Source organism: Paenibacillus sp. NPDC093718 (assembly GCF_050279985.1).
GTDB lineage: Bacteria > Bacillota > Bacilli > Paenibacillales > Paenibacillaceae > Paenibacillus_AQ.
The window spans coordinates 1,149,262-1,206,932 of sequence record NZ_JBNNUS010000001.1; the positions used below are offsets into that span (position 1 = coordinate 1,149,262).

Sequence of the window (57,671 nt, forward strand, 5' to 3'; positions counted from 1 at the left end):
CAAGACCTACCACACTTTGATCTTGAACAACGTTTCGTATTACCTTCACGCCTGTCTTGTTCTCGGCATATGCGGTTGGGTCAATGATCGTTACGGCTCCTCCATTAACCCCATATGCGGATACACTCCCAAAATAGATACGTCCGCCGCCGGATGTCGCTTCGATTAAACGATCCTGATGGGCCTCAGGGGCCACCTGCAGGAATTGGGAGGGATTTCCGTTACCCGGCGCTCTGGTTTGGTCATATTTATGAACATAAGCTTTAGGATACACTCCCATATACATGGCATTGTCGTGATACACCATGCTGTCGGCCTGGCCGAGGGAAATCGAAGTCACATGGTTCTGATCTGGATCATAGATAGCCCCTGTACCAGCGCCCAATGTGCTCATAAACAACTGGTTATCCGAGCCTTTTTCAATGACATGAATATTCAGCGGCGTCCCTTCAACGACCGGGCGCGTAGCCGTCATCTTGTTCTGCGTTACGTTGAAATAAACGATGCCTCCGCCAAATTGCATGGTTACCAGATTCATGCCGATCAGATCCGGATTCTCATGCTGATCGATTTGGACCCAATCGGCACCTCTTAACCCGCTGCCATAGGCCATGCCGGTGGAGCCGATCTCGCCCGTTGCCGGGTTGAAATATTTTAACGTGTTATCCGCAATGAAGTAGACTTTGTTTTCATAAGAGTCCGTAACATGCAGACCGGTCACATTGGATAACACAACGTCCAGCCAGCTGGAAGACTGGAGATCATAGACATACATATTTTTGGATTCGGAATATCGGGCGAATATATAACGGTTGTCAACCAGATTCATATCGTACACAAAGCCGGTTTCCTGTTGATCCATCAGCGGCTGCGCGATATTCGTTTTGCTTCCGGTCGCTAAATCCAGTTTTATGATTTGACCGTGCGCCGTCCCGGCATAAATATGTCCTCCTGCTTCATCCAGTGCGATTGATCTTACATATTCTTGCGGCTGGTTTCCTAGCATTCTGCCGTAATCTTCCGTAACGGTCCCCAGACCGAGATCGTATTTAAATACCTTTCCGCCGGGATAAGTACCGATATAGGCATTACCCTTGCTATCGGTAACAAGCGACCACGGGCCTTCGTCAACAAAGTCGTGAACCAGGTTGATCTCTTTGGTCTCGGTTGAATACAGCCAGAGCGTTCTATGTGATGTCACATACACATGCTTTCCGTCCGGCGTAACTTCATGGTGCCAGGCATCTCCGCCGCCGCCCTGCAAGATCGATGTATGGATTACCTTATTCGTGGCCATGTCTACGACATTGAATTGGGCAGGAGAGCCTTTTACCGTTGTAAACATAACCTTTCTGCCATCCTGTTCCCCGACGGCCCCGTCATAAATGCTGATTCCCCGAATGGGTTGGGCCAATCGTTCCGGCTGTCCATACACTTTATCCTCAAGCCGTATGGGATTTGATAGACCGGCGTCCTGCCATGCTTGTGCATTCATGGGTTTTACCGGGAGGATGGTTGTCATACAAGCACACGAAAGCATAACCATTAAGCCCATCTTCACTTTTATACGCTTCAAATTTCCGCACCTTCCTTTTCAATAGAAGATATTTCAACCGTATAACCCTAACTTGATAGATGTTACTGAAGTGCCGATGCATCCCGAATCAAATAGGCTGCAGCTTCAGATGAAATATGCTTCCCCGTTTGGGCGTGGACTTGATTGATAAATGCGGTGATATTCCCTTTTGTGGCCTTCTCAGCAAGGCTGTTCACGATACCGTGATTGTCAATCCATCCCTGTTCGGCGAATCGATATACAAGCTCATTCAGACTCTCGAAGTTTGTGACGGTTCTGAAATTCATCTCTTGCACGGATTCGTTTCCTGCCAAATCGACTGCTCGTATCGTAAGCGTGTGCTCGCCCAGAGGGAGTCTGAATAACGGGAGGGCTGATTGATGATCTACCCGCTCTCCGTCCAGAGTGATAACGGTTCCGTCCGTATCGGCTCCCGACCATTCGTCCTGAAGTTCGAAGTCCAGCTTCAAATCATCCGCAGTGCTGATTTCTTCAGGTATCTCCGATTTCCAGCGGATTACGGGTCCCTCTTGATCCACATGCAGCTGGAGCTTATGCGGTGCCTCCTCATTGCCGGCTTTGTCAATGGATCGATAAGTAAGCACGTGACGTCCATCCTCCTGCACATGCAATGGCGAACCATCGTAGCTGGTCCAGCTTGCTCCTTCATCCCAGGAGTATAAAGTGGATTCAAGACCGGCTCCTTCATCATAGGCCGACAAGGTAACCGTTAACGGACTAACGTACCAGCCATCCTTTCCATCAGGCTTCTCCGGATTGGTCGCAGGTTCTGTCGTTGGGGCCTGGGTATCCTCTTCTTCAGCATCGGAGACGGGAATCATGTACATTCGTGTTTCTTGCGCATAATAGATGTTTCCGTCATCCCCCAAGGTAAAGAGTGCCGATTTGATTCCCAGTTCTTTATGCTCCAGCGTGTCGGGATTCAATATGGTCAGCTGACCGTAGAGGTCGGTATAGAGCAGGCCATCGTTCCCCCATCTGAGATGGATCGGCCTCCACATCCCGTAATCGGTGACACCCGGATAAATGACCTTGCTTTTAACGACCTCCTGCGTAGCAGGGTCCACCGCAAACAGAATGCCGTCTGCCGCTGCCCAGAGGAGTCCGTCTTGATCGAAGGTCAGCCCGCTGATCATGATCGGGGATTTAACGGCGCCCGGAATATCAGGCGTGAATTCGCTAAGCTTTTCGCCGCTAACAGCATCCCACACAAACATCTTCGCTTCCGACTCGGTTGGATCGATGCCGAGACCGCCTCTTATGCTGGTCGAACCGTAAATCTTGCCGTCCCGATAAGTCAGCCCTACGATGCTCTGGTTGTGCACGACATGGCGATGAACATCAAACGCATCGGAGGCTGGGTCGTACGCCACAAGCGCTCCGCCCAATTCTCCGTAATACGGTATGGTCCCAAAATAGATCTTGCCTCCGCCTGTAGTTTGGACATAAGGACGATCTTGGTCTTCCTCCATGTAGAATAAGGATTCCGGATTGAGGTTCGGCTTGTTCGGATCCGTTTGAACGGGAAGCGTCGTATCCAGCTTGCGAATCTCCGCTTTGGGATAGATGCCAAAGTATACGTCATTCCCGAGCGAGCCGATGCTTTCGGCTTGGCCCATCGGATACGTCGAATGGGTGCGCGTAACGGGATCGAACACGCCTCCCAATGCAGAGGTCATGCCGCTTGTATAGATTTTGCCGCCCGGTCCTTTCTCCAGAGCCTGAATAAGCGTAGGTTGTCCTTCGGCAACCGCAGGCAGCGTCTTATGAATGCCGGACTCGAAGTTGAACAGTGCCGCCTTCCCGCCGAATTGGATGGTTACTAAGGTCTCGCCGGGAAGCTCCGGATCATCCGGGAAACGGACCCAGCCGGTGGAACGGAAGCCAGTTCCATAGGCAATTCCCGTGTCCGTGACCTGACGCGTCGTCATGTCAAAAGCTTGAACCTTCCGATTTTGGACGAAATATACTTTCCCGTCGCGTTCCGGCGACACATCCAGGCCGCCGTATCCGCTGTATACCTCATCCAGCCAGATACCCCTCGCCATATCGTATATAATCAATGCGGTTGTTCCGTTGCCGTTTAAGTAAGCGAAGAGGTAATCTCCCCTGGCGTCCAGTCCATACACGAAAGGAAGGCTGCTTACCCCGGGTACGTCCCGAATCGGCAGTTCTGTCTTATCCCCGGTAACCGGATCCAACTTGACGATATGGCCTACCGTGCCGATACCTGCATATACGATACCATCCGAATAGGCAATGGAACGAACATACCCTTGCCCTTCTACCATAGTTCCGTAATCCGTGAACGAGTTCGCCTTAGGATCAAATTTAAACACTTTGGCGTGTGGATAGGTCCCACCGTATACATTGCCTTGCTCATCCGTAACTAATCCCCAGATAGAGGTTTCGCCTGGAATCGCGGGTCCCAAATCATCAAGTTCTTTGGTTTGGGGCGAATATCTGTAAACTTTGGATTGACCTGCTATATATAGCGTTCCATCTGGAGCAATGGTCTTAGCCCAGGAGCTGTCGGCATCCGGAAGCGGGATCGTCCGGAGCAATTTGTTGTCCACAAGGTCAATGACGTTTAGCATGGCCGGCTTTCCATTCACCGTGGTATACATGACGTCACGACCATCCTCTTGACCATAAGCGCTTTCAAAAATAGCAATCTGCTGAATAGGAGCTCCTACGGAAACAGGGTCCCCGAATTGTTTGTTGATTGACGATTGAGCTTCTACAGGCACTGGTTGCAGCGAAGACAATCCTAATAGGGTTATCGTAAGTATGATCAACTGGGTTTTGAACGGCACGATATTTAATTTCATCAAACTTCCCCTTTCGAATATGGTTTAGCCTAGCGTTTGGAACAAACGATTGCCCCTCCCCTCAATTAACCTACAGGACGAAACAAGTATGGACTCCATTTCGTACTTGCTCATCATTGTAAAAATACTCAACGGTTCCGTAAATGTCTCATTTTCAGAGATTTTGATTTTCTCCAAGTAGATTTGATGAATCCTTAAACATCCCTCAAGCATGGAGGATTCAGAGTGGTGGAAAATACAAATGAAGTGGAGAAATCAAAAAAACACCGAAACCCTTAAATAAGGATTTCGGCATATTGTCGCAACGGTTTATCGAAGCTCGCATTAAGCTCTGCGAATCGTAAATTCAAAGGACATGTCCATCGAAGGATCGATCTGATACTCGTCATGAACCGGAGCCCCCCAGCTGTCGTCACCCCCAACCCCCATTTGCCGTCCGGCAATGGTAACAACGGTATGGTGAACGTTCGGCAGCTCATAATGATGCGTTGCGTTCTCCAGCTCAAATGCGGTATACGGCGATATATTGGCTTCTACCGGTGCTGCCGATGGTGCCTCAATCGTAATGCCATGACCTTGATCGCTGGTTATGGATACCTCTCGCACGCCTGTACGATTGCCCGATTCCTGCGGTACCAAGTAGGCTGATACATTATTCGCCGCACGATTGCGGAAGCGGCACAATCTAGCTCCAAATGCACGGTCGATATAATTCTCTTCCGGCCCGTTCGCATACCAATCCAGGTTGTCGTAGTCCGCCGGTACTTTGAAGGAAAGAGCAAAGATCGGCAGCTTCGGCAATCCCGATGCTCCCTGGTACCCCGACTTTACTTGAATGTTTCCATCGGTGAACACCGTATAAGATACGCGCACCCTTACTTCCTCGGACACGCTCAGTTTATACACATAGGTCACGGTCGCATGGTCCGAGTCCTCGGTAAGCTCGCAGCTTAACGTTCTCCGAGTCAGGCTTGCAGCATGCCAATGTGCGGAGTCGAAATGCAGTCCCGCCCCTTTATCGTTATCCGTCATCGCTCTCCAGAAGAGTGGTACCGGTGGAGAAGAGATCATCTCCCGTCCCGCATACTTGACGGATATGAGGGTTCCTGCCTGCTTCGAGAACATGACGGAGAAATCGCGTCCAAGAACGCCGATATTTACGTCCCCTTCAACTACACGGAAATCATTCGCGGGCGTATCATGCGTACCCCCTGAACCTGGTTCCAGGCGTTCCGCCGCCGACAATGACATATTGCCAGGAGCGTCAACAGCGAGCGCGTTCTCCACTTGGAAAACAAACTGTCCAAAAGCAATTTCGTAGCCGGCTTCCGCCCATAACGAATCCTTCTTGAGTACGAGTGAAACGTCTAGCGCATACTCACCGGCTGAGAGCCCCACCTCAGGCAATTCAAGCTTTACATATCTCTCTTCGCCGGGATCAACCTGGGTGGATACCGCTCCGCTGTAGATTTTTCTGCCCTCATAATTGAGACAATATATAACATCATAAGCATCCAACGAAGCGAACAAGTTCTCATTTCTGATCGTGACGCCATAACGATCCGGGGTCAGCTTGACGTTCTGATACAGGAATTTCACTTCCTGCATTTTGGGGGACCATGTCCGATTCGCATAGACGATGCCGTTGCCGGAGAAGTTGTAATCGGTTGAACGATCATCAAAATCCCCTCCATAAGCCATAAAAGGCTTGCCATAACGATCACGTTTCACAATAACTTGATCCATGAAATCCCAGATGAAGCCGCCTTGATACATCGGATATTTCTGCTCCAGCTCCGTGTATTTATGCAATCCGCCGACGGAATTGCCCATGGCATGCATATACTCGCAGCTAATATAGGGCTTGGAGGGCTCGTTTTGCAGATACTGTTCAATATCCGCCGGTTTTGCATACATGCGGCTCTCCATATCGCTCGCATCGTCATATTCCCGGTTATGGAACACCCCTTCGTAATGCACGAGCCGGCTAGGGTCCCTCTCCCGGAACAAGTTCGCAACATTCCGAATGACTTCTCCGGCATAAGACTCATTGCCGCAAGACCAGATCAAAATCGATGGGTGGTTCTTGTCCCTCTCGATCATGGAAATCGCACGGTCCAAAACGATATCCTGCCATTCCGGCCTGCTGCCCGGTATGTTCCAGGACGGCTCAACGGCCCCCATCTTCTGCCATGATCCATGCGTCTCCAGATTCATCTCGTCGATGACATACACGCCGTACTCATCACACAGCTCGTACCACATCGACTGATTCGGATAATGCGACGTCCGTACGGCGTTGATATTCGCCTGCTTCAATGTCTTGATATCCCACAGCATATCCTCTTTCGTAATGCAGCGTCCGCGGCGGGAATTGAATTCGTGCCGGTTGACGCCTTTGAACACGATGCGCTTGCCGTTTAAATGCATCACCTTGTCAATCATCTCGAATTTGCGAAAACCTATCTTTTGCGGCACGACCTCCACAAGGTTTCCGGATGCGTCATAGACGGATACGTACAATGTATATAAATTAGGCTCTTCTGCGCTCCACCGCTTGACCTTACCTGCAGCTAACGCCATCGACGCCGTTTCCCCGGAAGCATCGGTCTCCCCCCGGACCACTGGATTTCCTGCTGCATCCTTGAGCTCTAAGGCTACTTTCGAAGTCGGCTTTCCCCTCAGCTGCATGGTAACCCTCAGCGTTCCAAGTTCATACGTTTCATCCAAATCGGTTTGAACGTGCAGATCCTGCACATGAACGTCAGGTACCGTGTACAGATACACATCGCGAAAAATACCGGAAAAACGCCAAAAATCCTGATCCTCCAGCCAGCTTCCGGTGCTGCGTTGATAGACCTCGACAGCCAGCTTATTCTCGCCTTCCGTCAAGTACGGCGTGAGGTCGAATTCGCTCGGCGTAAAGCTGTCTTCGCTGTAACCGACAAACTCCCCGTTCAGCCATACATAGAAAGCTGATTCAACTCCCTGAAAAGAGATATACAGCGGGCGCTGCTGCCAGCTTGCAGGAACGTTGAAAAACTTCACATAGCTGCCCACGGGATTGTGGTCCTCTGAGATCATCGGGGGTCTAAGAAACTCCTGACCGTCCCACGGGTACATCGTGTTCACGTACTGCGGCTGCCCATAACCCTGAAGCTGGATATGTCCGGGAACCTCAATATCATCCCATCCTCTGCAGGATTCGTCCGTTTTATAAAAATCCGCTTGGCGTTCCTTGGCATTACGGGCGTAACTAAACTTCCAGCTCCCATTCAGACTGCGGCGCCAAGGCATCTCTCCAAGCTGTTCGGCTTCCAGCATCGATTCGTAATACCGGTGATCGGAGTGCGCGGGCATCCTGCCTACCGCAAATACGCCGGGGTCGGACAACCATGCAAGACTTGGCGCGACTCCTCGTTCAACCTGCTGTTTCATCTGTTTCCCTCCATTTTCCAACTTTATTTCACTGAACCTGTCATTCCAGCAACAAATTGCTTCTGCATCATAAAGAACACAAGCGCCGTCGGCAGCGTCGTTATGACGATGGCGGACATAATCAAACCGTAGTCTGGAGCATAGCCTGATCCCAGGTTCGATATCAGCAGCGGCACGGTCATATTCTCCGGCGACTGCAGCACGATCAGCGGCCACAGATAGTTGTTCCAGCTGTTCAGGAAAGTAATAATCGCTGCGGCTGCATAGGTCGATTTCATCGTCGGCATATAGATGCGGAAGAATAGGCCCAGCTCCGACAGACCATCGATGCGACCGGCTTCCATCATATCCTTGGGAAACATTTTGGTGCTTTGACGGAAGAAGAAGATAAGGAACGCCGTCGTGAATGTCGGCAGAATGACAGCCCCTGCCGTATCAATGCCTAGAAAGGGTACAACCCCCGATACTTTGGCAAACATCTGAAATAGAGGCACCATAATCGCCGCGAATGGAATCATCATCGAGGCTAGCAGGATATTAAATACGATATCTTTTCCGCGGCTGCGGTACATCTCAAATCCATAACCAGCGGCTGATGCAACCAGCAGTGAAAGCACGGTAGTCACCACCGAGATTTTCGCGGAATTCCATAGAGCTTGCCACATGTCCACGGAGCTGAACAGATTGTTGATATTCTTGACCAGGTGCGAACCCGGCAGCAGCGTCCCTTTCGTTACGTCCACGGACGGATTGGTGGCACTGACAACCATCCAGATAAACGGAAAGATGGAGATCAGGGCAGCGATAATTAGAAACAGGTAAGTAAATACGCGTTTGGTTTTCATGATCTCTTGTCACCTCCAACTTTGTTCTGGATCATCGTCAATATGACCACCATGAGTACGATCGAGTAGGAAACGGTAGCAGCGTATCCAAAGTCAGGCGTGTATTCGAAGGAAAGATTGTAAATATATTGCGATATCGACATGGTTGCGTTTCCGGGGCCGCCCTTGGTGATGTTAACCACCTCGTCAAACAACTGGAGCGTTCCAATGGTCGATGTTATGGTCGTAAACAAAATGATCGGCTTCAGAAGCGGAATCGTAATTTTGAAAAACTGCGTAAAGGCATTTGCACCATCGATGCGTGCAGCTTCATACACGGATTTATCGATATTTTGAAGTGATGATAAATAGAAAATCATATTATAGCCTGTAAAACGCCAGGTAATCGCGATGATAATCGTAACTTTCGCCCAGAAAGGGTCAGTGATCCATTGAATCGGTTCCTGGATCAGATGAAGATTCACCAGAAATTTATTGACGATGCCGTCGGCTCCGAACATGTACTTGAAAACGACGGAGTACGCGACAAGCGAGGTTACCGTTGGCAGGAAAATAGCCGTTCTGAAAAAACCTTTAAACTTCAGTCTATCGTCATTAAGCAGCACAGCGATAAAGAGCGCCAGCACCAGCATGACCGGAACCTGAATGAGTAAGTAAATAAATGTGTTCTTGACGGCCGTAAGGAAGGTGGTATCGCTGAACAGGCGAATATAGTTGTCTATACCGACAAACTGTAGATTGCTGCCCCTGCCTGATTTGAAGGATAGGATTAACGCTTGAACCATCGGATAGAAATAAAAAATACTAATCATGACAACCGGCACAAGAACAAAGAACCAACCTGTCAAACGTATCCGCCTTTGACTGTTCAGGCCCTTATGAATTTGCGGGTTTAGCCTGGCTTTTTCTGTATTCACACCACTCCACACCCTTCTTTTGATCACAATTCTTATGGATAAAAATAATAAAACCCTCGCTCCCCTTCCTTCAGCAGATGTCCACTTTACAGGAGAAGAAGGAGCAAGGGCATTTGTTGTACTGCCTGAGTGTGTTTTAACGGATTTGCGTATCGGCTTGCGTCTGCGCATCTTTCAAAACGGTTTCCACATCTTTACCGCCGAGATACGCCTGCATGGCAACGACCATAATGTCCTCAATGGCGTACGTATTCATGCCGTAGTTAACGTTAGGAATTTGTTCGGTCCAAGCGGCAAAGTCTGATACGACTTTTTGGCCTTGGAAATATTCATCCGCTGCCGCGTAAGCTTCTCCGCTTGCGGCGGCTTTCAGGGTGCCGATGACCCCCACTTTTGTGTTCAGCGTCTGATACAGCTCAGCATCGGAAGCAAATGTCTTCGCGAGGAACTCCGCAGCTGCTTCTTTCCCCTCTACATTCATGACATACCAGGAGCTGCCCCCTAGGTTGGATGCATGGACAGAGCCCTCTGTAGCCGCAAGCTTAGGAAGCGGAGCTACCGCCCATTTACCGGATTGGGAAGCTTCGGCTTTGATCGAAGGTGTAATCCAGTTACCGGTCGGTACGGTAGCCACTTCACCGCTGTTGAACGCTCCAACAAATTGGCTCCAGTCCGAGTTCACCTTCACGATGCCGGAATCCATCATTTCTTTGTACAATTCAAAGGCTTCCTGTAGCGCAGCATTGTCAGCAATCGTCGGAGTCTGGCCATCTTCCGCCGTATACCATGCCCCCGCGGATTGGATCATCATGCGGATAAGTCCCAGATCGTTAGGATCGAGCGTAATCATGCTTTTGCCGGTTTTCTCTTTGACGGCTTTGCCAATCTCGATGTACTGCTTCCAGTCGATGTCCTGCAGGTCATCCAGACTGTAGCCTGCTTGCTCGAGATAATCCGTTCGCACGTACATTCCCGTCACGCCGGAGTCAAACGGAACGCCGTACTGCTTGCCTTCTACGCTGGTCGGGCCAATCTTATAGTCCGCGAAGTCATCCACTTTCACGATGTCCGTCAATTCGTAGAAGGAGTCCGGATACGCTTGCAAGAAGCTCTGCGCACGATAATCCTCAATGAGCACGATGTTAGGCAAGCCTTTCGTGGAACCGGAGTTCAACCCGGTGTTCAGCTTTTGAACGATATCGGCCTGCGCATTCTCTACAACATTAATCCTGACGTCCGGATTCACTTGGGCATAAGCTTCTTTAGCAACATTCATGGCGGCAATGTTAAATGCCGGGTCCCAAGCCCAAACCGTAATTTCTTTTGGAGCGGCACTGCCTTCACCGCTAGAGCTGCCGTTACTGCCCGACCCGCCTTCCGTATCTCCGCCCGAGGAGCATGCCGACAAGAGGACAACTCCGGCCAGCAGTAAGCTCATTAATTTTTTCATTGCGTAAACCCCCTTTTTAATCTGAAAAATAATAAAGATGGAAGCGTTTTCTCTGCTACGCATCCATCTTATCACTTTGTATTCGTTTTCATTGGCACTATCTTTGTTAGCTTTGGTGCTATTATTGGATCCTGTTTTCGCTTTCATACCGGTTCTGGTACAATCTTTAGGTTCTTGTAATATCTTTAGCTTTTGGTCAATGGAAGCGTAATGATGATTTTTGTTCCTTCACTGCGTTTGCTTGTAATGTGGATTCCGTATTTCTCACCGTACATCAACTTAATTCGGTCATCCACATTGCGTATCCCAATGCCGGAGAACAATTGGCGTTTGCTGATCGGTGCGGGCAACGATTCTTCCTCCGCCGGGTTCTGCTCCAGATTCATACCGTCCCCGTCATCTACAACTTCACATACAAGCTGGTCTTCTTGAACCGCAATCATAATCAGAATTGTTCCTTCTCCCTTGATGTTGAATGCGTGGAAGAATGCATTCTCAATAAAAGGTTGGAGAATGAGCTTGGGCATATGATAATCCAGACTATCCGGCTCCACAAAGTAATGAACGCGAATTTTCTCACCGTAACGCACGTGATTAATATACACATAATGCTTCAGTGTCTCCAGCTCCTGCCGAACAGGTATGGTGGAATGAATATCGCTGACTGTATTTTGCAGGAGCGATATAAGCGCGTTGATCGTACCCGCAGCTTTTTCCTTGTTGCCCTGCTGTACCAGAAATTTGATCGAAGCCAGCGTATTGTATAAAAAATGTGGATTGATTTGCATTTGGAGCGCGGCCAGCTCCGCATTTCGCTGCTGCTTCTGGGTTTCCATCAATCGATCCACATAATCGTGCAGCTCATCAAGCATATAATTATACGCGTTCCCTAATTCCTTGACTTCATAACTGCTATTGGCAACATCTACATGATGATCGAATCCGCTTGTCGGCATACTCGACATCTGTTCGACGAGCACACGGAGTGACTGCGTCATTCGCCGGGTGATCAGAAAAACAATGACAAGTGATATCGCAACGATGGACATGATTGTCAAGGTGACTGCTTTAGCGTTCACCATCTGTCCGGTCACGGCTTTCTTGTCGATCATATTAACCAAATAAAACTCAAATTCCGGCAAGTATTCCGAGAACACAATTCGTTCGTTCCCCATCACATAGGCAGATTGATCGTCCTCTCCCTCGCCCTGATCCGTTACGACTTCTTGAAGCAGCCCCTCATCCGCCATCCCGATCAACTCGGTCCTGTTGCTGGATACAATAACCCCTTCTTCGTTCAACAGCACGACGTCATTGCCTTCGCTTGTAAAATTCGCATAGAAGGGTTTAAAATTCCGGTCGCGAATGACCACGTATAGCGTGCCATACATTCTCCCGGTCGACTGATCAAAGAGAGCTTTGGATGCGACGAGCATGGGCTCCTTTGTCTCTGCGCTATGATCCTCGCCATGATAAAGCTGGTATAAGATTTGCGCAGGGTGAGCCATGGTCGCTTTTGTAATCGGGTGATCCTTCAATTCCTTGGCTGAGACAGACCAATACCAAGGATCTGTGGAATAACTTCTCCCATTCGCTCCAACGATCATGATGCCAACGTCATAGGCACTAAAGTTAGACTGGATCGACTTCATGCCCTCTGTCATCTGGTACGTTTTCATCGCAAGCGCCACGGCCTCCGTCTCTCCGCCCGATAAATAACTGCGGATTGCCGCATTCTGGGCGATCATGGTGGCACCGGTTGCTATAGCGTTATTATAGGACTCCAGGTTGGACTTCATCTGGTTCAACAGCTTGCCGTTCGTGATGCTGAAGGTCTGGAGAAATAATTTTTCCGACATGCTGATGGTAATGGACAGCGTCAGAAGTGATACGGTAACGATGCTGATGAGGGTCACAAGAAACAGCTTAAGGAATAAGCCCTGTTTTCTTAGCTTGTTGATGACATTTCCAATCATGATTCCCGTATCTCCCGCACGTCTTGTCTCCGAAACTGGCTCGGGGAGATGCCTGTCTGCTTCTTGAACACCTTGGTGAAGTAACTCTGATCCGAATATCCCACGCTGGCGCTGATTTCGGATATCGTATGTTCCGTTGTCGTGAGCAGCTCCATGGCTTTTTCCAGCCGGATTTTATTGAGGTATTCGCTGAATCCTTCTCCATTATATGCAGCGAAATAACTCGACAAATACGAAGCGTTGAAGTGAAACTGCCTGGCGACTCCGGTGAGTGTGATGGGATCGGCGTAATGGTCCTGAATATATTCAAGCAGCCGGTCCATATTGGGATTCACGGATGTATTCGTCTCGCCTATCGCACGTTCAGCTTCCTGAATGAAAGCTTCAACAACGGCGATAGCTTCGCCGGCGTATCGTGCTTCATCTATTTTTCGGAAATAGTCGTATTTGGCATTCTCCAGGCTTCCGGTCTCCACCTTCATTTTTCCAAGCGTGGTCGCCACGTTAAATATGAAATTACCCAAAGATGATTTGAATTCGAAAGGATCCGTACGATAATCCATCGAGCGCAGGCAGGCGTATTCCAAAAAGCCGGTGAAGGCCTTCCGGTACTGCTTGCGTTTCAACTGTTCCATGAATTCGCCCATGTCATATTCGAGATGCACGTCCGGAAGGCCCGGCAAATGATCATGTTCAATCAGGGTCCGATCCTTCAGGAAGAAACCATACCGCATGAGTTTCAGATAATTATCATTATAAATCTCGCCAAGACTCTTAAAGTCTGCGAAGCACTGGCTGATAACAAAATGCGCCTCCTTCGCTTCATGTGCCATTCTCGAGATCAGATGCCGGAGTTCAATAACAAGCTCGTCCCACCGCTCCGGCTCCACATTGAGCAGAAAAAGTGCCGTATCGTTGATAAACTTCAACCGTATATACACGATCTCGGACAAAGCAAGCTTCTGAAGCCCTCGTTCCATTTCGTTTCCGAAACTCCATTTGTCACCGGAATCTTTCATGTGCTTCATATCCGCTCCAAAAAACAAATACTGTCCATAAGGGAATTTCGAATCCAGCAACACGGGATCCAGTGCAGGCTCATACCCGGTCATAAGTTTCTCGATGGCTTGCAGGATCTGCCCTTCCTCTCGATCCGCACTTGGATCATCCTCCGGCTTCATAGCGACCATTTTGGCCGTAGTCTTATTTAGGATGGATAATAGATAATCAGCTTCCAGCTTCGGCTTCAGGATATAGTCCGCTACACCACTCTGAAAAGTAGACCGGACGTAATCGTATTCACTGAAGCTGCTGAGCACGATGACTTCGATGTGAGGATACTTCTCCTTAACAATCTTGACCAGTTTCTCCCCGCCCATGACAGGCATTACGATATCTGTAAGAATGACGTGAGGATTCACCTCATCCATCAAATTCAGTGCTTCCAGGCCGTTAGAAGCCTCACCGACGATGTGGTATCCTTCCTGCTCCCAATCGAGCAGGTGTTTAATCCCCTGCCTGACAAGCATTTCGTCATCCACAATCATGATCTTGAATAATGGTTTCATACCTGCCCCCCTTGCAGCTTTGTAACCGTTTACGATTTGCCGGATATGTCTTAGCCAACCTTCATTTCAGCGGCATGATCTAAATAACTCAAAGATTATGGCATATAGATATCATACACTGCAACGTACGATACGGCATAACAAAAAATCGACCAATTTAGGTCGACTTTTTGTTTTAAAGTATTTAACTGCGCCTAGATTTGATATTCGACATGCTTACTGGGAGGCAGCAGCTTTCTTGACGCCGCTGATCTGCCCACCATGCTGAACGACCAGCACGTTTTGGCCGATAAGCGTCGGCAATGGAGCGCCTTTGTATTGAGCGGAGGCCAGCGTACGTCCGCTGTTCGTATCAAGCGTTAACAGCTTGCCGTTGTCCAGTCTTACATAGGCGATGCCTGCATCCCCGAGGGACCATTCGGCCACTCCCGCTTCAAATGCATAGGTCTGATCCGGCTCGGCTTTGGAACGACTAGCCGCCGGGAATCGGGAGACTACAGCTTTCTTTTGAGTGTCATCATACTTTTCAATGACATAGAAGTATTCCCCATCGGATACGACATCGGATGCACTTTGGTCTTCCACGAAATCCACAGGTATATAGGATCGGGTAGCCATAATTTTTCCGTTGGTCAGATTAACTTCATCGATATTCGCTGCATATCCGGCATCGATGCCTTCGGTTACGTCACGCGTATAAAACGACTTGTCATTCGAGAAGAGAATGTCCTGATGGTCACCGTCGGTCTGTGTCCATTTTATTTTGCCGTTCTGTGCATCGATTCCCTGTAACCCGCTCGTGGTCAAAGCGCCGTCGATAATCGTGGTTGCGACAAGGATTTTTCCCGTTTGGAGCAGTTTGTACCCATGGGCGCTGCCCTTCAATTTCCACTTAACCTTCCCGTTTGATGCGTTGTACGCCGTCAGCCCATACGCATCCCCGACATAGATCACACCATCGGCTGCATGCAAGCTAAGGTTCACATAGCTTTCTTTCTTTCCTGGCTGTGATTGTGTTTTAACTTTCCATTGAAGCTTGCCGGTTGCAGCATTGAGCTTAATTAATCGGCCTGTCGCATCCGTAAACCATACCGATTGGCCATCCGTTACGGTCTGTGAGACGGCAGCGGCGGGATACGCCCAGCGGGTTTTGCCTGCCATAGCGTCAAAAGCAATATATTTCTTCCCAACGGTATAGTATAAGCTGTTCTTAATTAATGTCGTCTGAGGGTTAATTTTGCTTGGATCTCCCAACGTCTTCGTCCAAATCGGCTTCAGGCTGTGGGAGGACTTGTCCACAGCAGACGCAGCAGCTGCGACATTCCCCGGCCCTGGCAGCATGGAAGAGATTGGCGATGCGAGAAGAGCTACGGCCATACCTGTTGTGACGAGTCGAGCGACGGTTTTCTTTTGAATGGTATACATAGATGTTATTCCTCCTATGACTGAATATACATATCAGACGTTAAGATTAAGATAAAGTTGCATGAAAATACTAAAAAGTCCAAAAAATATATAAATATATTAAAATATCCAGATACCGGCCATTTAACGAATCTATGAAATGACTGTATCCAACTCACAATGGGGTATCGAGTCGGAGAATCAATAACATGTTCACAGTCCGTGTGAAAACGGAATAATGCATTCTCTTTCTGACTGGGATCAAATGTAATTGTAGTATGACTATTAAGTTTTTTCAAGAACTATTTAGTTTTTATGCAGATATAAGAAATGACGCATTCGTTGGATAGCCAGGACCCATTAAATGCATCATCGTGGTTTAGTCGAATATAAACAGCTCCTCAATGGGCGCTCCCACCGCCCTCGAAATATCGATCGCCAGCTTTAGGGAGGGATTATATTTCCCCGCCTCTAGACGGATGATGGTCTCTCTTCGAACCCCGACCTTGCCCGCCAACTCGTCCTGGGTCATTTCCGCTAACTGCCTGTACTTTTTTAAATTGCACTTGAATGGTTCCATGGGCATCCACCTAACAATATTTATCCAGATAATAAAAAGTTATGGAATACGTCAGAAACGTAGCTGCCCAACCCGCTGCGCTCACGATGATCATGTACTCTCTTGTTCCGAAGGGAAACATGCTGCCGATACCGATGATAAACAAACATACGGCCGGCACCCACATGGTGATGGACCTCGCCTTCTGAGCATTCATGTAATACCGCTCATCCGGCATCTCCTCCGCCAGCTTCCCATGGAAATAGAAACTGAAAAAGCTAAAAAAGCTAAAGTAAAACAAAAATGAAGGATCATGGGTCTTGAAATACTGAAGGCCGTTAAACCCCAACAAACCAAGCAGCCATCCGTGCTTACCGATTCGTACGTAACGCTTCTTTTGTCCCTTATACATTCCTGATTCCTCTCCTGCGGTTAAAAATCAAAGCCAACTCGATCCCTACCAATAGAGCAACCACATACACGGCTGCATCCAAGCTTATAACCGTTGCCGCCAATAGGCTCATCATGAGCGGAACGGCATATTTACGGGGATGGTGCCATAAGTCGCTCTCTACCCGCCAATGGCGTACGGGATATTTCCATTCGAGCCAAACGGTCGAGATGGCGCATTGGGTGGCAAATAATACGCTAATTACATAATACATGATTTCTACGGATCCATGAAATATATGCCAGGATACCAAAAAGATCACGGATATGAACAGGTTTACTGCCAATATAAACAGTCCATACGGAACCACGATGCGATGAAGCTGGCCGGGCAGCATTTGGACCTTCCGGTGCAGGCCGCGATTACTCGACAGCAGGATGCCGATCGGCGTGTTGAAAGATAGGACCGCGAATCCGAGCGGCAGGAACGAGGCAAGATGCATCTGCTCGAGCATGAACGCCATGAAGCCTGCAAATAAACATAATGCGATCGTATTGTATAGATAGCTTTTATGGGAAAACAGGTAGCGTCCTATATACCGGAGGAACGAAGCGTTTCGAATCGGCGCTGCATAGAGCTCCGTCATCTTCAAATCCTTGTAAAATCGGTAAGAATCCGTCCGATGGAGCACGAACCCTTGGAGGATGATGCTAATCAGCAATCCCGTCAAACGATAGGACGGCTCATGGAGCAGACAAACCGCCGCTTGCAGCAGCATCCAGAAACAGGCCGGCATCCTGTTCCCCCTGTTCAGCAGGGCAAATACCACAAAGGCGGTCACCCCCGCATTCAGGAAGCTCAGCAGAAATGCCAGTGCATGCATACCCGTAAAGAGAGAAACCGAGATGTAAAAAACGAGGATGTACGAAGTCTTGGTGACAAAGGTATATAGTGCTATCGCAAGAAAATAAGCTGCGTTGAACATGCTTGGCCTGAATGGAAGCATGAACGCCCCCTTCAGCTTCCTCCGGTTATCATCCGACGATAAGGTTCTTACTACCATGCCAAACGTAAATACGGAGATGGCCGTCATGAATACATTTAAGGATACGTGGTAATCGATATCCAGGCTGCTCATCGCCGCATATAAAACAAGCAGGGCTGCGGCATGCTTCCACAAACGGTCGTAGCTTGACCCCAGGAATTTTTTGGCAAATCCATGAAATGTCGAGATCACTTGTTTAGTACCCCTCTAATAAACTCGGGATCCATGTCGCCCTGCAAAAAGGTATGACGGATCGATCCGGCTTCCAAAATAATGATGCTGTCCGAAGTCAGGCATAAACTCTCCAGAACATGAGAAGAAAACAAGATCGTCCCATGTTTCCTGTACTCGTTCATTATTCGATATAGAAATTCCGTGCTTTCGAAATCCAGTCCGTTGACCGGCTCATCCAGCAGCAGCAGCTCCGGGCGCAGCGCAAATCCCGTGATCAGGTAGGCCTTCCTCCTGCTGCCCATCGATAATTGGCCCAAGAATGAGTTCCTGTAATTCTGAAAATTGAATCCTGCAACGAGTTCGTCCAAGATATCGTGACGAACCTCTTGTCCGTAGGATTGAAACACATGCCTTACATACTCCTCGAATGTAAAATACTCGAACGACTCGTCCTCCGAGAACACGGTATACCGGCTTCGTTTAAATGCAGGGCTTGTCAGGGAAGTTTCCTCGTTCTTCCACTGCAGCCGCTCCAGCGAATAATGCCGGTGAATGCTGCTCAGAACATGGAGCAGCGTGCTCTTGCCGGCTCCGTTCAATCCCACCAAACCTATGATCTGATTAGGGCCTAGCTCCAGGTCAAGATTTGAAATGACGGCGTCCTTTTCCGTATGGTACCAAGCCGTCAACCCCGTGATGTTTAATAAATGCCGCCGCTCCACCCCCTCATGGCTTGCCGACTTTCCAACGTTTCCAGCCTGCATAAACAAAAAGAACGCCTCCTGCCAAAAATAATAGAGCCAGCGGGTACGACTGTTGGATAAGTCTCTGAATGCCAATGCCGATCCAGAGCAGTCCCATCGCGAATCGGAGAATGATTTTCATCGTAAACGCCTCTTTCAATAGTGATATATTTGTAACTTTACGTGATAAATATATCACCTTATGATCCAAGGGTCAAATGGGATCACGAATTGACATGCGTCAGGTAAACTTTTACAATACGGGACGTATATCCGTGACAAAACTTTATAAACTGGAGTGAATGCGATGCAAATTCGATTGATGACCGACAAAGATATGGACAGCCTCATTGACATCTGGCTGGCCGCCTCGAAGGAGGCCCACCATTTCATTTCACCCGAATACTGGGAATCCAAGCAAAAGGACATGCGCGACGTGTATTTGCCAATGGCCGATACCTATGTCCTAAAGGAAGCGGGCGCCACGGTAGGCTTTATATCGACCGTTCAGCATGCCTTGGCCGCTTTGTTCGTTCACCCTGACAATCAGGGCAAGGGGTATGGCCGGGCTCTCCTTCAATTCGTGAAGGAACGCAGCCCTAAACTCGAGCTCAAGGTATATAAAGAGAACGGGAACGCATTTCGTTTTTATTCCCGGAACGGCTTTTCCGTCGTTGAAGAAACCATCGACGAGGATACCGGTCAGGCGGAATTCGTCATGGCCTGGGAAGAACGATAAATGGCAACATCGCCTTCATATTCAAACAGGCAGAAGGTGACCGGAATTTGTCCGGTCACCTTCTGCCTGTATTTTTTACTGAACCTCTTGACGTCTCAGAGCGAATATATAGGTGAGGTCACATTAAAGGAGGAGCAAGCTTGCAAGGTTCAGACTTAACGCCGTGGCTGCAGAGACTAAAGGAGGGAGACAGGGAAGCATTCCGGTATGTTTATGATCTAACCGTCGATAATGTGTACCGAACTGTGGCACTTCTTGTATCCGGCCGGCAGGATATAGAGGATATCATGAATGAAATATATTTGAAGCTTTGGCTCTCTCTTCCGAACTATGACTCAAGTCGTCCCTTTCGGAATTGGCTGCACGGAATCACGATCCGGCAGGTTCAGGACTGGAGACGCAAAAAGTGGCGGAAATTTCGATTGTTCGAGCGTCAAAAGATGCTTGAAATCGAGCCTGAACACCCCCAAACGGACCGGGTCATTTTGTTGAACGAGACAAGCCGTGAAATGCTAGATATTCTAAACCATTTATCTTACAAGCTTCGAATTGTCGTCGTTCTCCGCTATTATCACGAATACAGCATAAGCGAGATTTCCGAGCTGCTCGAGATTCCCATGGGGACCGTCAAGTCAAGGCACCACCAAGCCTTGAAAGAGCTTCGTAAACACTCGATACTACTGGATCACGAAGAAGGAGGTGATTGCTTTGTCCATTGAAGAACAGTTAAAGGATCAAATACACCGTGCCGCCAATCATATGGCGACCCCTCAGGATATTTATGACCGTGTATGGAAGTCAACTGTGAAAAACACTCCAAACCAAGGCCCGTTAACCAGAAGAAACCGTAATAGAAGCATCATTCGAAAAGCCATGGTAATAAGCACAGTCGCTGTTTTATTAGGCATTAGCATCGTATCTTCGGCCTTTATCTCCCCCGCGATGGCCGAAACCTTAAGCCGAATTCCGCTGATGCATAATGTGTTCAAGCTCGCCGGTGATTTGGGATTGCAGACAGCCGAACAACATGGGTTGACGATGGAAACCCATTATCGTGACACGCACGACAACTTTACGCTGACGGCGTCACAGGTCATATTTGACGGTTTGCGCGGAGGCATTGCGCTTCAACTGGACGAGGCAGGACACCCCGCCTCTTTCTACGATCCTCACGCCCGCAGCCAGTACGAAGATTCGTCTCCAAAAAGAAAGGGTTCCTTTGGAATGATGAAAGCGTTCGTGAATGGAGAAGAAGGAAACATTACTTGGGATATCGGCCCCGGAAGCGATGTTGGATCAGCTATCGTGACGATTACCGGGGCATCCCTGGACGGAGTTACCCGTAAGCCTCCACTCCCTGCGGCGTTTGATTTGACGCTGGAAGTTAGACTCGAGATGATCCCGGAGCCTTTTGTTCTACAAATTCCGATGCAAAAAAATACGGATCACCATGCCCTGTATCCCGCTGCGCAAAAAGCGTCGGGGGATATCAGCTGGAAGCTGGAAGAAATGGAGCGTTCCCTTGTATCCACCCGCTTGGAAATGGTGTTAAAGGACAGTTCTCCGGATGATCGAGCCATATTTTTTGAGATTGTCGATCAGAACGGCAAAGAGATTAGAATGGTAGACCGATATGGATATGATATGAAACAAGGTTACCGTCATTACGACATGCTGTACGAGCCCCTTCCTTCCGATGCGCAGTCATTCACCATCAAGCCGTTTCGGTATGCAATCGAACAAGAGCTTGAGGGTGAGAAAGAGAGAAGAACTGCCAGCAGCTCTTGGAAGAAGGAATATATCCCCGCTCTAGAAATGACGATACCTATTGCGGGAGGACAGAATAAATGATCCGAATCATGGGAGGAAAAAAAATGAACAAGCATATTAAAATGGTGACGATTCTGACAGCTGTAGGCCTTTTGCTGAACAGCACGCCGGCTCTGACCGGCCATACTCATGCCGCCCAAACCCATTCCTCGGCGGCTGCGGTTTCATCTTTGAAAAAAATCAATGCCAAATTATTAACAGAGGCACAGAAAAGCCTTAAAGAAGTAACCGGTAAAAGCTATTCTTTCAGCAAGGCGGAAAAATGGAGCACCGGAAATGATACAGGCTGGACACTGACGATTAAGGGAGTCAAAAACGGTTACGTCAACATCGTCAATAATAAAGTGGACACCATTCAACTGGAACAAAAATGGGCCGATCTTCAAAACTCATACAAGGAGACGCTCCAATCCGTGCTCAAGGAGCTGAACGTGGAGACGCTTCCCGATTCCGTCAGCCTTTACAAATATACCGCTTCGGGGAAACTTGAAATGTTTGCGAGCGTAAATAACCATTACATTACACTGTTAGATGGCGAAATCAAGCGGGTTATGTCCACCATGCCGCTCGATTCGGTAGCTCAAGATATGCTGGATGCTGCAAATGCCGCTGTTGAAGGCTTCAATGGAATAAGCCTGGGCAAATTGACGAAGGCGGCGTACGTTAAAGGACAGCGCAACCATCACGTAGAGCTTACATTCGAGGGCGCTTCCCCTAGTACCCCAGTCTTCATAAACCTGGAGGAAGAGACCCAGCAAATCACGAAAATAGAAGTAACAAGCTTACAAGATTCCGTAACCGAATATACCAAGGGGTACAACAAACTTGTAAGTTATAGCGAAAATAAACTATTGCAAGCTGCGATTCCTGTGGCCAAGCGTGTCTTAAACCTGGACTTGTCCGACTACAAAATCTCCAAGGATAAAGACCGTCCGGGCGTCGTTCAGTTTACCAAGAAAAATGCACCATCCGTGAATGGAATGTATAATTCGAAAGGGCAGTTCTATCTTTTCGAGACGAAATAGACAGGTACAGAAGAAAGTCGAAGCGCCACGCAAGGTTTATCTTGCGTGGCGCTTTCTAGTTGGAAACGATGAATATGCTTTAACATCCCATTCGCTCCTTACACTCATGTCTTGATCAATCGAATATGAACAACGGTGCCCTCCGCCTCCGGATCAAGCCAAATTTGCCCGGCATGCCGCTCAACCGAGCTTCGTGAGATGGCTAAACCAAGCCCGCTGCCGCCGTCACTTCTCCTGGCCTGATCACCACGCACGAAAGGTTCGAACACCGTCTCTCTCACAGGGTCCGATATTCCTGGACCGTCATCTCCCACGGTAAGCAGGATGCCTTCATCACATGCCTCCAGCTCCAGCCATACATAAGCACCCTCCTTATTGTATTTCAGGGCATTCGTCAATAAATTCGTAAGAGCTCTATGCATGAGACCTTCGTGATAAGGCAGCATGACCGGCGATTCCGGAATGCGGATGTCCAGCGCAATTCCCTTTTGTTCAAACGAATCGTACAGATCGGCCGCCGCAGTGCGGCACAGCTCAGCTAAATCACCTATCTTCCGCTCGTATGACAGTTCCGTGCTCTCCAGCTTGGTTAGCTCAAACAGGTCATCAACAAGCGAGGCGATAAATCTCGCCTTGGCATGGATGCGGTTCGCATATTTCAGGCGCTGCTCCTCATTCTGCTCCATACCGAGCCGCAGCACCTCCGCATAACCCTGTATCGTTGTGATCGGCGTTTTCAGGTCATGGGAAATGTCCATCATCAGCCGGCGGCGCCCTTCTTCAAGTCTTCGCTTTGCCGTCTCCGCCTGCTCAAGCCTGTCCGCCATCCGGTTGAAATGAAGCTGAAGATCCATTAACTCCTTGTTGGCTCGAAAAAATAGCCGCTTCCCTCCCCTGCCTTCTGCAATCTGTGCGAGCTCGCGGGAAACGTCCGTGAGCGGATTCGTGATCCTTCTTCCCGTAATCCGGCCGTATACCCATAAACTCAATAAAAATGCGGCGGCAAACCACAGAAATCCCTCAATCAGGAGTCCGGTGAAAACTTCGGTTATCTCGGCGTTTGTCTTCACCAAACGGCTTTCCTTCATCACAGCTCCGCCCGGTATCGTAACAAGCAGCCGGTATTCCCGGCCTTCCGGTGTAACGAAAGGGGCTAGGGAGTGATATCCCGACTCGTTCCCTTCATAGAACAGGGCGAGCAGTTCCTCCTCCGTATAGGAGGCTTTTGCCTTCTCCATTCCGCTGCCCCGCGAAAAGACAACGTTCAGGCTCTTGTCCAGCACCTGGATGTAACCGCCAAAGGATTGGACGGTTTCATAGGGGATGCTCTCCCAATCGTCCCGTATCAGCTGCTTCGCTTCAACCATGGGAAGTGTCCGGCGCGCTTAAAGGAGCTGCGCGCAATAAAAACCTGGCCGGCAGCCAGGTCTTTTGTCTATTGGTTTCTTAGCATCCATGAAGCAGGAGGACGGGCTATTGTTTCTTATGTGGCCCCTTCCTTAAAGGATTGATAATCAAACCAATCAAAATGTGCAGGCGAAACGGAACGAACACCGTTGCCTGTGGCATACATGGCGATGAGCACGCCAGTAAATCCTCCGGCTACTTCCGTAGCCAACATGGCACATTCGCCTTCGCCGAACCAAATCGTTTCTTGGCCTATGCCGGCAAATCCGAACGCATACTTCTCTTTGTCGGCTTGAATGGTGAGCACAACCGAATCCGAAGACCAAGGCGCCTCGTTTTCGACTTTCCACAAGCTTCCGATCCTTCTGCGGAAGATCATCTTTCGGCGACCATCGATTCGCGTCACAGCCATCTCGTAATGGAACCGCTCGTTCATGAACACGGTTAATCCAGCTTCCTCGCCGTCCCGCTGCGGCACGAAAGTCAAATGCGCTGAAGCCTTCATGTTAAAATGCTGCTGTCTTCTTCCGAGGAAGGCCGGTGCCCCGTCATTCAATGTTGCTGCTGAACCGTTCAATGTTAGGCAGCTCTCCTTCTCGGTCAGGGACCCATGATCCGGATGTGGTGACCGCAGAAAATTCCAACATGGCGCGAGCTCCGAGTCTATAAAATCATCTCTTACAGGAGGGCTCGGCACGGGTTGCAATCGGAGGTTCCCTGATGGCATCGTCTCATGAACGACGCCGTTTTCACCAATAATAGGCCAGCCGTCTCCTGTCCAGGAGACAGGAGCGAGAAACGTTTCTCTGCCCAGATGATGGCGCTGGGGATAACCGACGGGCCGAATGCCGAGAAAGACGGCCCACCAGCTTCCGTCTTGAGCCTGTACCAGATCCGCATGGCCTGTAGCTTGAATCGGCTTTAACAGACTCCGATGAGTCAGGATCGGATTGTGCGGACAACTCTCGAACGGACCGTCCGGCCGCTTGCTTCTGGCCACGGTCACCATGTGTCCGTATTCGGTTCCTCCTTCGGAAATAAGCAGGTAATACCACGCTCCGACCCGATACAGGTGCGGGGCCTCCGGATATTGCCCGCCCGTTCCGTTCCATAATAAACGGACCTCGGAGAGCTTCTGTCCAGTTTCTATATCAATCCGGCTTTGATAGATGCCCTGGTTCCACGATGTCGTATAATAAACCGTTCCATCCTCGTCAAAAAATAAATCGGGGTCAATCCCGGGATGGTCAACGAATACCGGATCGGACCAAGCTCCGCTGGGATCCTCCGAGGATACATAGAAATTCCCTCCCCCCGAAACATTGGTTGTGGTCATGTAGAACATGCCTTGATGAAAACGGATGGTTGGAGCGTATATCCCCGTCGAGGTGCCTGCATTTCGAAGATCCAGTTGCTCCTTCCGTGTCAAGCAATGGCCGATCTGTATCCAATGCACAAGATCCTTGCTGTGAAAAAGAGGAACTCCCGGATAATATCCAAAGGAACTCGTTACAAGATAATAATCGCCGCCGACCCTGCAGACACTGGGATCGGGATGAAAGCCGCTAATCACAGGATTTTGGTATGTCATTTCCACAATGGATTCTCCTTATTCGTTTCATTAAACCGTCTCCGTGGTTTACTTCACCGCTCCGATCGTAATCCCTTTCACGAAGTACTTCTGAAAGAACGGATATGCGATCAGAATCGGCAATACACCTATAGCGGCAATTGCCATGCGTACGGTCGTGCTTGGTAATTCCATAATGGCTTGCCCTGCCCCCGTGCTGGCAAGGTTGCTGTTGCTCGTCAGAAACTGGATATCCGTCATCATTTTATTCAGAATCGTTTGGATGCCAAACAAACTCGTGTCCGTTAGATAGATTAGTCCATTAAACCAGTCGTTCCAATATGCAATGGCTTGAAAGAGGCCGATGGTTGCCATGATAGGAAGCGACAACGGAAGAACGATCCGGTAAAATGTTTTAATTTCACTTGCCCCGTCGATGCTGGCCGCTTCGAGCAAGGCTGAAGGAATAGAAGTCATGAAGAAGGTCCGTACCAGAAGAACGTTAAAACCGTTCATGAGCAGTCCCGGTATGAGCAGCCCGAACAGCGTGTTCTTGATGTCGAAGATCTGCGTATAGACCATATAAGTTGGAACCAGCCCGCCGTTGAACAACATCGTAAAGAATACGAAGAACGTCCAAAAGTTCTTTAAAGGCATGTCGTGGCGGGACAATGGATAAGCCAGCATGGAACTGATCGCCAAACTGACTGTCGTACCGACGACCGTGATGAGAACCGTGATTCCATAGGCCCTTCCAAGCTCCCCGACATGCGTCCACAAATAATGGTAGGCATCCAAACTAAACTCCGTTGGAAAAAAGGAGTATCCGTTCTGGATAATGCTTGCTTCGCTGCTCAGCGAAGATACGATCAGCAAAGCAAATGGAATCAAACATGCCGCCGCAAACAAGCCTAGGATCACATGGGCGGACCACTGCAGCAATTTGCTTTCATAAGCCATATTGTATTGCACCTCTCTATTCTCGGTCTAGAACAACGCGTTCTCCCTATTGAATTTACGCACGATATAGTTGGCACTCAGAACAAGTACGAACCCGACAATGGACTGGTAGACGCCCGCTGCCGAAGCCATGCCGATATCCCCCATGATCATCAAACTTCGGTACACGTACGTATCGATCACGTTTGTTGTATCGTTGAGCATGCCTGAATTCATCGGCACCTGATAAAATAGTCCAAAATCGGAATAGAACATCCGGCCGATGCTCAGAAGCGTAAGCATGACGATCACCGGGGTAATCAACGGAATCGTAATCGACTGAATCTGCCTCCATTTCGAGGCCCCGTCCAATCTTGCCGCCTCATAATACTCGGGATCGATGCTGATAATAGAAGCCAGGAAGATAATACAGGAGAAACCGACGCTCTTCCAAAGCTGGACCACCGTCAAGATCACCGGCCAATATTTCGGCTCGGTATACCACGAAATGCCCTCGATTCCGAATAAGGGAAGCACGGTCTTATTCATGAAACCCGTTTCTAAACTAAGAGCCGCATATACCAAGTAGCCGACCACAACAAAAGAAATAAGATGCGGCAGCACAATGACGCTCTGGTAGAAACGCGACAGCACCTTGACTCTGATCTCGTTCAGCAAGATGGCAACGGCAATGGAAAGCACGGTGCCAATCACGATGAAGGCGGCATTATATAAAATTGTATTCCGCGTGATGATAAAGGCGTCTGTCGTCCTGAACAAATATTCGAAGTTTTTAAAGCCGATCCAGTCGCTTTCAAAAATTCCGGCCGAGAAATTAATATTTTTAAAAGCAATAAACATACCGAACATAGGAGCATAATTGTTGATGATGAGATAAGCGATTCCCGGGAGCATAAGGAGATATAGAGGCGTGTATTTCCTGAACCGTTTCAGCCCGCTCCGTCTGGTCATAGGTGCACAACCCTTCTTTAATAAATTACCGCATGAAAGTGATAATCCAATCGGCATCGACTGCCGATCGGATCGCACCGTCGCTTATTGTACTCCGTTTTCGCTTGCCCACTCGTCAAGCTGTTTTTGTTTTTCCTCGATAATTTTTTGGATGCCGGCATTTTCAAGTTTATTGAGGAATTCAGGCAGCGTCTTATCCACATCCAGGATTCCGCTCTCCAATGCTCTCCGGTATTGCTCAAGCACGCTATTGCAGGCGGCTACTTCATTCTTTACGGGTTCGGAATCGAATGAAAATCCAAGCGCTTTCGATTTGGCCGCCGACTTATTAAATTCGTCCATCTGCTCATAAATGCCAGGGTCGTCTCCCTCGAACACATAGGTTAGAAACTGATTCCCGTGCATCCAGCCGTAATTTTTGTATCCAACGTTATCGCTTGTGACGCCGTCAGGATATCGGATCATATTGTCTTGACCTTCGACTTTGACATAATGCTTGCCCTCGATGCCCCAAACCATTAAATTGACAATCTCTTTATCGGTATATAGCAGATTCATGAACTGCAGTGCTTTCTCAGGGTTCTCCGAATTGGAGGTGACACCGACGGCAACGTTCGTGACCGTATCCGTCTTGGCGACAGGCTGCAAGGTACGAACGGCGGTCATTTCCATGCCGACGTTCCGGCTTTCCTGGACTTCGAATCCGGGTTTCATCGCGGACATCCATCCCGCTGCCTTTCCATTACTCACCAACACGTTTGTAGACTCAGGGCTGGTCGCGGCATCTTTCATTAAATATCCGGCGAGATACCACTCCCGAAGCTTCCGCAGAATGTGCTCATATTCTTCTGAAGCGAACAAGTTAACGACTTTCAAATCGTCAAGACCGTTGTTCAGCAAGACCCCCAGATTATTGCCGAGCGGGTCATGTATAGCATAGGTACTCATAATCGAACCATTTGACAAGTTGGCTGCTCCGGCCATGCCCGGTTCGTGCTCTTTAATGATCTTGAAGATGTTCTCGAAGTCATCGAAGGTCTGAACTTGACCCAGATCGATGTTATGTTTTTCCACCAAATCCTTTCGCATGACAAAGCCATAATCCTGAGCTAAGTCCCTTATGCTTGGCACCCCGTAACTTACGCCTCCCACTTTGGTTGCATTGTAATAGTCGGTGCCAAGGACGTCGATAATTCCCTGGGCATTTTTCTCCATGATATTTCCGATCGGATACAGTACGCCCTTGGCCACCTGAGTACTGTAGTTTCCGAGCATCGCAATCATATCGAGCTTCTCGCCGCTGGACATCATCAGATTCACTTGATTGGCGAATGCGCTGTTACTGATGGGCAACAATTTTACCGACACATTGATTTTTTCTTTGGAAATCTTGTTGATTTCATCCTGAACGAGCTGGATGTCGGCCGGTACGCTGTCAAACGTCGGGTATGCATAGATCACTTCATAAGGAGCATCGGATGCACCCGAGGAAGTCGCGCCGTCATCTTTTGAGCCTGCTGCGGAATTTCCTTTCGAATCGTTCCCTCCGCAGGCCGAAACCATGACCATCAAAGCCAGCAACAGACTAAACCATCCCCACTTTTTCTTCATATCCATCCCCCGTACTGTTTTTTTATGGATTCGGATCATTCCGAGTCTGCTTTCATTGTACGGGCCACCATGTCCAACAACTACTCCGATTTCGACATGGAATTTGCATCAAATCGACTTTTCCTTGATCGAGCCGTTGGCAGCTTGCTTGCGGTAATCGGCAGGGCTCATGCCGAACTGCTTTTTGAATCTCCGAGAGAAGTGGGCGAAATTCGAATAGCCGGTTTGCGAAGCGATAGCGCCGATCGGCAAATTGGTTTTCAGGAGCAAATCTTTTGCCAGATCCAGACGCCTCCTCATGATGTATTCGGTGACGGATGCCCCGGCCTCTTTCTTAAACAAACGGTCCAGATAATCGGGATTGAGAAAGACATGGCTCGCCACCGTTTCTCGGGACAGCTCTTCCGACTCGATCCGTTCCTGAATAAACTGCTCCGCTTTATCGATGATGGAGTCCGTTCGCTGCAGAGTCCCCATCGTTTCCATCGCTGTGTTGACGGTATGCCTCACCCAGAGGATCATGTCCGATACCGAACGGACGGCCCGTCGGTATAATCGTTCGGACGCTTCGTCTTCGAAGAGGAGATGGGCCTCGATTCCTTTAAGCTTCAATACGTAAAATACCATCTGGAGAAAGTTGTGATGAAAGCGGTGAAGCGTCTCTGCCCCGGGCCCTTCGGTCCCGATCCAGCTTTTCAAAACAACCTCGGCCTCGATCACGACCTGATCACCTTGTCCCTCTTTCAGCATGATCGACCATGCATTCATGTCCGGGATCTTAATGGCGTCATGGATAGGCTGCTTGCTCCCCCAAACGAAGACCTTATTCGTAAACGTCACATTGCCTTTGTCCCATCCCACCAACTGGCCGACCATTTCGCTCACTTCATGGCCGTACACCGCATTCCCAATATAGATCGATACGTCGCAATAAAACCATGCCGTGCACGATGCTATGAATTCCTCGCTGCGATTCCGCAGTGTCTCTTTAAGCGATTCCGCTTCCCGTTCAAATGGAATTAGCGCGAGAAGAGTGCCTTCAGTTAATCCGAACAGCAGCCCGTTTCCGTGGACATGCAGTATTTCTTCGCCGCTGTTCATCAACGCGTATTCGATGATCTTCTCGTCGCGGGGAGAAAACGTTTTGTGATAGCGCTGCACGGAGATCAGGATGGGAAGGAGTCTCATGCGCCGGTCGAAGGGAATATTTCGCTCTTCCGCCGCCCTTTGAATGTGTTCGGGATGTGAAGGGATCGTATGGTTGATCACGTCGAGCCATAACCGTTCCGCTAGCAGCGGTTGATGACGCGCCCAGAACTGGCCGATCCGGCTATATTGCTGCACCTCTTGATCTTTCATGATTTTTTTCACGACTTTGCCGATCACTTGCTGGAGCTCATCGCCCGGAATCGGTTTAAGCAAATAATCGAAGCTGCCCAACTGGAGCGCTCGCTGCGCCAGTTTGAACTCGGCATGGCATGTCATAAACACGGTCTCCGTTTGCGGGTAGTTATTCCTGACCCATGCAAGCAGCTCCAGCCCGCTTTCTTGAGGCATCTCGATATCACATAAAATAAGATCAACCCGTTCCTGTTCAAACACTTCCTTGGCTTGGCGGGCATTATAAGCGGTAAAAACGGCTTCGATCCCTAAGCTTTGCCAATCCACTTCCGACTTTAGCGAGTCGGTTAACAGCTTCTCATCGTCAACGATCATCATGTTTAGCATCTTGGAATGCCCCTTTCTATACTGTCGTGCCTCCATCCGGCGAGAAGGGAAGCCTCAGTTCAACCATGGCTCCGTGCGGTTGAACGTTTCGCAGCTCCACCTTTGCCCGATTTCCGTAGAGGAGGCGCAGCCTTTGCTTCAAATTCCAGAAGCCGATGTGCTCTCCCTCCTCGTCGATGATCCGTTCATCGGCAGCGATTTTATCAATCATTCCCTCTTTAAAACCGGGACCTGTATCTTGAATCTGAATGATGAGTCCTCGTTCCGGAGACTCATCCATTTCCACCCGGACTTGAACCCGAACCGGCTCATCGAGCGATATGGCATGCTTCATCGCGTTCTCCACGAGCGTCTGAATGACGAGCGGGGGAACAGGAGTCCGCAGGAGAAAGTCCGGCACCTCAATTTCATGGACAATTTGGCCCGGAAACCTCAGCTCCTGAATGTTCAGATAATTGCGAATATGCTGGATTTCATCCTTTAACGAAACGAACGTCAAATTGCTTTGAAACATGTAGCGAAAATAACGGACCATATAAAGCGACATGTCCTCAATCCGCCTCACATCGTTTCTGCGGGCCAACGTATGTATCATATTCAGGGCATTGATGTAAAAATGCGGTTTGATCTGCAATTGCAAATGCTGAAGCTCCGCTTTTTGCTTGTTCAATTGCTCTTCATAAATGTTGATCCGGAGGCTTTTGATTTGTCCGACCATGCTATTGAACGTATCGTTCATGACTCGAAACTCGATGGAGGTTGGATACTCCCGGATTTGCGTGTCGACATGGCCTTGCTCGATCCGATTCATCGCTCTGAGCAGTCGGTTTATGGGAACCAGCAGCCACTTTCGAAGCAAAATCAATCCGATGATCAGAATAACCACGGACCCGAAAGGCAGTAGGGTAGAGATGGTTTTTAAGGTGGGCAGGTGCTGCAATATCGTCTCTTCCGGAATAAAAGCATACAAGCTGAACTCGCCCAACCGCGAGTGTTCCCCGACCGTCAAGTAACGGCTGGAGGTTCCCGTTAAATAATAGGACTGCGGATTGAGCTGCACCTCGACTCCGCTATCGCGGATGAAGGTTTGATTGACCATCGCTTTTCCTCGGTCATCGATCAGGAGGGCTGCTCCTTTATTCCCAACGCTTAGCAGCTCAAGCGGGGTTTGAAAGGAACGAGCATTCAACCAAGCGCCTACTGTCGTACCGTTTTTCATCTTCCATAGACGGATAAGGTAGGTTTGGCCGTTATGATTCTGGACGTACCATTTCTTTCGATTTAATTCCAAAGGGGATGCACCGGCCTTCAAAGTCTCGTATACATGCGACCTAATGTACTGCCGGTCCTCGTACGTCGAGCGGGTCTGGAACGAATAATAATAGTTGTCGCTGGAAGGCTCGTATACGTACAGACCGTCCAGGACGCTATATCGTGAAATCGAGCTGGAGAGATTGGCAGCAACGCGCTGGGAAGCGAAAAATCGTTCTTCCGGATTCAAGGCATAATCCAATTCATTCAAATCCGTTCCTATCATCAATTCAATGAGATAATCGTCGGCCTCTTTCAGTTTTGCATCAATTTGATCCCTGTAGAGTACCAGCAAATCCTTGTTGGAACTTGCTACCTGATTACGGACTACATCAATGGCGTATATGTTGGAATATAACAGAAATCCGATCAATGGCATGACGACCAGCAGTAATCCTCCAATCATCCTGACCCGGATCGATTGCCACGTTAATTGTCTAAGGCCTCGGTACCTTGGCTTGATATTCATCGTCAGGCCTCCCCTATAGAAGTAAGCGGTTTCGCAAAAGAAGAATGTTTCCGTTATCATAGCTCAGGAATGATTATAGTATAAAGGGTAAACTCGGATTCGTCTTTATAGGTGATGCATGCCTTGCTGACTTTAAAGCTATACAGATACCCATTGAAATAAAAAAGATGACTCCTGTTTACTACAGGAACCATCTCAAAAATGCCGTTTTGCTCCATGACTTCTCTTACCGTATACCGGCTGTTCTCATTTCAATTGCTTTCATCTTCACCTCAACTAGGTAGTTGACTCTTGCTGCCAAAGCAAAAACACCTCCAAGATTGTCTCCATATCTCATGATATGGTTGCATTCTCTTGAAGGTGTTTTAATTTGTCTCAGGTTATAGGGTTAGTCCCAGGGAACCCTTCATGCTTTTTTGTTATATATTTCATTCGCTGTATGCCATCGATCCATGATGCGCACAGGGGCGAGTTGTTGAAGGATTTCGGTATTACAGGTACTGCACGGCGATGAGGAAGAACATACCGTCCGAATTGAAGTTACCTATAATGGTAGGGGCTCCTTTTTTCTCAAAAACAACGCGGTCTGATGGGAAAGCATCCTTCGTTGCTTTGTATCCGGTCAGATCAAGGCCTAGCCAAGCTTCAGCCTGCTCTGTTGCTTGTGCCAACAGCTGCTTTTCGGTGAGCGCTTTGATGCTTTTTTCATATTTATCAATAACATCCTGATCCTTGCCATACAGATCATCTGCCAAGGCTCTAGCGTTTACACTCAGTACATCCAGAGTGTTTTTGTCGATCCCTATCCACGTTCCGAAATCACCATCCACGTACATGAACTCATACACTTGTTTGGTCCCTTTTTTAATAAGAGAGACACCGGCCAGTTCTCCTTGTTCCACGCCTTCCAGTTTGTCGAAAACAGCTTCCGCAGCTTGTTGTACAGAAGAGTCTACCGCATCCAGTTAGATTGACTCAGTGGTGTGACTGAGCTTGTCCTTATTGAAGTGGTAGGTCAGATTGTCCGTGCTGATGCTAGCACTACTAATTTTTCCTTTTGCAGCAGATGAAGAGAATGAACCATCTCTCTCAGCTCGCAGGTTTCTTCCACTGTTGCCGTTTGAAGAGATCGGGATTGCATAAAAGAAAGGAGTTCTTTGTTCCAGCCGTTTCGTCTCCGGCGAAGCAAGGTATTGCATTCATTCGCCGCAATACGGAGCAGCCAAGATTTCAAGTTCTGCACGCTGCTTCGGTCCGCGGTCATCGCCTTAAAAAACACCTCTTGGCAAACGTCCTCGGCATCCGACTGGCTGCGGAGCATGTAACGGCAGAATAGGTAAACCTGTTCTTTGTAAGTTTTAAATAATTGTCTGTCGTTCAATATCTGTCACTTCCTAACCATTGGGCTCGCCTTCTGCATAGTATGACGATTAACATTAACAAAACGTTCGCAAGGAAAAAAACGATATATAGAGTGTTCCTTCGACAGGGGTTGGATTTTTTACGGCAAATAGAAAGAAAAAACCGCCTGTCAAAAAAAGACAGGCGGGTATAGAAAGAACTAGATTCAATTACTTACCGGACAAATAGAGGCCGAATTCTGATAACAATGCACTTCCCACGTACGTGCCCGTGAACACGAAAACCGCAACGATGGCGACGCGCCACGATGTTTTGCGGAGATCAACCAGCCTGTCGGCAACGGAAATGCCGGCAAACGCCAAGATCGGGGTCGTAATGGACAAGAAGTTGACGTTGGCAATAGCATCCACGAACACATCGGAGATCAGGCAGCAGATCAGCGAAACGATCGATACCCAGCCGAGAACCGGGAAGTCCTGCAAGAATTTCAGCGGAGCTTTTTTCATGAGCGTCGAGATCAGAACGCCGATGAAGGAAAAAAGCCACAGCACGGCCAAGCCCGCTATCGTCCCTAACGTAATATGACCTTCGCCGTTTTTGATGAATTTCATTTGCTCCGTAAATAAGATAAGACCAACGCTAAGCAGCAGGACGAGGGCATATTTTGCATATTTATTCAAACCGGTGCTCATTTCTTCTCACCTCTGACCATTAATTTGTACATAAACCGCTGCAGCGGCACCGCGAGAAATACCATCGTATACGTTCCGAGGAAGCTGGTAAGCAGCTGGCTCGCAGCAGCGTATCCGTTAATGGTCTCCGTCATCTCAGGAGAATGCGCGACTAACGCGGAAGAAGAGCCTGTCATCATACTGGCAGAGCCGACGCCGGAGGACATGGCCAGCGCTTCGATCGAGAAGCCGGCGGCAACCATGACCGGCGCAAGAATGCTGAAGAACAGCGTGCCGAACAGGGTACCTATAATATAGAGGGACAGCACCCCGCGTCCTTCGTCGGAGTCAAGCGTATATTTCTCGGATATGTAAGCGAGTTCCCCTTCCCTCCCAAGTCCAAGCGTAGCGCCGATGGCTTCCCTTCTTAGACCGAGCAGAATGGCGATTGGAAGTCCGAGCAGAATCGTACCCAGGTTGCCGATTTCCTGAATGATAAACACCCAGCCTACTTTTAATATATCTTCAATTCGGGGCGCAACGTCGGCGCCGTATCTCGCCATAAGCGGCAGCATAATGAAGATTAGATACTTGCTGGAGAAGCCGACGTTCTCCTTACTGTAAACTTTCTTCATAAAACCTTTCCGGAAAATCGACAAGCCAAGCAGCATCGTGATCAAAATGGCGAATACGAGCGGGAGCAGGCTGATTTTTACGGAGCCCACCTGGATCGACTGAATGCCGATAAATTCGGCAACCGCGATTACAATGAGCACGAATGCAAGCAAATAGAGATACTGTAGTTTTAACTTCATGCCATGATGTCCTCTTTTCTGTTCTTAGTTGGAGCTAACGATCGACGCAAGGAGCTGCTCGTATTCGGCAAATGTACGACGGTAGAGCTTCGATCGATCGATACGTCCGCTCATTCGCTCCAGCACCTGGGTTAAAAATCTCGGGAACACTTCATAGATAAACTCGGGATCGATATCTTTGAAATCGTCGCCGTGGATCGTTCCCGTAAAACCACTGTAGCCGATTTGAATGCAAGGCATCATGAAGGCCAGATCGCCGATATCTCCTGCCGCGCTGATGGCGTTATTGTTCCAAATACGGGATATCTCCTCGTTATCCTGGAATGCCTCTAGCACGAATTCGGACAAATACCGGTCCTGAACGAACGGCAAATATCCCATCTGCGTCTTAATCTCGACCTCGCCTTGAAGTGCCAGCGCGCTGCCCTTGGCCGCATCATCCATTTTGGAGGCCGCTTCCTTCATGTAGTCGACCGACTGGGTGCGCAGATCGCTGCCCACCGTAATCCGGTTGGGAATGACGTTTGTCGACATGTCGGATTCCAGAACGATCGGATTCATGCGAACCTTCTCACTGTCCTTCATTTGCTGCCTGCTGAGCCCTAACGCCACATTGAACAGGGTTGACATGCTGTAGGCATTTTTGGCGGAGAAAGGATCGAAACCCGCATGGGTTGCTTTTCCGGTAAACGTATAATGCTTGTATAGGAATCCAGCCAGGTCGCAGTTGATTTCGATCGTGCGCTCTGCAAACTCACCACCCATGGCATGTACGCATAACCCGATGTCGATATCGTCGAACACGCCGAGTTTCATCGCTTCCGGTTTCCCTCCGTAATAGGAGATCTTACCGCTGGCAAGCAGCTCGTCCCTATAGGCGAGATCCAAATACTCCTCAGCAGGAATGAAAATAAACGTTAAACTATAATCAAGGGCTTCGTACGCCTCTGATTCTACATAATGTTTGTACAAAGCCAGTGCAATCGCCACCTGCGTATAATGACCGCAATTGTGTGCCGCACCCGTCTCCTTATCCGATCGCCAATGTGTTGGAGCGTAAACGGCGTCCAATTCCGCAATAAAAGCGATATTCAGCGGCTTGCCGCTGCCGAGGGTTGTCCGAAGCCCGGTCGTACTGAATGATTGCAGCTCGATATCCGGATTTACCTTCTTCAAAAATTCGGTCACTGTTTGATGGGTCTTAAATTCCTTGTAGCCAAGTTCGGGGTTATCGAATATGGTCCGTCCAACGCCTGCAATTTCTTCGTACTGTTCTTTAAAGCTCATAGCTGCCTCCTTCTTGATGAAAATAATTCTTATGTTATTTTAATTCTCTTCATTATGTCAATAAAAATCACGTTATATTATTTATCTATAAAGGTAATTATAATTTCATATAACTTGATCTTCCCGCAAAAGGATGAAGATGTTCCTCAATTCAAAGCCTATTTTTTGCCATTACAAAAAAATTAAACCTATTCTTGTGTAAAGTGCCAAAAATATCTGGTTTTATCTTCTTAAAAGCTATTAAATTGAAATCAGCCGGTGTTGTTCCCGTAAAAGAAGTCATAGAGCAGCTCAACATACCTGCGGAAGATATTAAGTAGTTATGCAAAAGTTGAATATTTCTGCCTATCACAGCTCAGGAAGGCAAAAACCCTTGATGATATACCATCAAGGGTTTTCTTATTATGGAGCCTACGGGGATCGAATCCCTGACCTCAATTTTCCGCTAGCAATGTCTTGGCGACATTTATTTTCTGCCGCCGTTCTAAGAAAGAAGGACTCCCCATCCATATGTTCATTGTTTTTGATTTATCATTCCATTTCCTTCGAATGTATACGTCTTACCCGCCTCCGCGATAAAGGAGACGGGAGCGAAGCCGGGAGCCTCGATCTCGCATGGCCCAGACACTGTGCATTCTACGACGACTTCTGATATCTTCGATTCTGCCCACTTGAAGCTGAACGTGAATCCGCCACGTGCACGCAGCCCCTTAACCTCGCCTTCGCTCCATACGTCCGGAATCGCTGGCAGCAACCGAATGATGCCGGCATGGCTTTGCAACAGCATTTCCGCGATACCAGCAGTTCCGCCGAAGTTTCCGTCAATCTGGAACGGAGGATGATTATCAAACAGGTTGGTCATCGTAGATTGTTGCAGTAGTGCCATCACGTTGTCGTATGCGAGCATCCCGTCCTGGAGTCTGGCCCAGAAATTGATGATCCAGGCCCGACTCCAGCCGGTATGACCCCCACCGGAAGACAATCTGCGCGTCAGTGTGGTCCGCGCGGCTGCGGCTAGTTTAGGCGTGCGCTCGGTCGTGAACGCATCGCCAGGATACAGGGCGAACAGATGGGAAATATGGCGATGACCCGGCTCCTCCTCTTCGTAATCCTCCATCCACTCCTGGATTTGTCCGTACTTGCCGACCTTCGGCTGCGGCAGCCGTTTCAGGGCAGTCTCCAGTTCGTCCTTGAAAGTCTCATCCTTCCCAAGCAGCTTCGCGCCCTCGATGCAGGCGCCGAACAGCGCGCCAATAATCTGAAAATCCATGGACGCGCCTGCACATAACACACCCGCTTCCCCACTTGAAAGAATATATCGATTTTCGGGCGAAACGGATGGGCAAGTAATGAGCCTTCCCTGCTCGTCTTCGACCAGATAATCGAGCAGAAAGAGTGCTGCTTCCTTCATCGTATCGTAGGTTCTATCAAGGAAAGTGAGATCTCGTCCGAATCGGTAATGTTCCCATAAATGCAGACAGAGCCAGGCCGCCCCCATCGGCCAGAATGAAGCCGGCAAATACGTATCCTGCGGCGCCGTATCCGCCCAGATATCGGTGTTGTGATGGGCCGTAAAGCCGCGGCACCCGTACATCACTTGTGCGGTTACACTGCCCGGCTCCCGCATGCGCTCGATGAGATCGAACAGCGGCTCGTGACATTCCGTCAGGTTGCAAAGCTCTGCTGGCCAGTAGTTCATCTGAGTGTTAATATTGATCGTAAATTTACTGTCCCACGGCGGCGTAAAACTGTCGTTCCAGATGCCCTGCAGGTTCGCTGGCAGTGAACCGGGACGGCTGGACGCAATAAGCAGATACCGGCCGTAATGAAAATACAGGGCGACCAAGCCATGATCCGGTTCGCCCCGCTTTACGCGATCCAGCCGCTCGTCGGTAGGCAACCCGGTCAGCTCGCCACTTCCCGGCAGCGACAGATTCGTACGGCCATAAAGTGACTGGTAATCGGCAAGATGCCGCTCCAGCAGCTCTGAGTAAGGTTGATTCAGCAGACCATTCAGATGCGACCTGCAGTGTGCGGAGGGGTCCGTTGTGCGGAAGGTCGTTGCCGCACCAAGGAACAACGTAACGGAATCGGCGTTCTCGATTACAAGATGCTCACCGATCGTCTGGGCGGTGCCTCCTTGGTTAACCGCCTTCAAAGCGGCACAGAAGGTGCTTCCGCCCTCCCCGCCGCTATGTCCTGTCATGACCAGTCCGTCTTCGCCCCATTTCTCGGTCTTCTCCAGGTACCTCCATCGACCGCGATTAAAACGAGCCTTGAACGAAATCGCGCCGATTTTATCGGCTGATAGTCGGATGACCAGCGCTTGATCGGGATAGCTAGACAAAACTTCACGTGTATACATGATATCTCCGATCCGGTAACGCACCGTGACGGTTCCGCGTTCAAGATCCAGTTCCCGGCTGTACTCCGTGCAGCGCTCATCCTGACCCTTAAACATCAGAAGAAGATCGCCTAGCGGAAGGTAGTGGCGCTGCGATTCCGGAAGTCCGGGAAGGGCTAGCGAGGCCAGCTCCTCCGCTTCCTTCAGACGCCCCTCCAGGATCAGTTTCCGCAGCTCTGTTAAATTGGGTAGCGCGTCCGGATTGTTCCGGTCTCGTGGGCCTCCGTACCATAGGGAGTCCTCGTTGAGCTGTAAACGCTCCGCCGAAACTCCCCCGAAGACCATCGCCCCCAGCCGTCCGTTACCTACCGGCAGCGCTTCGTTCCATTCCTTTGCCGGCTTAGAATACCACAAGCGGTGTTCCTGTAACCGGTTGTTCATTCCTATCCTCCTCCTAAAATCTTGTTTAGTTGATCTCTACAATTGCTTTGACCACGCAGGATTCCGGCTTCAGCCAGGCAACGAACTGCTCAGTCATCCGCTCGAGCGTACAACGGTGCGTAATATAGGCGTTTAGATCGACTTTTGAGCTCGTCACCGCGTCGGCCACACGTCTGAAATCTTCCCGTGTAGCGTTACGACTGCTCACTAGCGTTAGTTCCCGCGCGTGAAAATCAGGATCGTTAAACGTAATATCGCCATTCACGAGTCCGACGTAAACAAGCGAGCCGCCGTGACCTACCAGCCCGAATGCATCCGTCATCGAACGCAGGTTACCTGTCGCGTCGATGACCATGGACGGCAGTTCTCCATCGTTCCATTCGAGAAGGCGATCCTTCGGATTTTCCGTCGCAAGAACGGTATGTACTGATTGGACCCAGGATTTGGCGAAGGCAAGACGGTCTGCATTCACGTCCATCGCGGCCACTTCGGAACCGGAAGCTACCGCCATCGCCATGACACCAAGTCCGATTGGCCCGGCTCCAATTACGAGTGCACGCATGCCTGGATATAGACCCGATCGGTGGAGGGCATGCGCGCCGATCGCCAGAGGCTCGAGTAGAGCCGCCTGATCCAGTGACAGCCCTTCCACCCGGAATAGATGGGAGACTGGAACGGAAATCCGCTCGCGCATGCCGCCATCCAGGTGCACGCCCAGCACGCGCATGCTGCGGCAGCAGTTCGTTTTGCCGCTTAGGCAGGCGCCGCAATGACCGCAGTGCAGGTATGGAATCATACTGACCTGGTCGCCCACTCTTAGCCCTTCCGGATTATCACCAATCTCTTCGATCACCCCGGAGAGCTCATGTCCGAGGATGCGAGGGTAAGTAAAATAAGGCTGGTTTCCCTGGTATGCGTGAAGGTCCGTGCCACAGATGCCGATGCGCCGAATCGCAACGATTGCCTCTCCTTCGCCCCTAACTGGTTCGGGTAAATCCTCTCGATAAACCAGCTTTCCGGCTTCTTCGCAGATAATCCCTTTCATTACACCCGCCCCTCTTTCGCTTCCGTCCGTGGACTGCCATTATACTCAGGCAGTCCGCTCGCCCAGGTCCGATTATGGACCGGAGCGAGAATGTCCGACACTTCACCCAGCAGCTCCTGATCCATCGGTTCTTCGACCCACCTTGCGTTCTTCACGATGTTTTCCGGATTGGCCGTGCTCACCAGCGTCGTCGGGATGCGTTCGTTAGCGGTCGAGAACTGCACGGCCAACTGGGCAATATCGTATCCGCGAGAGGCACAGTGTTCGGCCGCCTTCCTGCAGGCAGCTTTGAGCTCGGGATCGGCCGGGTGCCAATCAGCGGTTTCTCTGGTGCTCAGCAGCCCCATGGAAAGCGGTGAAGCATTGACCAGGCCGACGCTGCGCTCCTCTAGCAGCGGAATCAGATCAAGCAATGAGGTATCGTTAAGAGAATAGTGACAATAAGACAGGATCGCATCGACTTTAATCTGCGGAAGTATCTGCTCGAATAGTTTCAGCGGAAGTCCGCTGACGCCTGCAAAACGGATCTTCCCCTGCTCCTTCAACTTGTGCAGTGCAGGCACGGCTTCCTCTAGAATGATGCCGGACGGCACGAATTCAATATCATGCAAAAAAAGAATATCGAGATAATCCGTGTTCAGCCGCCTCAGGCTTTCTTCAACGCTGTCAAAAATTCGTTTCGCAGAAAAATCAAATGTATTCTCACCGTATCGCCCTGCTTTGCTCGATAGCAGGAAACGATCCCGCGGAAGCTCCCTGATCGCCTGGCCGAGTACTGACTCCGCTTTGGTCAATCCATAGTAAGGCGAAACATCAATATAGTTGATGCCGGCGTCAAGGGCAGCATGCACCGTTTTGATACTCTCGCGGTCTGACGTTTCCCGGAACACCGATCCAAGCGAAGAGGCGCCGAAGCTGAGGACCGACACCTCGAGTCCCGTTCGACCCAATTTTCGAAACTTCATTTTGATTTCCCTCCATCCATGAATATTGGCGATTCTTTTTTCCAGACTTATTGACCGATTACCAGCATTGTGAGCTCAGGTTCAGATCGTTCATCGCTTGTAGAACACTTTCGCATTGACTCCGAACAACCGCGACTGTTCCTCTTCTCCCCAAGACTTCGGTAGAGCCCGCCGAACAATCTCTATAACCTCGTCATACTCGGCAGCAAGCAGGCAGACTGGCCAATCGCTGCCAAACATGACTCTGTCTGGGCCAAATGTCTCCAGAATGTATTGGACATAGGGAGTGAACTCTTCATAATTCCAGCTTTCATGACGGGCTTCCGTCACCATTCCCGAGATTTTGCAGTGGATGCCTGGAAATGCAGCAGCTCGGCTCATCGCCTCTGCCCATGACTCCCATTCATTGCTTCGGATCGACGGCTTTCCGATATGATCAATGACACCCCTCAGGTTTGGAACCTGTCTCAGCAGCTCCAGTACTGGGGGGAGTTGTCCAGATACGATCAACAGATCGATCGGAACATCATCCCCGGCGTAGCCTTTAAGCGCTTCCACAAATGCTGGCTCCAAAATTCGCGCTGCGTCGGGCATATCCTGGATCATGATACGAAAGCCCGCAAATTTCGGATGGCGGCTAAATCTCTCGTAGTGCAGTCGATGATTCGGGTCGAACAGATCGAGCCAGCCTACAACGCCAAGTATGGAAGGCGTCTGTTCAGCCAGCCTCAGAATAAAGTCTGTTTCCGAGACAGTCGGGGCGGCTTGAACCAGGATCGTACCATCCAGTCCATGGACGCGTAAATGCGGCTCCAGATCGGCTGGCAAAAAATCGCGGTAAAGCTTCGGAATCTCCGGCGTAATCCACCCGTAATCCCCGCGTGCGATAGACCAGTAATGCTGATGGGCATCGATTCTCATGTTAAACAACCACCTCGTTATCTCCATGTCACTGGTATCTAAGCTTGAATACCCTTATTGTATATTCCGTTTTATGATATTGTAATGTCTAGAACAGGCATTTTTATATCCTTTTTTGATATGAACAAGCAGCCGAAAAGGAGGTCTCCATCCATGCAGCCCTACCGTAAATCATTTGCAGGAGATCCGCTGTTTCCGTTTGAAATTGTGTATAAGACAATAAAGCACCCGGACACGGAACTCCCCGATCATCTGCATGATCATTATGAACTCGTTTATGTACACAGCGGCCAAGGGATATTTTTCATCGACAATTGCTGGTACCAAAAAAGCGCCGGCGATCTGTTCGTCATCCCCGGCAACACGATCCATCATTCTCTGCCGGACCTGGAGGACCCAATCGTCTCATCGGCAATATTCTTTGCACCGACTCTCATGGCCGGGCCTTCGCTCGGCGATGGATACTTTCCGCTCCAATGCTATGAAATCGCCCGCAAAAAAAAACAGTTCAAGATTGGACTGGCGGGATCATTGCGAATTGCCGCCGAAATGGCAATCAAGCAAATCGCGGACGAGTTCGCGAACCAGGAAACGGGATACCGTGAAGCCGTGCTGCTGACGACCGGCCAGTTACTTCTACAAATTAATCGTCATCTCCTGACCGATGGAATTGCTCAGCACGAAAGCCCACGGATTGGCCCTTCCTGGATATTGCGGGCTCTAAAGCGGATAGATGAACATCCCGAGCGAGAGATTCATCTGACTGACCTTGCAAGGGAAGCCTGCGTGTCGCCTTCTCATTTCTCCAGAGTGTTCCGGCAGTTAACTTCACTGAACGTTGTAGGCTACGTCAACACCAAACGAATCATTAAAGCCAAGGAACTTCTATTGTTTTCCGACGAGAATGTGAATGTGATCGCAGAGAAATGCGGATATGAGACACCTGCTCATTTTTACAGAGTATTCAAATCGTTAACAGGAGAGACGCCCGGCCAGTACAGAAACCGAAGCCAGACTGTACAGCCGCGAAGACGTTTACATGAGAGGAAGTGACGATCTCTGAGTTCCGGAGGGATGCATCCGATAATGAGTAACTCATCCCTTCTTGACGGATTTTATTTAAAATAATTCCCTATTTGAAACGAGAGATGAAGCGGCGCTGCCAAGGCGTCTCAACAGCACGTGGATTGTAGTGCTGCCGGATATAGTCGACAGCTTTATGATTGGGTACTCCATCAATCACAGCGAGACAGGCTAGTGCAGTACCCGTTCGTCCAATCCCTCCCCCACAGGCGATTTCAACCCGTTCAACTTCAGCCCGAGTCCATGCTTCGAGAAGCGCGTCAGCGGCTGCAGCCTTGTTTTTGGGCAGCCAGAAGTCCGGCCAAGGAATCCAGCGGCTTTCCCAAGTAACGGGCGCTGGTTGTCGCCCGAGCAGGTAGAGTGCAAAAGTGGGTTGAAGCCCTGGGGGAAGTGGACGTCTTAGTGCTCGGCCGCGGACGAGTCGACCTGAAGGAAGGCGCAGCACACCTGGCGATTCGGGGTTCCATGTATCATTCATAATGTCACTCTCCTTAGGTAAAATCTTTCTTATTTGATCTCGCTCGCTTATTATTTTTTCATAGTTGCTTTCTCTTTTACATCATTTATCTCAAGGATCAGGATAACTTCTTCTTAAGGATTAATAAGTGACACGTTTGATCACCAAAATACTTTCATCAAACAGTCCACTTGTCATTAGATGGGGTGGCCGTTTGGAGCGAATTTCTGGATCAGGATGTTGTTCAGAACCAAAAGTAAACGCTACGGGTTGATTCCCTTTAACTTTTACAATGACATCCAAACCTTGTTTTGGAATACCTGCTTGTTTGTAATAAAAAGTTTCCATTGATTTAGGTATGGTAAAGGATTCTTCACCAACTTTTATTTTTTGAACGCGACCACCAGGAATAGACAGATACATGTTTTGCACATCTGTTCCACCTGAGAATCGAAAATGAATCATTTTATCCCCTTGTTTTTCCTCTGTCTTTACTAGCTTTATTTGTGGCATTTGATAGTTTCGTACAGGTGCATTTCCTACCCATGCTTTTTTATCATAGTTAAACGGTAAGATAGATTTTATGTTGGATATATTCGTTGTAGCTATATATTTCTTCGTCCAATCATCTGGTGGTTGGGTTGTAACCCACTGTGCTTGTTTTTTATCCTGGTCCACGACATAGAATAAGTTACTATCTATAGGTCGATCTGCACTTGGGCTAGCCCTAAAAAAACTAATCGATAATATGACTACCGCGATTCCTAGCAGGGTGTAAGGTACCCATCGTCCTAGTTGGAATAGCTGTTTACATTGCATGAATAACAAAGCTAATAGCCAAACAAAAAGTAACATGAGATCAGGTACAAGACTCACCGAAAAAAAGGTGAAAAGCAATTTGAGCAGTGGGACGAACAGTACTACTGGTAAGAAGGATATAAGGGATAACATCCATATATGGGTACTTATTTTATCCACTTTATTCTTCCATACCACCCACCCAAGTATCAGTAGCGATACAAGCAATGGCCAAGCAAACAAATAGCTGGCACCAGGCAGAAATTGTGTTAACAAGATGAGAAATATGGCACCAAGAAAGATCGCGGACAAAGTCATTTCCCATTCATTTACGGAACGGAATTTTCTCCAGATAAGAAAACAGAAGGATGCAGTGATTAACAAAAATGCCCACTGATAATAAAGACTGTCATATATTGCTCCACTAAATAAAGTCATTTTTTCAGCCCAGAGTGCGTTTACCCCCATCCAAATCAGTACCGTTACGAGGATCGAAGAAATGACAGCTAACAGGATCGCTAGCAAACTGATTCCTAACCCTTTGAAAGTGGCGTGCTTTTTCTTTACTGCAAAGATCGTGACCATTGCAAATAAAAGTACAATCAGCCCTGTAAGGGGATAGACCCAGTAGTAAGAGTAAGAAATGACTACCCCAAAAAAGTTGAAATAAACTGCATTCTCTTTCTTAATATCATGTAAATCCAATTGACCGAAGTGCCTGGCCATTGCTAAGGCATTTTGCCCTTGATGCTCCAACGAACGTATATCTAGGTGTTCGACATCATCATGTGGTGTATGGTATCCGGTCCATCCATCACCATAAGCAAAATTCAATCCGGGTATTTTATTTTCATTGGAAACCGTTAAATCCGAATCGTTTGGCATGATTGCAAAAAGATTCCCTAGTAAGGATGAAGTAACAGGATTGGGGGCTGCTTTGGCAAATTCTTTTACCATCCAACCGTTTTGATCACTGGTTTGGAACATGATAGACGGACCACTTGTTCCTCTTGCCTCGAAATTAATGATGAGATCAATTTTTTGTTTATGATTTGATTTCGTCCAAAATTCCTTGGCTCCCATTAATCCTTGCTCTTCGCCATCTGTAAACACAAAATAGATATCATTTTTCAAAGGAGGACCTGATTTTAATACACGTATGGTTTCTAACAAAGCAGCTACTCCGCTTCCATCATCACTAGCTCCTGGCCCTTGTTGAACAGAGTCATAGTGTGCAGACATCATCATTGCATGATCACTGTTAATACCTTCAAGTTTACCAATCACGTTGTACATATCTCCGCCAGTTAACATTTTGGGGTATAGAAAAGCATGATTGGAATGCTCGATTTCTGGTTTTAATCCCATTAATTCTAGTTGTTCAACAAGATAATTTCTTACTTTTTCATTTTCTTCTGATCCGCTTGGATGAGCTGTCTTTGCTATATGGTTTAAATGCTGGACAGCACGATCTGCTGAGAAATTTTTTGAGATATCCGCATTCTTATCTGGACTTGGTGGAACAAGGGGGTAAAGGCTGATAAAGGCAAACAAAAATATAAATGATATTATCGTAATGGTTTTAAAATTTTGATTATTAGTCATGATTAATCCCTCCTTATTGTTACATGGTTGTAAGTATCATAATGAAAAAGAAAAAAACAAACCAATGGTTTATCTTACATTACCTTACTTTACTGTAAGGTAGATTATTTAGAAAAAAGTACGCAGTATCGTCCCTTTGCCTCTGATCCTGACGAGATCCGAAAAAAAAAGACAACCCTAATGGGCTGCCTACATTCAATCGCTATGAGTCTTTTATATCTGCTCTCTGATCAGAAATGATCAGCATTCAACTGCCCCCACCAAGTGAGCTCAAACGGCCCGCAGCTGACGGAATTATGTCGCTTATGAACACAAGCAGCTTCTTATTTCATGTCCTGCCAGCTATTAAAATCGTGAATGGCAAAGCCGGCATAGCTTGCGTAGCGCGCCAATTGACTATGGGCGGACTGGAGCTCCTTTTCCATCACTTTATTGCTTATGGAATAGAATGAGACCCGCGGACCCTCTGTGCTTTTGACTGTTTCAACAGCAACAACAATTTTCTTCTTGAGCGTGGAGGCTTCTCTCAGCATGGCCTGCGCATTTTCCACGATTCCATTATTACCTAACGCATGATTCCGATAATTCATGATGACGAGGCAATCGAACTTCTCCAGCAGCCATGCGCTCATACTGTAATTCGTCCCGGGCACATGAATCGTATTAAGCCAATACGGAACGTCCATCGAAATTTTCAAGCTGCTGCCTTTCGTTTCTTTTTCGATCAGTCTCAAATTGTCCATCCAGCTTTCAAGAATCGCCTTGTTGTGCTCTGTCCATTCGCTTAGCACATAAGGTTCAATATCGAAATGCAATCCCGCAAAGCTTGCTTCCGGGCCAACAGAGAAATTATAGTTTTTCACCCACGCGATGAAATTTCGAATATCCTCCTGCTTAGACTTATAGACCCATTCGGGTCGCCCCTCAAGTGCTTCCACTTGAATTCCTTCGCTTTTGGCTTTTCGAATAAAGCCCTCATATATCGCTGGATCGATATCTCTATCCACTTGCAGGTAAATGGATGTCACACCCTTCATTTTGGCGAAGCTTATAATTTTCTCTTGATCCTGTTTGATGATGTGACTGTCCCATATCCATGTTCCTTTCGGAACATTGGCCACGGAGGTCATAATGCTCACCAGATTGCGCGCGGGCTGCCACTCCACATTTGCATGCAATACTTCACTAATAAAGCGAACCGGAACCATCGTGCGGCCGTTTTTGAGCGCCGCCGCCCCCTCGAAATCTACTCTTTTTCCATTCACCCGTGCATGATTATCGCCAATTACCAAAATAATGGTGTCACGGTTAAGCGAGATCGTAATTTGTTTTGAATTTCCGTCCCATTTCGTAGCAGCTCCGAGCTTGTCGGATACAAAAGCAAGTGGAACCATCGTAAGGTTGGATCTCCGATCGACGTATGGGTGCTCATCAGGGAATTGTACATTACGCCCATCCACAGATATTCGGACTTCAGAAGCATAAATAGCGGGGGTAAACGCAGCTAAACTTAGCATGATAGCTAACGTGCATAGTAGCCATTTTCTCATGGGTGATTTCCTCATCTTTTTGATATTGTTCTTCTCCTTACTGTGCATGTGTTGTCACATAATGAGATTATACGGGATGTAATAATTGGTAACAAGAGATCAACAGGCTCAATCTAATTTGTCAATTGACAATAAAAAAGATTGATATATATTTAGTAAAGTTAACTAAACTAAACTTATTTCTTAGTTACTATGGGTTCATGATTACCATTTATTTCGTTCGTGATTTTGGAAGTAATACATTTAAGGAGGACGATCATGCTTTCGGAGTACCAAAAAATTGTCAATGAGTTACATGATGCATTTAACGAATATTACGTGAACTACAATAAAGGAGCAAAGAAACTGGATAATTTCAACCTAACCGTTCAACAAGAAAATATGTTGCTTTATGTCATTCGGAATCAACGGATTACGGTAAATGAGATTGCAGCGAACTTTTCGATTACAAAAAGTGCAGTCAGCCAAGTGCTATCCCATTTAGAATCCAGGGATTTTATACGTCGGGAAAGTAATCCAAATGATCGTCGAGAATCCTTTATCCTCCTTGGACAAGAAGGGAAGAAATATGCAGATTTAATTGCTGAGGCGGATAGAGCTTTTGTTAAAAAATACTCCTCCCAGGTCGAAATCGAGGATCTGAAGCAAGTGCTTCGAACAATAAAAAAACTCAATCAGGTTATTAAGGAGTCTAACGAAGCCCAGTCAAGGTGACCAGCACATGAACTTTTGTGCTAATATAACAATTTCATAAAGAACTAGTGGGGAAAAATCATGGGTATTGTCAGCAAAGAAAAGATATCTTTAGGTTTAGTCTTGTTAAATTTATTTATTGCCTATGTAGGGATTGGTCTTGCTGTTCCGGTCATGCCATCCTTTGCGAAAGAAATGAATTTAAGTGGAGAAGCTGTAGGTTTCCTGATCTCAGCTTTTGCTTTTGCGCAACTATTAGCATCTCCGATTACTGGGTGTATGGGTTGAAACCGTTGGCCGAAAAAAAATGATTGTATTCGGATTATTCCTTTTTTCATTTTCGGAGCTATTATTTGGTTTCGGAAATCAGGTTTGGGTCCTGTTTCTGTCCAGAGTCTTGGGAGGCATTAGTGATGCGTTCATTAAGCCAGCCGTGATCACGTATATAGCGGATCGAACTTCATTAGAAAAAAGAGCGAAAGTATGGGGGTATCAAGCTGCTGCCATTAGTGGGGGATTCATCATTGGTCCTGGTTTGGGTGGATTTATCGCTGAACTAGGCATACGCGCACCATTCTTTTTTGCTGCAGGATTCGCCTTTGTCGCAGCCGTCGTTTCAGTGTTTGTTTTAAATGAATCGTTGTCAAAAGAACAACTGGAGAAAAATAGAGTTGAAAAAAGAAGGGCCCATATTATTATGGAGATACAAAAGTCTCTTCGCTCTGCATATTTTGTGCCGTTTCTAATTGTCTTTGTACTCTCCTTCGGATTAGCAGCCTATGAAATGATGTTCAGCCTTTTTGTTGATATGAAGTTTGGTTTTACGGCCAAAGATATTGCTGTAATTATCACCGTAGGTTCTATTTTCGGAGTGGTTGTACAAATTGCGCTCTTTGAAAAGCTAGTAGACAAGCTCGGCGAGAAAAAATTGATTCTCATCATGCTAATGCTGGCTGCTATATTCATATTCGTTACGGTATTCGTTAACAGCTATTGGGGCATTATGGTCGTGACATGTATCGTGTTTTTTGCCTGCGATTTACTTCGTCCTGCCGTGACAACCTTACTTTCGAAAATGGCAGGAGATAATCAAGGATTTGTTTCAGGGATGAATTCCACATACACAAGTCTTGGCATTATTGTCGGGCCGGCCGTAGGCGGAATCCTTATTGACCTGAATATAAATCTACCGTATACACTGCCGCGGTCGTATTGTGTGCTGCTTTTGTGATGTTTATGGCATGGGAAGGAAAAGCTCGGATGAAACAGTGAATATCACAGCGGAACAAGAACTTGTTGGAATAGTTAAATGGCCCTCTCGATGAACTGAGCTGTTAATCGAGAGGGTCTTTTTTGAAGATTCTTTTTTTGATCAAAATCTTTATTTGAATGTCCAGAGCGTATCGGGGGTTGATCCCTTTCTTCAGCACCGCACACTCCACCTGTGCAAGCAATCCTCACGTTTCGCCCGGCGGTGCCATCGCTGCTGATCGCCGCTGATCGATAAGCTGTGAATTAAATGCTTATCTGCAAGTCCCACAACCGTTGAACTGACATGAAGATGCGAATGTGGTATTTCTGGCACGGGAGAGCATTTGGTACGGTCCTAATGGTTTCCTTGTTGTATCCCAGTAATTGTATAATCACCGGATCCTTTGCACATCGCTTTTGCAAATCCCTAAACTCATATTAAGTTGTATTATTTCCATCCTGAAAAAAGCAAAAACCCTTGATGATATACCATCAAGGGTTTTCTTATTATGGAGCCTAGGGGGATCGAACCCCTGACCTCATCGCTGCCAGCGATGCGCTCTCCCAGCTGAGCTAAGGCCCCGTAAGCGACTTCTATATCATATAAAAAATCAGCAGGCATGTCAACAGGTTTTTCACATTTTTTGATGACGTGCTGTATCCCTTTTACTTCTCTATATAATGTCACTTATCGATGATGAGGATCGGCTCCTTGAGAGCACCGGAAGAGCACCTGGATCACGCAGAACCCTGGCGCTCTTAAAGCTCCTGACCGTCCGTATCCTTGGACAGCAGGCTTTTCAGTTCCTTCATAAACATATTGATATCCTTGAACTGCCGATACACGGACGCAAACCGGACGTACGCTACCTCATCGACCGGATACAGCCGTTCCATCAGAAGCTCCCCGATCTGGCGGCTCTCCACCTCTGCTGCTGCGGTATTGCGCAGTGCCTTCTCGACATCCGATACGATCATATCCAGCTGGTCCACGGATACCGGACGCTTCTCGCATGCCCGAATCAAACCGCGGAGTACCTTCTCCCGGCTGAATTCTTCGCGGCTTCCATCCTTCTTCACAACAATCAGCGGCGTTTCCTCCACCATCTCAAAGGTCGTGAATCTCTTGCTGCACTGCTCGCATTCCCTGCGGCGGCGGATGGATTTATTCTCGTTAGCAGGCCTGGAATCCAGCACTTTCGTTCCGGCATAACTGCAATATGGACACTTCATAAAGTCATCTTCACTTCCTTTGTTTCAGCGTATTTTAGCCTTAATGGCGCTTATGAAAAATTTACCAGCAAAACTTTTTTCTTTTATGTTATGAAAATGCGAAACCCGAGACATAATACTTTTACCAACCCAAGGAGGTGAACTTAACATGGCACAAAGCAACAACAACTCCAACAACCTGGTTGTTCCTCGCGCAAACGCTGCTCTTGAGCAATTGAAGTACGAGGTAGCTCAAGAACTTGGTATCTCCATTCCACAAGACGGATACCAAGGTAACATGACTTCCTACGAGAACGGTTCGATCGGGGGATACATCACAAAGCGTCTTGTAACCCTGGCCGAGCAACAATTGGCTGGTCAATTCTCCGGTCAATAATTGATTCTTCCTTAAAAAAGGAGTGTTGGACGGCTCGATGTAAGAGCCTGTCCAGCGCTCTTTTTTCGTTAAAAGCCGTCCTTATACACATCCGTATATTGATTATAATAATAAATCACGCGCTGTACATAGTGGCGGGTTTCCCCGATGGGAATACTCTTCACATTCTCGTAGGTTCCATCCCACATGCCCTTGTTGATCCAATTCTTGACGTTCCCGGGGCCTGCATTATAGGCGGCGATGGCGGCAATCGGGTTGCCGTCCATTTCCTTGTGCAGGTTCTGAATATACCAGGTGCCCAGCTGGATATTCGCATCCACTTCATTCTTTACGTTCAGCAGGTTTACCGATGGCAGCTTGGCCATTTCCATCGCCCAATTCGCCGTATCCGGCATCAGCTGCATAATGCCCAGGGCACCTTTCTTGGACTCCTTACCCGGCTTGAAGTTCGTTTCCACACGAATGATGGATGCCACCAGGAACGGATCGACCTCATAGTATGCGGCATGCTTCCGTATTTCATCTTTATAATGAATCGGATACAGCAAGGTCATCCAGTTCGAGCTCAGATACAGAAGCGCTACAAAAGAGACAAACAGCAGAAGCAGCACTCTTTTTTTACGGAGCCACTTCATAGACTAATCAACCTGCCCCACAGGTTGTCCACCTGCCGCTGTGTTTCGGCCAATGTTCCGCTGTTATCGATGAGGATATCCGCCAGACGCTTCTTCTCCTCGATATCCATCTGACTGTTTAAACGCGCTTCTGCCGCTTCCCTGTTAAGATCATCGCGCACCATCAGACGCTCAAGCTGCAGCTCTCGCGGCACATAAACAACAGCGATCTGGTCAAGATAAGAATAGTGCTCTTTTGCCTCAAGCAGCAGCGGAATATCCGCTACGACGAGCCGGTCGGGATACTGCCGCTCATACGCTTCCGTCCGTTCCCGGATTTCCTGCCGGATCGCCGGATGCGTGATCTCATTCAATACCGTTCTCTGCTCGGGATGATGGAAGATCACCTCCCCGAGTTTTTTTCGATTCAACGTACCGTCCTCAAACAGGATCGCTTGTCCAAAATGTTCGGTCACTTTACCCAGCACCGGATGACCCGGGAGCATGACTTCCCGGGCGATGAGATCCGCATCGACGAGAAGTGCTCCCTTCATGGTCAACATGGAGGACACGGTGCTCTTGCCAGTTGCGATTCCTCCGGTTAAACCGATATTCATGACTTCACCTCATAACAGCTTCATTATACCCATGACGATTAACAAAAAAGCAGGCAAATAAGAGATAAAACGCATGCCGCCCTTGGATGCAAAGCGTAAACCAACCCTCATGCCCAGCACCAGAAATATCCCGCTAAACAAGGAAACAACAGCCGCGGTACCTAACGGTGAGAAGCCCAGCATGGCAGCGCCAAGCCCTGCGCCGAACGCATCGAGCGATAACGCGATCCCGAGCCACATCGCCTCCCACGGGGAGATGCTGCCGGAGTCGTCCAGATCCGCCTTCGAGGGACTGCGGAGAATTTGAATGACAACCCCGACCTTCGGAATCTCAAGAGAGAATACCGCCCGCTGAAGATGCACTTGACCTGCCGTGTTAACCTCACGTCTTAATTTCACTTGTTGGTCAGATGCCTTCGTTTCCATAAGAGACTTCGAAATATCCTTACTGGAAACCGGCTGCACATCTGACTCGTTCTTTCTGCGAACTTGCTGATATAGAGACCATAAGCCCAGCAGAATCAAAATGGCGGCTCCGATCACGGACGCCACGGATGGGGATAAGAACCGCTGTAACAGCGCGCCCGCCTGCATGGAGGCGCCAAGAACCAAGCCGGAACATAGCGAGATGATCAATACAGACAGCAGCGGTATCCTTGTTTTGCGCAGACCGTATGTAACCCCCGCACCGAATCCGTCCAGGCTTAATGCCATGGCCAGCAGCGCAGACGAGAAAATATGACTGAGCACCCTTTTCCCTCCTCGTAAGCTCCACATCAAGCGGCTCATTCATGAAGAAGAGCAGCTCCATGCGCTCCACATATGTTCCACATTATATGTGTAGGGATAGGAATGGGTGCACGCCTATGGGATTACTTCTTAACCGGCTGACACTTCGGGCAGAAGTGGGTCCCCCGTCCGCCAACCACGATCTTATGAATCGGTCCACCGCATGTATGACACGGCTTGTCCTTCCGTCCGTAAATCTGATGACTATGCTGGAACATCCCCATTTCACCCTGTCCATTGACATAGGATTTAATGGAGGAACCACCCGCTTCTACGGCTTCGGACAGTGTATCCACAATTGCATGATACAATCGCTTGAGCTCGGCATCCTTCAGGCTGTTGGCGTTACGCTCCGGATGAATCTTGGCTCGAAACAATGCCTCATCGACATATATATTGCCGATGCCGACCACATATGCCTGATTCAGCAGCACCGCCTTAATCTTCGTTTTTTTGCTGCCGATGACTTCCTTGAAGGTTCCGAACGTAAACGTGTCATCCAGCGGCTCATACCCCAGCTTGGCAAGCGGAGCATGCTGAAACTCTTCCCCCGTTGCAAAGAGATGCATCGTTCCGAATTGGCGTACGTCCTTATAACGCAGCTCAGTCCCGTCCGAGAAATGGAATATAACATGGGTGTGCTTCTCCACCGGCTCCTCGGCAGAGTACAACCCGTAACGCCCTTCCATCCGAAGATGCGAAACGAGCACCAGTCCGTCCAGCAATATCCTTAAAAATTTCCCGCGGCGCTCTACACCTTCCACGGTATGATCTTTCAACATAAACGCAAATGCCTCAATATCATCAGGACGCTGTATAATTCGCGGCAGATGTACGGATACATGATCTATTTGCTTACCTTTAATCAATTGGTTAAGTGTTCGTTTCACCGTTTCTACTTCCGGCAATTCCGGCATAATGACTTCACCTCATCTCCCATTATACCGGAAGTTAGGACAGAGCGGGACCATGGTTTTGTGGAAAGGTATGGTGCATAATGCCCCGCCCCCTCTTCACGCCATGATCCCTATAATAGATCCTCTATCGGCTAACACATTGTATAACTTTACTTCGCTTCGTACCAGTTCTCGCCATAGCTGACTTCCGATTTCAGCGGTACCGACAGCTTCAGTGCCTGACTCATCACTTCCGGCACCAATTCCTTCATGATCTCCAGCTCATCCTCCGGCACCTCGAACACCAATTCATCGTGCACCTGAAGCAGCATGCGGCTCTTCAATTGACGATCATGCAGCGCCTTGTCCATATGGACCATGGCCAGCTTGATAATGTCCGCAGCAGTTCCCTGAATCGGCGTATTCATTGCCGTCCGTTCAGCAAAAGACCGCAGGTTGAAGTTGCTGGCGTTAATTTCCGGCAGATAGCGTCTACGTTCAAGCAATGTCTTCACATAGCCGTCCTGCTTCGCCTGCTTGACGATCACGTCCATATAACGCCGCACGCCCTGGAACACCTCAAAATACTGGTCAATGAAGGCTGCAGCTTCTTTCCGGGTAATATTCAGGTTCTGGGACAAGCCATAATCGCTGATTCCATACACAATGCCGAAGTTAACCGCCTTGGCGGATCTGCGCATATTGGAGTCCACCTCATCCACGCCGACTCCAAACACGTCCATCGCGGTCTTGGTATGGATGTCCATATCGTGGACGAAGGCTTCCTTCAGCCGTTCATCATCCGAGATATGCGCAAGTACGCGCAGCTCGATCTGGGAGTAGTCCGCCGCCAAAATGCTCCAGCCCGGCTCGGACGGAACGAAGACCTTGCGCAGCTTGCGGCCCTCCTCCAGACGGATCGGAATGTTCTGCAAATTCGGGTATTGGCTGCTCAGACGCCCCGTCGCGGCAATCGTCTGGCGATAGTACGTGTGCACTTTACCAGTCTGTGATGAAATCTCCTTCAGAAGACCTTCCACATAGGTGGATTGCAGCTTGGCCAAGGTACGATACTTCAGAATCAAGCGGACAATATCGTGATAAGGCGCCAGCTTCTCAAGCACCTCGGCATCGGTGGAATAACCGGTTTTGGTTTTCTTGATGACCGGAAGCTCCAGCTTCACAAACAGAATCTCGCCCAGCTGTTTAGGCGAATTAAGATTGAATTCCGTTCCGGCAATCTCATATATCTCATGAACCAGCTTCTCGATCTGTCCTTCAAACTCGCGACCCAGTTCCTTCAAATCCTCCGCATTCACGGCAATTCCCTGCTTCTCCATATCGGCCAGAATGCGGGACAGCGGCATCTCCAGATCATGGAACAGCGGCAGCATTTCATTCGCAGCCAGCTCCTTCTCCTGAACGGGAACCAGTTCGGATACCGCCAGGCATTTTCTGGCCATGTGCTCGCTGAGCTTCTCCACATCAGGAACCTTGTATTTGGCCCCTTTACCGAACACGTCCTCATCGGCTTGAAGATAGGCCAGTCCGTATTTGGAGGCTAGTCCGCTAAGGGTTTGATTCGATTCGGTCGGGTCCAGCAGGTAGGCGGCCAGATGAACGTCGAATGCCGCGCCGGCAAAAGCGATGCCCTGCCAATGGAGGGCCAGATCAATGCGGTGCAGATCATAACCGCGTTTAGGGATCCCGCTATCAGCAAGCCAAGCACGGACAGGCTCGGCCTCTTCCGACTTCAGAACCTCAAACGGAATGAAGTACTGCCGTTCATCCGTAGCGAGTGCGAGCCCGATCACCTCGGCATGATGGGGATTGTCCCCATGCGTCTCTACGTGGAGTACGGTGACCTGGGCCAGGTTATCCGCAACCTCCTTAAGCCCCTTCGTGTCTACAAGGGTCACTTCAATCTTCGCTTCGGGCTTCGACTCAGCCGCATCCCCGCCCACTCCGCTTGTGCTCAGGTTTAACCGCTCAATCAGCGATTTAAACTCCAGCTTCGCCAGTGCGGGTCCCGCCGTCTCTTCATTCAAGCCTGTAAACGCCATGTCATCCAGCGACTGCTCCAGCGGAACTTCGCGGAAGATCGTAGCCAGCTTCTTACTGAGTATGGCGGAATCGGCATGCTCTTCGATTTTCTCCTTCATCTTGCCCTTCAGTTCATCTGTGCGTGACACCACGGCTTCAACGGATCCAAATTCATGAAGCAGCTTCAGAGCCGTCTTCTCACCCACTCCTGGAACGCCGGGAATGTTATCGGAAGCATCGCCCATCAGTCCCTTAAGGTCAATAATCTGATCAGGCGTCAGGTCATATCGCTCCTTAACCTGTTCCGGTCCGTAATACTCGATATCGGTAACGCCCTTGCGGACCATCGCGATCGTGGTATGCTCCGAAGCCAGCTGCAGCATATCCTTATCCCCGGATACAACCATCACCTTCCGACCAGCTTCGTCAGCCTGACGGGTAATGGTCCCGATAATGTCATCGGCCTCATAACCGCCGATTTCAAACTGGGAGACGCCAAGGCCTTTCAACAGCTCTTTCAGCAGCGGGAATTGTCCGGAGAGCTCGGGAGGCGTTTTCTGGCGGCCACCCTTGTAATCCTGAAAATCCGCATGCCGGAACGTTTCCTTGCCTGCATCGAATGCGACCATCATATGAGTCGGTTTATGTTCCTCAATCAAGCGAAGCAGCATCGTCGTAAAGCCGTAAACCGCATTCGTCTGCTGTCCGCTGGCATTGGTCAGCGGCGGCATCGCGAAGAATGCCCGGTAAATGATATTATTTCCATCAATCAAAATCAGCTTGTCCATAGAACACCTCGCACCAATATTACTTCCTTTCCACATGATAACATAGGTTACCGCCAATTCCGAACAATCCGTTCGATTAACGGTGAATTCTTAAAAATACGCAAAATAACCCCACAAAGTGGAGCCTGCGCTTCGATGCTTATTCCAAATACTTTGCGGGGGCCCCCAATATATAAATGCGATTAAAGAATTGCTTCCGCTTCGCTGGAGCTTTCTAAATTCTCGCAAAAAAACGCCAGCTTTCGCCAGCGTTTGACTTATCATTATGCTATTGATTGAGGTCGGGACGATGACCCGTTACGAGGTACACCGTGCTCTCGCCAATGTTGGTTGCATGGTCGGCGATCCGTTCGATGTAGCGGCCCACCATGATCAGCAGCATCGCCTGATTGGCCGAATCCGGATCGGAGGTCAGATGCGCATACAGGTCTTGCAGAATGACGCTGTACAAATGATCGACCTGATCGTCATCCTGGGCCATTTTATAA

Annotated in this window: 47 protein-coding genes, 1 tRNA gene and 1 pseudogene (2 of these 49 only partly in view); 8 read left to right on the forward strand and 41 right to left on the reverse strand. The window is 48.7% G+C overall.

All coding sequences use genetic code 11. The features are described 5' to 3' along the window. The 14 genes from ACQKPA_RS05595 to ACQKPA_RS05660 form a co-directional block, all read right to left on the reverse strand. Nucleotides 1-1,576 carry the 5' portion of a dockerin type I domain-containing protein gene (locus ACQKPA_RS05595; protein ID WP_427490100.1) on the reverse strand. Its footprint begins 695 nt before the window's first position, so only the first 1,576 of its 2,271 coding nucleotides appear in the window; it begins with the start codon at nt 1,574-1,576; the stop codon falls past the left edge of the window. Between the two features lie 62 nt (nt 1,577-1,638). After that, nucleotides 1,639-4,428 carry an OmpL47-type beta-barrel domain-containing protein gene (locus tag ACQKPA_RS05600; protein WP_427490102.1) on the reverse strand — a complete coding sequence of 930 codons (2,790 nt, stop codon included), beginning with the start codon at nt 4,426-4,428 and terminating at the stop codon, nt 1,639-1,641. Nucleotides 4,429-4,752: 324 nt separating this feature from the next. After that, nucleotides 4,753-7,866: a glycoside hydrolase family 2 TIM barrel-domain containing protein gene (locus tag ACQKPA_RS05605; RefSeq protein ID WP_427490104.1), complete on the reverse strand. Its 3,114-nt coding sequence runs from the start codon at nt 7,864-7,866 to the stop codon at nt 4,753-4,755. Nucleotides 7,867-7,889: 23 nt separating this feature from the next. Then, nucleotides 7,890-8,711 carry a carbohydrate ABC transporter permease gene (locus ACQKPA_RS05610; RefSeq protein WP_194544115.1) on the reverse strand — a complete coding sequence of 274 codons (822 nt, stop codon included), beginning with the start codon at nt 8,709-8,711 and terminating at the stop codon, nt 7,890-7,892. Beyond that, nucleotides 8,708-9,523 carry a carbohydrate ABC transporter permease gene (locus tag ACQKPA_RS05615; protein ID WP_427490286.1) on the reverse strand — a complete coding sequence of 272 codons (816 nt, stop codon included), beginning with the start codon at nt 9,521-9,523 and terminating at the stop codon, nt 8,708-8,710. The genes ACQKPA_RS05610 and ACQKPA_RS05615 overlap by 4 nt, the downstream gene beginning before the upstream one ends. Before the next feature lie 241 nt (nt 9,524-9,764). Beyond that, nucleotides 9,765-11,078 (reverse strand): ABC transporter substrate-binding protein, encoded by a 1,314-nt coding sequence (locus ACQKPA_RS05620; RefSeq protein WP_427490106.1) that lies wholly within the window; start codon nt 11,076-11,078, stop codon nt 9,765-9,767. A gap of 185 nt (nt 11,079-11,263) precedes the next feature. After that, entirely contained in the window at nt 11,264-13,054 is a 1,791-nt protein-coding gene (locus ACQKPA_RS05625; protein WP_427490108.1) for a cache domain-containing sensor histidine kinase, read from the reverse strand. Further along, nucleotides 13,051-14,622 (reverse strand): response regulator transcription factor, encoded by a 1,572-nt coding sequence (locus ACQKPA_RS05630; protein ID WP_427490110.1) that lies wholly within the window; start codon nt 14,620-14,622, stop codon nt 13,051-13,053. Before ACQKPA_RS05630 ends, ACQKPA_RS05625 begins: the two co-directional genes overlap by 4 nt. 216 nt (nt 14,623-14,838) lie before the next feature. Then, nucleotides 14,839-16,047, reverse strand: a complete 1,209-nt coding sequence (locus ACQKPA_RS05635; RefSeq protein WP_427490112.1) for a PQQ-binding-like beta-propeller repeat protein — start codon at nt 16,045-16,047, stop codon at nt 14,839-14,841. 358 nt (nt 16,048-16,405) lie between these two features. Continuing rightward, on the reverse strand, nt 16,406-16,606 hold the full coding sequence (locus ACQKPA_RS05640; protein WP_216530440.1) for a helix-turn-helix transcriptional regulator: 201 nt from the start codon (nt 16,604-16,606) through the stop codon (nt 16,406-16,408). Between the two features lie 10 nt (nt 16,607-16,616). After that, nucleotides 16,617-16,997: a DUF3796 domain-containing protein gene (locus ACQKPA_RS05645; protein WP_427490114.1), complete on the reverse strand. Its 381-nt coding sequence runs from the start codon at nt 16,995-16,997 to the stop codon at nt 16,617-16,619. Continuing rightward, nucleotides 16,990-18,213, reverse strand: coding sequence for a hypothetical protein (locus ACQKPA_RS05650; RefSeq protein WP_427490116.1), 1,224 nt, complete (start codon nt 18,211-18,213; stop codon nt 16,990-16,992). The genes ACQKPA_RS05645 and ACQKPA_RS05650 overlap by 8 nt, the downstream gene beginning before the upstream one ends. Then, on the reverse strand, nt 18,210-18,959 hold the full coding sequence (locus ACQKPA_RS05655; RefSeq protein ID WP_427490288.1) for an ATP-binding cassette domain-containing protein: 750 nt from the start codon (nt 18,957-18,959) through the stop codon (nt 18,210-18,212). The genes ACQKPA_RS05650 and ACQKPA_RS05655 overlap by 4 nt, the downstream gene beginning before the upstream one ends. Continuing rightward, complete coding sequence (locus tag ACQKPA_RS05660) at nt 18,922-19,080, reverse strand: hypothetical protein (RefSeq protein ID WP_427490118.1); 159 nt, start codon at nt 19,078-19,080, stop codon at nt 18,922-18,924. The genes ACQKPA_RS05655 and ACQKPA_RS05660 overlap by 38 nt, the downstream gene beginning before the upstream one ends. 165 nt (nt 19,081-19,245) lie before the next feature. Here ACQKPA_RS05660 and ACQKPA_RS05665 point away from each other — a divergent pair, with 165 nt between their 5' ends. From ACQKPA_RS05665 to ACQKPA_RS05680, 4 genes are all read left to right on the forward strand, one after another. Next, nucleotides 19,246-19,677, forward strand: a complete 432-nt coding sequence (locus ACQKPA_RS05665; protein WP_427490120.1) for an N-acetyltransferase — start codon at nt 19,246-19,248, stop codon at nt 19,675-19,677. 140 nt (nt 19,678-19,817) lie between these two features. After that, on the forward strand, nt 19,818-20,396 hold the full coding sequence (locus ACQKPA_RS05670) for a sigma-70 family RNA polymerase sigma factor (RefSeq protein WP_427490122.1): 579 nt from the start codon (nt 19,818-19,820) through the stop codon (nt 20,394-20,396). Beyond that, nucleotides 20,386-21,528, forward strand: a complete 1,143-nt coding sequence (locus ACQKPA_RS05675; protein ID WP_427490124.1) for a DUF4179 domain-containing protein — start codon at nt 20,386-20,388, stop codon at nt 21,526-21,528. Before ACQKPA_RS05670 ends, ACQKPA_RS05675 begins: the two co-directional genes overlap by 11 nt. A 23-nt stretch (nt 21,529-21,551) precedes the next feature. Continuing rightward, nucleotides 21,552-22,532, forward strand: coding sequence for a hypothetical protein (locus ACQKPA_RS05680; protein ID WP_427490126.1), 981 nt, complete (start codon nt 21,552-21,554; stop codon nt 22,530-22,532). Nucleotides 22,533-22,636: 104 nt separating this feature from the next. On the opposite strand, the gene ACQKPA_RS05685 is transcribed toward ACQKPA_RS05680, so the two are convergent. From ACQKPA_RS05685 to ACQKPA_RS05760, 16 genes are all read right to left on the reverse strand, one after another. Further along, nucleotides 22,637-23,899 carry a HAMP domain-containing sensor histidine kinase gene (locus ACQKPA_RS05685; protein ID WP_427490128.1) on the reverse strand — a complete coding sequence of 421 codons (1,263 nt, stop codon included), beginning with the start codon at nt 23,897-23,899 and terminating at the stop codon, nt 22,637-22,639. 116 nt (nt 23,900-24,015) lie between these two features. Further along, nucleotides 24,016-25,530: a glycoside hydrolase family 43 protein gene (locus ACQKPA_RS05690; protein WP_427490290.1), complete on the reverse strand. Its 1,515-nt coding sequence runs from the start codon at nt 25,528-25,530 to the stop codon at nt 24,016-24,018. Between the two features lie 48 nt (nt 25,531-25,578). Beyond that, nucleotides 25,579-26,469 carry a carbohydrate ABC transporter permease gene (locus tag ACQKPA_RS05695; RefSeq protein WP_427490130.1) on the reverse strand — a complete coding sequence of 297 codons (891 nt, stop codon included), beginning with the start codon at nt 26,467-26,469 and terminating at the stop codon, nt 25,579-25,581. Between the two features lie 27 nt (nt 26,470-26,496). Further along, on the reverse strand, nt 26,497-27,420 hold the full coding sequence (locus tag ACQKPA_RS05700) for an ABC transporter permease (protein ID WP_427490132.1): 924 nt from the start codon (nt 27,418-27,420) through the stop codon (nt 26,497-26,499). A gap of 84 nt (nt 27,421-27,504) precedes the next feature. Continuing rightward, nucleotides 27,505-29,031, reverse strand: a complete 1,527-nt coding sequence (locus ACQKPA_RS05705) for an extracellular solute-binding protein (protein WP_427490134.1) — start codon at nt 29,029-29,031, stop codon at nt 27,505-27,507. A gap of 108 nt (nt 29,032-29,139) precedes the next feature. Then, on the reverse strand, nt 29,140-30,759 hold the full coding sequence (locus ACQKPA_RS05710; RefSeq protein ID WP_427490136.1) for a response regulator transcription factor: 1,620 nt from the start codon (nt 30,757-30,759) through the stop codon (nt 29,140-29,142). A 16-nt stretch (nt 30,760-30,775) separates the two neighbouring features. Next, nucleotides 30,776-32,539, reverse strand: coding sequence for a histidine kinase (locus ACQKPA_RS05715; RefSeq protein ID WP_427490137.1), 1,764 nt, complete (start codon nt 32,537-32,539; stop codon nt 30,776-30,778). Between the two features lie 491 nt (nt 32,540-33,030). Further along, a complete protein-coding gene (locus ACQKPA_RS05720; RefSeq protein ID WP_427490138.1) occupies nt 33,031-33,441 on the reverse strand; it encodes a hypothetical protein in 411 nt (136 codons plus the stop codon). Between the two features lie 113 nt (nt 33,442-33,554). Then, a complete protein-coding gene (locus ACQKPA_RS05725; RefSeq protein ID WP_427490140.1) occupies nt 33,555-33,920 on the reverse strand; it encodes an RNA polymerase sigma factor in 366 nt (121 codons plus the stop codon). Between the two features lie 190 nt (nt 33,921-34,110). Next, nucleotides 34,111-34,593, reverse strand: coding sequence for a hypothetical protein (locus ACQKPA_RS05730; RefSeq protein ID WP_394054295.1), 483 nt, complete (start codon nt 34,591-34,593; stop codon nt 34,111-34,113). Next, nucleotides 34,590-35,387, reverse strand: a complete 798-nt coding sequence (locus ACQKPA_RS05735) for a DUF3100 domain-containing protein (RefSeq protein ID WP_427490143.1) — start codon at nt 35,385-35,387, stop codon at nt 34,590-34,592. The genes ACQKPA_RS05730 and ACQKPA_RS05735 overlap by 4 nt, the downstream gene beginning before the upstream one ends. A gap of 24 nt (nt 35,388-35,411) precedes the next feature. Next, on the reverse strand, nt 35,412-36,674 hold the full coding sequence (locus ACQKPA_RS05740) for a M20/M25/M40 family metallo-hydrolase (RefSeq protein ID WP_427490145.1): 1,263 nt from the start codon (nt 36,672-36,674) through the stop codon (nt 35,412-35,414). 514 nt (nt 36,675-37,188) lie between these two features. Next, the gene (locus tag ACQKPA_RS05745) at nt 37,189-39,459 is read right to left on the reverse strand and encodes a glycoside hydrolase family 95 protein (RefSeq protein ID WP_427490147.1); all 2,271 of its coding nucleotides are present in this window, start codon (nt 39,457-39,459) and stop codon (nt 37,189-37,191) included. A gap of 25 nt (nt 39,460-39,484) precedes the next feature. Then, nucleotides 39,485-40,504: a zinc-binding alcohol dehydrogenase family protein gene (locus ACQKPA_RS05750; RefSeq protein WP_427490149.1), complete on the reverse strand. Its 1,020-nt coding sequence runs from the start codon at nt 40,502-40,504 to the stop codon at nt 39,485-39,487. After that, nucleotides 40,504-41,469: an aldo/keto reductase gene (locus ACQKPA_RS05755; RefSeq protein ID WP_427490151.1), complete on the reverse strand. Its 966-nt coding sequence runs from the start codon at nt 41,467-41,469 to the stop codon at nt 40,504-40,506. Before ACQKPA_RS05755 ends, ACQKPA_RS05750 begins: the two co-directional genes overlap by 1 nt. Nucleotides 41,470-41,559: 90 nt before the next feature. Continuing rightward, nucleotides 41,560-42,390, reverse strand: a complete 831-nt coding sequence (locus tag ACQKPA_RS05760) for an amidohydrolase family protein (RefSeq protein WP_427490153.1) — start codon at nt 42,388-42,390, stop codon at nt 41,560-41,562. 153 nt (nt 42,391-42,543) lie between these two features. Here ACQKPA_RS05760 and ACQKPA_RS05765 point away from each other — a divergent pair, with 153 nt between their 5' ends. Further along, entirely contained in the window at nt 42,544-43,443 is a 900-nt protein-coding gene (locus tag ACQKPA_RS05765) for a helix-turn-helix domain-containing protein (RefSeq protein ID WP_427490155.1), read from the forward strand. 79 nt (nt 43,444-43,522) lie between these two features. Here the strand turns inward: ACQKPA_RS05765 and ACQKPA_RS05770 are convergent, their stop codons facing one another. The 3 genes from ACQKPA_RS05770 to ACQKPA_RS05780 form a co-directional block, all read right to left on the reverse strand. Further along, nucleotides 43,523-43,951 carry a protein-tyrosine phosphatase family protein gene (locus tag ACQKPA_RS05770; protein ID WP_427490157.1) on the reverse strand — a complete coding sequence of 143 codons (429 nt, stop codon included), beginning with the start codon at nt 43,949-43,951 and terminating at the stop codon, nt 43,523-43,525. A gap of 120 nt (nt 43,952-44,071) precedes the next feature. Continuing rightward, nucleotides 44,072-46,333 carry a M20/M25/M40 family metallo-hydrolase gene (locus tag ACQKPA_RS05775; protein WP_427490159.1) on the reverse strand — a complete coding sequence of 754 codons (2,262 nt, stop codon included), beginning with the start codon at nt 46,331-46,333 and terminating at the stop codon, nt 44,072-44,074. A gap of 323 nt (nt 46,334-46,656) precedes the next feature. Next, on the reverse strand, nt 46,657-47,883 hold the full coding sequence (locus tag ACQKPA_RS05780; protein ID WP_427490161.1) for a copper amine oxidase N-terminal domain-containing protein: 1,227 nt from the start codon (nt 47,881-47,883) through the stop codon (nt 46,657-46,659). A gap of 258 nt (nt 47,884-48,141) precedes the next feature. Between ACQKPA_RS05780 and ACQKPA_RS05785 the strand changes: the two genes are divergently transcribed. Both ACQKPA_RS05785 and ACQKPA_RS05790 read left to right on the forward strand, forming a co-directional pair. Continuing rightward, nucleotides 48,142-48,597 (forward strand): MarR family winged helix-turn-helix transcriptional regulator, encoded by a 456-nt coding sequence (locus ACQKPA_RS05785; RefSeq protein ID WP_427490163.1) that lies wholly within the window; start codon nt 48,142-48,144, stop codon nt 48,595-48,597. Between the two features lie 60 nt (nt 48,598-48,657). Next, a pseudogene (locus ACQKPA_RS05790) lies at nt 48,658-49,848 on the forward strand (MFS transporter). Between the two features lie 489 nt (nt 49,849-50,337). Here the strand turns inward: ACQKPA_RS05790 and ACQKPA_RS05795 are convergent. Together ACQKPA_RS05795 and nrdR are read right to left on the reverse strand one after the other, a co-directional pair. Beyond that, nucleotides 50,338-50,410 (reverse strand) — tRNA-Ala (locus ACQKPA_RS05795). Nucleotides 50,411-50,586: 176 nt separating this feature from the next. After that, nucleotides 50,587-51,060, reverse strand: a complete 474-nt coding sequence (gene nrdR / locus ACQKPA_RS05800; protein WP_071218088.1) for a transcriptional regulator NrdR — start codon at nt 51,058-51,060, stop codon at nt 50,587-50,589. A gap of 148 nt (nt 51,061-51,208) precedes the next feature. Here nrdR and ACQKPA_RS05805 point away from each other — a divergent pair, with 148 nt between their 5' ends. After that, nucleotides 51,209-51,436: an alpha/beta-type small acid-soluble spore protein gene (locus ACQKPA_RS05805; RefSeq protein ID WP_053492022.1), complete on the forward strand. Its 228-nt coding sequence runs from the start codon at nt 51,209-51,211 to the stop codon at nt 51,434-51,436. A 68-nt stretch (nt 51,437-51,504) separates the two neighbouring features. On the opposite strand, the gene ACQKPA_RS05810 is transcribed toward ACQKPA_RS05805, so the two are convergent. From ACQKPA_RS05810 to phoU, 6 genes are all read right to left on the reverse strand, one after another. Then, nucleotides 51,505-52,071 (reverse strand): lytic transglycosylase domain-containing protein, encoded by a 567-nt coding sequence (locus tag ACQKPA_RS05810; protein WP_071218087.1) that lies wholly within the window; start codon nt 52,069-52,071, stop codon nt 51,505-51,507. Next, entirely contained in the window at nt 52,068-52,667 is a 600-nt protein-coding gene (gene coaE, locus ACQKPA_RS05815) for a dephospho-CoA kinase (RefSeq protein WP_427490166.1), read from the reverse strand. The genes ACQKPA_RS05810 and coaE overlap by 4 nt, the downstream gene beginning before the upstream one ends. Nucleotides 52,668-52,676: 9 nt before the next feature. Continuing rightward, entirely contained in the window at nt 52,677-53,417 is a 741-nt protein-coding gene (locus ACQKPA_RS05820) for an MntP/YtaF family protein (protein ID WP_427490168.1), read from the reverse strand. 122 nt (nt 53,418-53,539) lie between these two features. Continuing rightward, on the reverse strand, nt 53,540-54,373 hold the full coding sequence (mutM, locus tag ACQKPA_RS05825; protein WP_427490170.1) for a DNA-formamidopyrimidine glycosylase: 834 nt from the start codon (nt 54,371-54,373) through the stop codon (nt 53,540-53,542). A gap of 149 nt (nt 54,374-54,522) precedes the next feature. Next, on the reverse strand, nt 54,523-57,183 hold the full coding sequence (gene polA / locus ACQKPA_RS05830) for a DNA polymerase I (RefSeq protein ID WP_427490172.1): 2,661 nt from the start codon (nt 57,181-57,183) through the stop codon (nt 54,523-54,525). A 268-nt stretch (nt 57,184-57,451) separates the two neighbouring features. Beyond that, nucleotides 57,452-57,671 carry the final stretch of a phosphate signaling complex protein PhoU gene (phoU, locus tag ACQKPA_RS05835; protein ID WP_100538785.1) on the reverse strand. 440 nt of this gene lie beyond the right edge of the window, so the window shows 220 of its 660 coding nt (coding positions 441-660); its start codon lies beyond the right edge, outside the window; the stop codon is at nt 57,452-57,454.

What these genes read in the sequence shown, in the direction of transcription:
- ACQKPA_RS05600 (WP_427490102.1), bottom strand. Translation starts at nt 4,428, where the DNA reads ATGAAATTAAATATCGTGCCGTTCAAAACCCAGTTGATCATACTTACG.
- ACQKPA_RS05605 (WP_427490104.1), bottom strand. Translation starts at nt 7,866, where the DNA reads ATGAAACAGCAGGTTGAACGAGGAGTCGCGCCAAGTCTTGCATGGTTG.
- ACQKPA_RS05610 (WP_194544115.1), bottom strand. Translation starts at nt 8,711, where the DNA reads ATGAAAACCAAACGCGTATTTACTTACCTGTTTCTAATTATCGCTGCC.
- ACQKPA_RS05615 (WP_427490286.1), bottom strand. Translation starts at nt 9,523, where the DNA reads ATGATTAGTATTTTTTATTTCTATCCGATGGTTCAAGCGTTAATCCTA.
- ACQKPA_RS05620 (WP_427490106.1), bottom strand. Translation starts at nt 11,078, where the DNA reads ATGAAAAAATTAATGAGCTTACTGCTGGCCGGAGTTGTCCTCTTGTCG.
- ACQKPA_RS05625 (WP_427490108.1), bottom strand. Translation starts at nt 13,054, where the DNA reads ATGATTGGAAATGTCATCAACAAGCTAAGAAAACAGGGCTTATTCCTT.
- ACQKPA_RS05630 (WP_427490110.1), bottom strand. Translation starts at nt 14,622, where the DNA reads ATGAAACCATTATTCAAGATCATGATTGTGGATGACGAAATGCTTGTC.
- ACQKPA_RS05635 (WP_427490112.1), bottom strand. Translation starts at nt 16,047, where the DNA reads ATGTATACCATTCAAAAGAAAACCGTCGCTCGACTCGTCACAACAGGT.
- ACQKPA_RS05640 (WP_216530440.1), bottom strand. Translation starts at nt 16,606, where the DNA reads ATGGAACCATTCAAGTGCAATTTAAAAAAGTACAGGCAGTTAGCGGAA.
- ACQKPA_RS05645 (WP_427490114.1), bottom strand. Translation starts at nt 16,997, where the DNA reads ATGTATAAGGGACAAAAGAAGCGTTACGTACGAATCGGTAAGCACGGA.
- ACQKPA_RS05655 (WP_427490288.1), bottom strand. Translation starts at nt 18,959, where the DNA reads ATGCAGGCTGGAAACGTTGGAAAGTCGGCAAGCCATGAGGGGGTGGAG.
- ACQKPA_RS05660 (WP_427490118.1), bottom strand. Translation starts at nt 19,080, where the DNA reads ATGAAAATCATTCTCCGATTCGCGATGGGACTGCTCTGGATCGGCATT.
- ACQKPA_RS05665 (WP_427490120.1), top strand. Translation starts at nt 19,246, where the DNA reads ATGCAAATTCGATTGATGACCGACAAAGATATGGACAGCCTCATTGAC.
- ACQKPA_RS05680 (WP_427490126.1), top strand. Translation starts at nt 21,552, where the DNA reads ATGAACAAGCATATTAAAATGGTGACGATTCTGACAGCTGTAGGCCTT.
- ACQKPA_RS05685 (WP_427490128.1), bottom strand. Translation starts at nt 23,899, where the DNA reads ATGGTTGAAGCGAAGCAGCTGATACGGGACGATTGGGAGAGCATCCCC.
- ACQKPA_RS05690 (WP_427490290.1), bottom strand. Translation starts at nt 25,530, where the DNA reads ATGACATACCAAAATCCTGTGATTAGCGGCTTTCATCCCGATCCCAGT.
- ACQKPA_RS05695 (WP_427490130.1), bottom strand. Translation starts at nt 26,469, where the DNA reads ATGGCTTATGAAAGCAAATTGCTGCAGTGGTCCGCCCATGTGATCCTA.
- ACQKPA_RS05700 (WP_427490132.1), bottom strand. Translation starts at nt 27,420, where the DNA reads ATGACCAGACGGAGCGGGCTGAAACGGTTCAGGAAATACACGCCTCTA.
- ACQKPA_RS05705 (WP_427490134.1), bottom strand. Translation starts at nt 29,031, where the DNA reads ATGAAGAAAAAGTGGGGATGGTTTAGTCTGTTGCTGGCTTTGATGGTC.
- ACQKPA_RS05710 (WP_427490136.1), bottom strand. Translation starts at nt 30,759, where the DNA reads ATGCTAAACATGATGATCGTTGACGATGAGAAGCTGTTAACCGACTCG.
- ACQKPA_RS05715 (WP_427490137.1), bottom strand. Translation starts at nt 32,539, where the DNA reads ATGAATATCAAGCCAAGGTACCGAGGCCTTAGACAATTAACGTGGCAA.
- ACQKPA_RS05730 (WP_394054295.1), bottom strand. Translation starts at nt 34,593, where the DNA reads ATGAGCACCGGTTTGAATAAATATGCAAAATATGCCCTCGTCCTGCTG.
- ACQKPA_RS05735 (WP_427490143.1), bottom strand. Translation starts at nt 35,387, where the DNA reads ATGAAGTTAAAACTACAGTATCTCTATTTGCTTGCATTCGTGCTCATT.
- ACQKPA_RS05740 (WP_427490145.1), bottom strand. Translation starts at nt 36,674, where the DNA reads ATGAGCTTTAAAGAACAGTACGAAGAAATTGCAGGCGTTGGACGGACC.
- ACQKPA_RS05745 (WP_427490147.1), bottom strand. Translation starts at nt 39,459, where the DNA reads ATGAACAACCGGTTACAGGAACACCGCTTGTGGTATTCTAAGCCGGCA.
- ACQKPA_RS05750 (WP_427490149.1), bottom strand. Translation starts at nt 40,504, where the DNA reads ATGAAAGGGATTATCTGCGAAGAAGCCGGAAAGCTGGTTTATCGAGAG.
- ACQKPA_RS05755 (WP_427490151.1), bottom strand. Translation starts at nt 41,469, where the DNA reads ATGAAGTTTCGAAAATTGGGTCGAACGGGACTCGAGGTGTCGGTCCTC.
- ACQKPA_RS05760 (WP_427490153.1), bottom strand. Translation starts at nt 42,390, where the DNA reads ATGAGAATCGATGCCCATCAGCATTACTGGTCTATCGCACGCGGGGAT.
- ACQKPA_RS05765 (WP_427490155.1), top strand. Translation starts at nt 42,544, where the DNA reads ATGCAGCCCTACCGTAAATCATTTGCAGGAGATCCGCTGTTTCCGTTT.
- ACQKPA_RS05770 (WP_427490157.1), bottom strand. Translation starts at nt 43,951, where the DNA reads ATGAATGATACATGGAACCCCGAATCGCCAGGTGTGCTGCGCCTTCCT.
- ACQKPA_RS05775 (WP_427490159.1), bottom strand. Translation starts at nt 46,333, where the DNA reads ATGACTAATAATCAAAATTTTAAAACCATTACGATAATATCATTTATA.
- ACQKPA_RS05780 (WP_427490161.1), bottom strand. Translation starts at nt 47,883, where the DNA reads ATGAGAAAATGGCTACTATGCACGTTAGCTATCATGCTAAGTTTAGCT.
- ACQKPA_RS05785 (WP_427490163.1), top strand. Translation starts at nt 48,142, where the DNA reads ATGCTTTCGGAGTACCAAAAAATTGTCAATGAGTTACATGATGCATTT.
- nrdR (WP_071218088.1), bottom strand. Translation starts at nt 51,060, where the DNA reads ATGAAGTGTCCATATTGCAGTTATGCCGGAACGAAAGTGCTGGATTCC.
- ACQKPA_RS05805 (WP_053492022.1), top strand. Translation starts at nt 51,209, where the DNA reads ATGGCACAAAGCAACAACAACTCCAACAACCTGGTTGTTCCTCGCGCA.
- ACQKPA_RS05810 (WP_071218087.1), bottom strand. Translation starts at nt 52,071, where the DNA reads ATGAAGTGGCTCCGTAAAAAAAGAGTGCTGCTTCTGCTGTTTGTCTCT.
- coaE (WP_427490166.1), bottom strand. Translation starts at nt 52,667, where the DNA reads ATGAATATCGGTTTAACCGGAGGAATCGCAACTGGCAAGAGCACCGTG.
- mutM (WP_427490170.1), bottom strand. Translation starts at nt 54,373, where the DNA reads ATGCCGGAATTGCCGGAAGTAGAAACGGTGAAACGAACACTTAACCAA.
- polA (WP_427490172.1), bottom strand. Translation starts at nt 57,183, where the DNA reads ATGGACAAGCTGATTTTGATTGATGGAAATAATATCATTTACCGGGCA.